The sequence below is a fragment of the Vibrio sp. MOR3 genome (genome assembly GCF_001557775.1).
In the GTDB taxonomy this organism is placed as follows: Bacteria; Pseudomonadota; Gammaproteobacteria; order Enterobacterales; family Vibrionaceae; genus Vibrio; species Vibrio jasicida.
This window is the reverse complement of the sequence record NZ_LNRD01000006.1, coordinates 230,686-281,553: the sequence shown is the minus strand read 5'-3', so window position 1 is coordinate 281,553 and position 50,868 is coordinate 230,686. Positions and strand designations below refer to the sequence as shown.

44 protein-coding genes (1 of these 44 only partly in view) are annotated in these 50,868 nt (G+C 46.5%); 25 read left to right on the top strand and 19 right to left on the bottom strand.

All coding sequences use genetic code 11. From position 1 onward, the window contains the following. Positions 1–95: IS3 family transposase (locus ATB76_RS27290; protein ID WP_133146159.1), on the top strand; the 95-nt coding region annotated here is incomplete at its 5' end. 63 nt (positions 96–158) lie between these two features. Here the strand turns inward: ATB76_RS27290 and ATB76_RS14585 are convergent. The 3 genes from ATB76_RS14585 to ATB76_RS14575 all read right to left on the bottom strand — a co-directional run bounded on the left by ATB76_RS14585 (position 159) and on the right by ATB76_RS14575 (position 1,644). Continuing rightward, entirely contained in the window at positions 159–584 is a 426-nt protein-coding gene (locus tag ATB76_RS14585) for a universal stress protein (RefSeq protein ID WP_005439056.1), read from the bottom strand. 155 nt (positions 585–739) lie between these two features. Further along, the gene (locus tag ATB76_RS14580) at positions 740–991 is read right to left on the bottom strand and encodes a DUF6482 family protein (RefSeq protein ID WP_005452623.1); all 252 of its coding nucleotides are present in this window, start codon (positions 989–991) and stop codon (positions 740–742) included. Positions 992–1,050: 59 nt separating this feature from the next. Continuing rightward, positions 1,051–1,644, bottom strand: coding sequence for a TetR/AcrR family transcriptional regulator (locus tag ATB76_RS14575; RefSeq protein WP_061035571.1), 594 nt, complete (start codon positions 1,642–1,644; stop codon positions 1,051–1,053). Positions 1,645–1,758: 114 nt separating this feature from the next. On the opposite strand from ATB76_RS14575, the gene ATB76_RS14570 reads away from it, so the two are divergent. From ATB76_RS14570 to ATB76_RS14540, 7 genes are all read left to right on the top strand, one after another. Beyond that, entirely contained in the window at positions 1,759–2,649 is an 891-nt protein-coding gene (locus ATB76_RS14570) for a DMT family transporter (RefSeq protein ID WP_045424425.1), read from the top strand. A gap of 8 nt (positions 2,650–2,657) precedes the next feature. After that, a complete protein-coding gene (locus tag ATB76_RS14565; RefSeq protein WP_061035570.1) occupies positions 2,658–3,053 on the top strand; it encodes an SAM-dependent methyltransferase in 396 nt (131 codons plus the stop codon). A gap of 342 nt (positions 3,054–3,395) precedes the next feature. After that, positions 3,396–4,967, top strand: coding sequence for an ATP-binding cassette domain-containing protein (locus tag ATB76_RS14560; protein ID WP_061035569.1), 1,572 nt, complete (start codon positions 3,396–3,398; stop codon positions 4,965–4,967). A 176-nt stretch (positions 4,968–5,143) separates the two neighbouring features. Further along, entirely contained in the window at positions 5,144–7,300 is a 2,157-nt protein-coding gene (locus ATB76_RS14555; protein WP_061035568.1) for a prolyl oligopeptidase family serine peptidase, read from the top strand. A 631-nt stretch (positions 7,301–7,931) separates the two neighbouring features. After that, positions 7,932–8,723, top strand: a complete 792-nt coding sequence (locus ATB76_RS14550) for a hypothetical protein (RefSeq protein ID WP_061035567.1) — start codon at positions 7,932–7,934, stop codon at positions 8,721–8,723. Between the two features lie 286 nt (positions 8,724–9,009). Further along, positions 9,010–10,131 (top strand): outer membrane protein transport protein, encoded by a 1,122-nt coding sequence (locus ATB76_RS14545; RefSeq protein ID WP_061035566.1) that lies wholly within the window; start codon positions 9,010–9,012, stop codon positions 10,129–10,131. Positions 10,132–10,293: 162 nt separating this feature from the next. Beyond that, positions 10,294–11,091 carry a hypothetical protein gene (locus ATB76_RS14540; protein WP_061035565.1) on the top strand — a complete coding sequence of 266 codons (798 nt, stop codon included), beginning with the start codon at positions 10,294–10,296 and terminating at the stop codon, positions 11,089–11,091. Between the two features lie 82 nt (positions 11,092–11,173). Here the strand turns inward: ATB76_RS14540 and speG are convergent, their stop codons facing one another. Next, complete coding sequence (gene speG, locus ATB76_RS14535; protein ID WP_038876723.1) at positions 11,174–11,704, bottom strand: spermidine N1-acetyltransferase; 531 nt, start codon at positions 11,702–11,704, stop codon at positions 11,174–11,176. Positions 11,705–12,007: 303 nt separating this feature from the next. Between speG and ATB76_RS28195 the strand changes: the two genes are divergently transcribed. The 7 genes from ATB76_RS28195 to ATB76_RS14505 all read left to right on the top strand — a co-directional run bounded on the left by ATB76_RS28195 (position 12,008) and on the right by ATB76_RS14505 (position 17,360). Beyond that, positions 12,008–12,160, top strand: coding sequence for a hypothetical protein (locus ATB76_RS28195; RefSeq protein ID WP_095760490.1), 153 nt, complete (start codon positions 12,008–12,010; stop codon positions 12,158–12,160). 367 nt (positions 12,161–12,527) lie between these two features. Continuing rightward, on the top strand, positions 12,528–13,934 hold the full coding sequence (locus tag ATB76_RS14530) for a cytochrome c peroxidase (protein ID WP_038876721.1): 1,407 nt from the start codon (positions 12,528–12,530) through the stop codon (positions 13,932–13,934). Between the two features lie 115 nt (positions 13,935–14,049). Further along, on the top strand, positions 14,050–14,412 hold the full coding sequence (locus ATB76_RS14525; protein WP_061035564.1) for a VOC family protein: 363 nt from the start codon (positions 14,050–14,052) through the stop codon (positions 14,410–14,412). 127 nt (positions 14,413–14,539) lie between these two features. Next, positions 14,540–15,055 (top strand): GNAT family N-acetyltransferase, encoded by a 516-nt coding sequence (locus ATB76_RS14520; protein WP_061035563.1) that lies wholly within the window; start codon positions 14,540–14,542, stop codon positions 15,053–15,055. Between the two features lie 19 nt (positions 15,056–15,074). Beyond that, a complete protein-coding gene (locus ATB76_RS14515) occupies positions 15,075–15,473 on the top strand; it encodes an NUDIX domain-containing protein (protein WP_061035562.1) in 399 nt (132 codons plus the stop codon). 143 nt (positions 15,474–15,616) lie between these two features. Continuing rightward, entirely contained in the window at positions 15,617–16,780 is a 1,164-nt protein-coding gene (locus ATB76_RS14510) for a MerR family transcriptional regulator (protein ID WP_061035561.1), read from the top strand. Between the two features lie 7 nt (positions 16,781–16,787). Continuing rightward, entirely contained in the window at positions 16,788–17,360 is a 573-nt protein-coding gene (locus ATB76_RS14505) for an N-acetyltransferase (protein WP_081094917.1), read from the top strand. 120 nt (positions 17,361–17,480) lie between these two features. Here the strand turns inward: ATB76_RS14505 and ATB76_RS14500 are convergent, their stop codons facing one another. The 3 genes from ATB76_RS14500 to blaCARB form a co-directional block, all read right to left on the bottom strand. Next, the gene (locus ATB76_RS14500) at positions 17,481–18,533 is read right to left on the bottom strand and encodes an alcohol dehydrogenase family protein (protein ID WP_179946837.1); all 1,053 of its coding nucleotides are present in this window, start codon (positions 18,531–18,533) and stop codon (positions 17,481–17,483) included. After that, entirely contained in the window at positions 18,533–19,048 is a 516-nt protein-coding gene (locus tag ATB76_RS14495) for a TetR/AcrR family transcriptional regulator (protein WP_005435424.1), read from the bottom strand. Before ATB76_RS14495 ends, ATB76_RS14500 begins: the two co-directional genes overlap by 1 nt. Positions 19,049–19,176: 128 nt before the next feature. Then, the gene (gene blaCARB, locus ATB76_RS14490; RefSeq protein WP_038865209.1) at positions 19,177–20,028 is read right to left on the bottom strand and encodes a CARB/PSE/RTG family carbenicillin-hydrolyzing class A beta-lactamase; all 852 of its coding nucleotides are present in this window, start codon (positions 20,026–20,028) and stop codon (positions 19,177–19,179) included. Positions 20,029–20,240: 212 nt separating this feature from the next. Between blaCARB and ATB76_RS14485 the strand changes: the two genes are divergently transcribed. Both ATB76_RS14485 and ATB76_RS14480 read left to right on the top strand, forming a co-directional pair. Next, on the top strand, positions 20,241–21,572 hold the full coding sequence (locus ATB76_RS14485) for a ferric reductase-like transmembrane domain-containing protein (RefSeq protein WP_061035559.1): 1,332 nt from the start codon (positions 20,241–20,243) through the stop codon (positions 21,570–21,572). A gap of 110 nt (positions 21,573–21,682) precedes the next feature. Beyond that, a complete protein-coding gene (locus ATB76_RS14480; RefSeq protein WP_041056864.1) occupies positions 21,683–22,213 on the top strand; it encodes a hypothetical protein in 531 nt (176 codons plus the stop codon). Between the two features lie 118 nt (positions 22,214–22,331). On the opposite strand, the gene ATB76_RS14475 is transcribed toward ATB76_RS14480, so the two are convergent. Further along, positions 22,332–23,240 (bottom strand): LysR substrate-binding domain-containing protein, encoded by a 909-nt coding sequence (locus tag ATB76_RS14475; protein WP_061035558.1) that lies wholly within the window; start codon positions 23,238–23,240, stop codon positions 22,332–22,334. A 152-nt stretch (positions 23,241–23,392) separates the two neighbouring features. Here ATB76_RS14475 and ATB76_RS14470 point away from each other — a divergent pair, with 152 nt between their 5' ends. Further along, positions 23,393–23,920 carry an autotransporter domain-containing protein gene (locus tag ATB76_RS14470; protein ID WP_045407875.1) on the top strand — a complete coding sequence of 176 codons (528 nt, stop codon included), beginning with the start codon at positions 23,393–23,395 and terminating at the stop codon, positions 23,918–23,920. Positions 23,921–24,000: 80 nt separating this feature from the next. Here ATB76_RS14470 and ATB76_RS14465 read toward each other — a convergent pair whose 3' ends face one another. The 5 genes from ATB76_RS14465 to ATB76_RS14445 all read right to left on the bottom strand — a co-directional run bounded on the left by ATB76_RS14465 (position 24,001) and on the right by ATB76_RS14445 (position 31,688). Then, the gene (locus tag ATB76_RS14465; RefSeq protein WP_061035557.1) at positions 24,001–24,567 is read right to left on the bottom strand and encodes a hypothetical protein; all 567 of its coding nucleotides are present in this window, start codon (positions 24,565–24,567) and stop codon (positions 24,001–24,003) included. A 76-nt stretch (positions 24,568–24,643) separates the two neighbouring features. Beyond that, positions 24,644–27,853 (bottom strand): efflux RND transporter permease subunit, encoded by a 3,210-nt coding sequence (locus ATB76_RS14460; protein ID WP_061035556.1) that lies wholly within the window; start codon positions 27,851–27,853, stop codon positions 24,644–24,646. A 2-nt stretch (positions 27,854–27,855) separates the two neighbouring features. Further along, the gene (locus ATB76_RS14455; RefSeq protein WP_061035555.1) at positions 27,856–29,574 is read right to left on the bottom strand and encodes an efflux RND transporter periplasmic adaptor subunit; all 1,719 of its coding nucleotides are present in this window, start codon (positions 29,572–29,574) and stop codon (positions 27,856–27,858) included. A 164-nt stretch (positions 29,575–29,738) separates the two neighbouring features. Beyond that, on the bottom strand, positions 29,739–31,130 hold the full coding sequence (locus ATB76_RS14450) for a TolC family protein (protein WP_061035554.1): 1,392 nt from the start codon (positions 31,128–31,130) through the stop codon (positions 29,739–29,741). Between the two features lie 135 nt (positions 31,131–31,265). Further along, positions 31,266–31,688, bottom strand: a complete 423-nt coding sequence (locus tag ATB76_RS14445) for a hypothetical protein (RefSeq protein ID WP_061035553.1) — start codon at positions 31,686–31,688, stop codon at positions 31,266–31,268. A gap of 315 nt (positions 31,689–32,003) precedes the next feature. Here ATB76_RS14445 and fdhF point away from each other — a divergent pair, with 315 nt between their 5' ends. The 4 genes from fdhF (at position 32,004) to ATB76_RS14425 (ending at position 39,805) form a co-directional block, all read left to right on the top strand. Then, entirely contained in the window at positions 32,004–36,242 is a 4,239-nt protein-coding gene (gene fdhF, locus ATB76_RS14440) for a formate dehydrogenase subunit alpha (protein ID WP_061035552.1), read from the top strand. A gap of 93 nt (positions 36,243–36,335) precedes the next feature. Further along, the gene (locus ATB76_RS14435; RefSeq protein ID WP_061035551.1) at positions 36,336–37,271 is read left to right on the top strand and encodes an endonuclease/exonuclease/phosphatase family protein; all 936 of its coding nucleotides are present in this window, start codon (positions 36,336–36,338) and stop codon (positions 37,269–37,271) included. Between the two features lie 147 nt (positions 37,272–37,418). Next, complete coding sequence (locus ATB76_RS14430) at positions 37,419–39,233, top strand: amidohydrolase (protein ID WP_061035550.1); 1,815 nt, start codon at positions 37,419–37,421, stop codon at positions 39,231–39,233. Between the two features lie 200 nt (positions 39,234–39,433). Then, on the top strand, positions 39,434–39,805 hold the full coding sequence (locus tag ATB76_RS14425) for a hypothetical protein (RefSeq protein WP_171374330.1): 372 nt from the start codon (positions 39,434–39,436) through the stop codon (positions 39,803–39,805). Positions 39,806–39,873: 68 nt separating this feature from the next. Here ATB76_RS14425 and ATB76_RS14420 read toward each other — a convergent pair whose 3' ends face one another. The 6 genes from ATB76_RS14420 to ATB76_RS14395 all read right to left on the bottom strand — a co-directional run bounded on the left by ATB76_RS14420 (position 39,874) and on the right by ATB76_RS14395 (position 47,494). After that, positions 39,874–40,971 carry an ABC transporter permease gene (locus ATB76_RS14420; RefSeq protein WP_038882101.1) on the bottom strand — a complete coding sequence of 366 codons (1,098 nt, stop codon included), beginning with the start codon at positions 40,969–40,971 and terminating at the stop codon, positions 39,874–39,876. Further along, a complete protein-coding gene (locus ATB76_RS14415; RefSeq protein WP_061035549.1) occupies positions 40,971–41,897 on the bottom strand; it encodes an ABC transporter ATP-binding protein in 927 nt (308 codons plus the stop codon). Before ATB76_RS14415 ends, ATB76_RS14420 begins: the two co-directional genes overlap by 1 nt. Positions 41,898–41,901: 4 nt before the next feature. After that, on the bottom strand, positions 41,902–42,849 hold the full coding sequence (locus ATB76_RS14410) for an HlyD family efflux transporter periplasmic adaptor subunit (protein ID WP_061035576.1): 948 nt from the start codon (positions 42,847–42,849) through the stop codon (positions 41,902–41,904). Between the two features lie 368 nt (positions 42,850–43,217). Then, positions 43,218–44,849 (bottom strand): methyl-accepting chemotaxis protein, encoded by a 1,632-nt coding sequence (locus tag ATB76_RS14405; protein WP_061035548.1) that lies wholly within the window; start codon positions 44,847–44,849, stop codon positions 43,218–43,220. Between the two features lie 420 nt (positions 44,850–45,269). Continuing rightward, complete coding sequence (locus tag ATB76_RS14400) at positions 45,270–46,133, bottom strand: MurR/RpiR family transcriptional regulator (protein WP_005425077.1); 864 nt, start codon at positions 46,131–46,133, stop codon at positions 45,270–45,272. A gap of 89 nt (positions 46,134–46,222) precedes the next feature. Further along, the gene (locus ATB76_RS14395; protein ID WP_061035547.1) at positions 46,223–47,494 is read right to left on the bottom strand and encodes an amino acid deaminase; all 1,272 of its coding nucleotides are present in this window, start codon (positions 47,492–47,494) and stop codon (positions 46,223–46,225) included. A 179-nt stretch (positions 47,495–47,673) separates the two neighbouring features. Between ATB76_RS14395 and ATB76_RS14390 the strand changes: the two genes are divergently transcribed. The 3 genes from ATB76_RS14390 to ATB76_RS14380 form a co-directional block, all read left to right on the top strand. Beyond that, entirely contained in the window at positions 47,674–49,119 is a 1,446-nt protein-coding gene (locus tag ATB76_RS14390; RefSeq protein WP_005425135.1) for a D-aminoacylase, read from the top strand. 51 nt (positions 49,120–49,170) lie between these two features. Continuing rightward, on the top strand, positions 49,171–49,563 hold the full coding sequence (locus tag ATB76_RS14385) for a RidA family protein (protein ID WP_045486620.1): 393 nt from the start codon (positions 49,171–49,173) through the stop codon (positions 49,561–49,563). Positions 49,564–49,797: 234 nt separating this feature from the next. Further along, a protein-coding gene (locus tag ATB76_RS14380; protein ID WP_061035546.1) for a sodium:solute symporter family protein crosses the window boundary here: on the top strand, positions 49,798–50,868 show its 5' portion. Its footprint extends 450 nt past the window's final position; only the first 1,071 of its 1,521 coding nucleotides appear in the window; the start codon lies at positions 49,798–49,800; its stop codon lies beyond the right edge, outside the window.

Below are 50,868 nucleotides of genomic sequence, written 5' to 3'. Positions count from 1 at the left end.
AATACATCGAGTACTACAATACCAAACGTATAAAGGTGAAGCTAAAAGGCCTGACTCCGATAGAGTATCGAACTCAGGCCTTGAAAGCCGCTTAACAGAAATGTCCAACTTTACGGGGTCACTTCATCGTTGGCGGCTTTTTCGTTCGTTCATTCAATCTATTCGTGAATCGGCACAACCAGAATATCTACCGGCGACTTGTTGATCAGATGTCTTGAGTAAGAAATGATCTTGCTCCAGAAGTCTTGATGGTGGCCACAAATAAGCAGATCAACCTCTTGTTCTTTGATGGTTACTTCCAGTTTGTCCGCCAAGTCACCCGTGCCAACGAAGAAGTGCTTCAATGGCTGCTCCATGTAATCGCTAAAGGACTTCAAGCACTCCATTGAATGTTCATTCAACGGTCTTTGGTCTGGGTTTGCTTTAATATCGACAAGCTCACGATAAATTTCGCCATGAGTACCATCGATATGAATAAAAGAAATCTCGGCACCGAGATAACTCGCCATAGATACCGCTCGGTCAATCAACACAGTACTCTCATCAGACAGTTCCAGTGCGACTAGGATATGTTTGTATTTCATAACCACGCCCTCTTGTGGAATACACTACCAATAGCATAGTACGCCTTTAATAAAAAATGTGTTGATAAGATCCCGAAATCGCTCAAAGTTTTGGCAAATTATCACCAGCCTAAGAGCGAGAGGATATTGAGGGGAGGGCGAAAAAAGAGCCGATACTAATACCAGCTCAATTCAATCTCTAGTGGCATGTCACAGCGTATTCTCTCTCCACACATTTCATCGGATGCGTTGAGGTGAACCAGTTTTGCAGAGGAGTATCCTTCTCCTCGAAAGTGGTCTCTTGCCTCACAGAGGCTGGCGAATGTGAGTGGGCTTTTGTGCTCGTTCAAGATCAAAGATCTTGTTTGGTTTTCTACGTTATAAGCGAGGTAGATACCACCCTCGACCGATTCAATCAAAAGATTCATAGCCGTTTCCCATTGGTGTTTTCACTCTTTGGCTATTACGGCGAGCGATGGATTTTAGTTCACTTCTGATGCTCGATTGCTGCCAACAAAAACTCAGTCACTTCTTGCACGTGCTCCTTTATTTCGGCTTGCGTTGGCTTTTCCATTCCCATTAGAACGCCAGAGCGAATCGACAGCAGCATGCCTGTCCAAAGGCGAATCTGTGTTTCCGGTTCCTTGATATCGAAACGATCTTGGAAGAACTGAGTGAGCTTGGCATCGGTATCGTCCGGACCGACTTCGCGGAAGATCGTCGTGATCTCAGGCGCTTTGGCACTTTCTGCAATTAACAAGCGGAAGGTTGCCAAGTGTTCATCAGAAAGATGGAAAGAAACAAAGTGTTCACCAAATGAGTTCAACGCATCTCGCAGATCGTCCTTTTGTAGGTGAGTAATGAAACCACCATCCATGTTTTCACCTATCTGGCGTAATGTTGCTTCAAATAGCGCTGCTTTAGATGGGAAGTAGCGATACACGGTTTGCTTTGTCATGCCTGCTTGGGCGGAAATTTTATCCATGTTCGCTAACACATACCCCTCGGACAAAAAGTTCTCTTTCGCGGCTTCCAAAATAGCTCGGCGTTTCTTCTCTCGGTTTTGCTCGATCTTGCTCATGCTCAGATTCTCTTGATTTGTTAATCATACTATACGGTATGATTTTTGTTGACACAACTCCGAAATTATAAAATCATACTTAAGAGTATGATTTATTTTTTGAGGAGAAAGACGATGACGACGGCATTAATGAATAACCTAAACGCCAAAGGCGCTCGCTTTGCCGGGGTGATGATCACCTTGGTTGGTGCACTGCTGATGAGCCTCGACCCAATTTTTATTCGCTTTTCGGGCGTGAGTGGTGTGGATACCGCATTTCTATTTGGCTTGTTTACCGCCATTTCGATGCCAATATTTATCCAGCTTCGCGATGAGCGCGGTCTGGTTCGAGCGGTGAAAGAGAGCGGCTGGCATGTCTTGTTGTCCGGCTTATTGATGCTCGGCAGTGCCGCTGGTTTGGTGATGAGCATTAAGCTCACTACGGTTGCGAATACCTTTGTAATTCTAAGTGCAGCACCGGCTTTGGCTGCATTGTTTAGCTGGTGGTTTTTGGGTGAAGTGACCCAGCGTTCGACGTGGATTGCGATTGTTGCTGTGATGGTGGGTATTGCGATTGTGGTCTCTGGTTCTTTTAAATCGGGTAACTGGATTGGCGATGGCTTAGCAGTGTTTGCCGTGGTGTGTTTGTCTCTCAACCAGGTGCAACTGCGTAAGCATCAGCACGTAAGCCGCATGGCAAGTGTTGGTTTTGGTGGACTGTTTTTAGCGATGGCAATGCTGTTTTGGGCAACGCCTTCAACTTACAGCGCGAACACTTGGCTGATTATGGGCTTGATGGGGCTATTTACTGCGCCGTTTGGGCGTGTGCTTTCACAAGTTGCGACTCGTTACATCACGGCACCTGAAGTTGGCATGATTCTGATGATTGAAACCGTGCTAGCACCACTTTGGGCATTACTCTTCTTTGATGAAATCCCTGCAATGGCAAGCATTCTTGGTGGCTCAATCATCTTGGTCACCATTTCCATTTACGCTTTTTCAGCGATGAAGTCAGAACAAAAATAGAGGTTGATATGAACACAATTCAAACCCCACAACTTGAGTTTATTGGGCAAATTCGCACGCCATATACTGATGTTTCTCAGTGCCCAAATAACATTCAGCCACAAAATGGACCTGTGTGTGAAATTCAACTTAAATCTCGGTATTACCAAGGGCTCGTAGGGCTTGAAGTCGGGCAGAAAATACTGGTTCTGTATTGGCTTGCTGGTGCGAACCGCCAACCTGAAATGCTGCAAGGGAAGAAGGGCACATTTGCGTTACGTTCTCCGCACAGACCAAACCCTATTGGCGCGGCGGTAATACCGATTGAGTCTATCGACGAGGGAGTAATTAAAGTGCGTGGGTTGGACTGCTTAGATGGCACGCCTTTGGTTGATATCAAACCTGCAATTTACTTTGAAGCATAGTCCTAGGTTTGTGCCCTTGTAAGCTAGGGCACCCAAACGAGCTCTCGGTCTGAAAGCGGCTTGTGACAGAAGTCGCTTGCTTTTTATACAACAAAACCTTTAGACTTTGCTCATCACTTCTCTAGGAGATTACGCCAACATGAACAACTAAACCTGTCATCCAACTCTCATTTTATTTTTTGGATTTACAGGGTTAGTAGGCGTAGCTCACTTTCCGATATTTCTTTGCAATTACCATTTTTCTGTTTGAAGCGCTTCTATGGGCGCGTGTATTTGCATCGATCTCATCTCTAGATTTATCTCAAGCTACGGCTGTTGTCCCTGTCATACAGGAGGCAAATTATGCCAGTCTTACAGGCTTACAATATCAGTTATCAATTTGGTAATGGCGAAACGCTGTTTCAGCAAATCTCATGTTCTATGACCAAACGTCGTGTTGGGTTAGTCGGACGCAACGGTGTCGGAAAATCGGTGTTTGCATCGATACTCAGCGGTGAGCAAACCTCAACCAGCGGTACAGTAACCTTACCAAGGTCCTTTGCGGTGTATCGCCAGCAACCATCTCACTTGTTGGGGGGAGAGCTGTCGATTGCCCAGTTTTTAGCAAAGGACAACGTGTTAAGCGCGCTCAAACAGATCGAGATGGGCGATTGCTCGGAGTATCTGTTTGAGGTGGTGGGTGAACAATGGGATTTGCCGTTCCAACTTGCCAAGCAGTTAGAAACCATGGGTTTGCCGCCACAGCCAGACTTTCCTTGTTCACAATTGAGTGGCGGGCAGTTAGCGCGTTTGCAACTGTGGCAATTGTTCAAAAGCGAAGTTGAATTACTGATCCTTGATGAGCCGTCGAACCATCTTGATAGACATGCCAAGCAGTGGTTGATTCATTCGATGCGCAATTTCTCAGGAGCGATTTTGCTCATCAGTCATGACAGAGAGTTACTGCGCGAAATGGAGGAAATCTGGGAGCTATCCGGTTTAGGCTTGCAAGTGTTTGGCGGTAATTACGATGTGTATGCCGAGCAAAAGCGCACCGAACTGCAAGCGGTGGAACGGCAGTTAGCTGCTGTCGATAAACAAAAAAAACAATTGGAAGAGCAAGCTCAGCGCAATCGGGAGAAAGCAGAACAACGAGCGGCTCAAGGTAACAAGCTGAGAAAGGATGGCAGTCAGCCGAAAATCTTACTGGATGGTATGAAAGACAAAGCCACAGCCCGAGCCGCCAGCCGTAATAAAAACGAGCAACTTCGCCAAGCGCACTTGCAAGAGAAAGAGCAAAGTTTGCGAGTGCGTAAAGAACAAATCAAAGGGCAAAAACTGTATTTGGCAGCCAGTCAAAGTCGCTCACGAAAAGTCGTGTCGCTTTTAGAAGGCGTGTTGCCATTTGGTTCGGCTCAACCCATCACTGCGCAAGTTCATGCGGATGATAAATTGCATTTGTTGGGCAAAAACGGATGCGGTAAATCGACTTTACTGAAAACACTCTTGGGGGAGTTCTCATTGCAAAGTGGTGAGCTACAAATCAATACGCCACTTTATTATCTCGACCAGCACTTTGGTGCGATACAGTCTGAAATCTCCATGTTGGAAAACCTGATGCAACATTGTGAGGGGATGAAAGAGAGCGATGCCAGAACATTACTCGCAGGCATTGGCTTTCGACGAGACAGTGTCTTTCGTTTGGGCAGCGAATTGAGTGGCGGCGAGAAAATGAAGCTCGCTATGCTGATTGTCAGTCATCAACCAACTCAGCCTTTGTTACTCTTGGATGAACCGGATAATCACCTCGACTTGGATTCGAAAATCATGCTTGCTCAGGCATTAAGCGCGTATCAAGGCGGCTTTATTCTTATCAGTCACGACCAAGATTTTGCCGCGGAGTCGGGTGTGTCTCGAAGCATTGAACTGAGCTAACAAGCTCTTGTCTATAACTCCACATTGCGGGGGATCACCGAAGCCAAGCAGCTAGTTTGGCTTTGGTGACTTTAAAACCTTCACCAAGCAATTTTCTCAAAGCCATTAGAATCCTTACTTCGATATGGGTAAGATGCTTGATGCATTACACAAAACAAAAACAGAAAAGGAAGTCTATGAAAAAGAAAACGTTAGCACTGGTGACCGCGTTTGCGATGACGGGCATATTACCAGGAGCTTATGCCGAAGACTCAACGAAGGAATTGGTTGAACACGTACACAAAATGGCGGTGAAGTACCCAACGACAAAGAAAGTTGATGTGGTGGATGAGTATTTTGGTACCAAAGTTAGTGACCCATACCGCTGGTTAGAAGACGACCGCAGTAAAGAAACCGCAGATTGGGTGAAAGCGCAGAACCAAGTCACGTTCGATTACTTGGCGCAAATTCCTTATCGTCACCAGATTGAAGAACGCTTAACTCAGCTGATGGATTACGAGAAGTTAGGGCGTCCATTCAAAGAAGGTAAATACACCTATTTCTATAAGAACGACGGTTTACAAAACCAAGATGTGCTTTACCGCCAACTTGACGGTGGCAAGCCTGAAGTCTTCCTCGACCCAAATACCTTTAGCGAAGATGGCACGACCTCGTTGGCGAATGTTAGCTTCACCAAAGATGGTTCTTTAGTCGCTTACAGCATTTCAGAAGGCGGTAGCGACTGGCGCAAAGTGATTGTGCTTGATGTCGAAACCAAAAAGCCCGTAGGTGAGACGCTAGTGGATATTAAGTTCAGTAGCGTAAACTGGCTGGGGAACAAAGGTTTCTACTACTCAAGTTACAACAAGCCAGAAGGCAGCGAGCTTTCGGCAAAAACCGACCAACACAAGCTTTACTACCATGAGCTAGGCACTAAGCAGAGTGAAGATAAGCTTATCTTCGGCGGTACGGAGGCTGAGAAGCACCGATACGTTCGTGGTTACACTTCGGACGACCAACGTTACCTGTTTATCTCAGCAAGCACTTCAACGTCGGGCAACAAACTGTTCTTGAAAGATTTGACCAAGCCAGATAGTCCGCTGCAAACCATTTTGGATGACACCAATTCTGATACTTGGGTGATTGATAGCAAAGGCACCAAGCTGTATTTGGTCACCAACTTAGATGCACCAAACAAACGAGTGGTGACGGTGGATGTGAGCAACCCTGAGCCGAAGAATTGGAAAGATTTAATACCTGAAACTGACAACGTGCTTAGTCCATCAACCGCGGGCGGTTACCTGTTTTCCAGCTACATTGTTGACGCGCTTTCGATGGTCAAACAATACGATATGGACGGTAAGTTCATTCGTGAAATCAAGCTACCAGACATCGGCAGTGCTTACGGCTTTTGGGGTAAGAAAGAAGATGCTGAAGTCTACTACTCTTTCACCAACTACAAGACGCCAAGCACGACCTATCGCTTAGACATCAAAGACGGTGACAGCGAGGTTTACCACAAATCGAACGCACCATTCGACCCGGCACAATTTGAATCTCGTCAGGTGTTCTACAAATCGAAAGACGGCACCAAGATTCCTATGATCATTACCTACAAAAAAGGCACGCCGATGGACGGCAGTGCGCCAACGATCTTGTATGGTTATGGTGGTTTCAATATCAGCCTGACGCCTTACTTCAGCCCAAGCCGAGCGGCATGGTTGGAAATGGGCGGTATCTACGCTGTCGCGAACATTCGTGGTGGTGGCGAGTACGGTAAAGAGTGGCACAATGCCGGCACCAAATTAGAGAAGCAAAACTCGTTTGATGACTTTATTGCCGGAGCGGAGTTCCTTATCGATAAAGACTATACCTCGTCAGACAAGCTCGCGATTAACGGTGGCTCGAACGGCGGCTTGCTTGTTGGTGCAGTGATGACGCAGCGCCCAGAGCTGTTCAAAGTGGCACTGCCAGCAGTGGGTGTATTGGATATGCTTCGCTACCACACCTTCACGGCAGGGGCGGGCTGGGCTTATGACTACGGTACAGCAGAACAAAGTAAAGAGATGTTCAATTACCTCAAAGGTTACTCGCCAGTACACAACGTTAAAGCCGGCGTTAAGTACCCAGCAACTATGGTAACAACGGGTGACCACGATGACCGTGTGGTGCCAGCGCACTCGTACAAATTTGCGGCTGAACTGCAGTCGAAACAAGCGGGTACAAACCCAACTTTGATTCGAATCGAAACCAACGCAGGTCACGGTGCAGGCACACCGACCAGTAAGGTTATCGAGAAAACTGCCGATGTCTACAGCTTTACTTTGTTCAATATGGGCGTTGAAAAGCTGTAAGCGAGAGGGCGGATTAACCGAAGAGCTTAAGCTCACTCACATTGGAATTAAAACGCAGTCTTCGGGCTGCGTTTTTTTGTTTAAGGTAGAACAGAAAAATATGCGATGCCAACGTAGTTCACATAAATGATATTGAAGAATTACCAAGAAGTGGAAGTATCGAACGCCAAGGTGAAATAACATTTTATTAATGAAAATACTTTACAGTTGTAGAATATATGTTTAATCCAACATGACTTATTTATTGGTGAAATTGCTGTGAAAGTATATAGCTAAACGCCTAGGTTGTTTCATTTCCCAATTGGTCGTTTATTTTCTCTTTGATTTGATTTCACATGTTCAATCTATATTAACTAATTATTCATTGTTTGTTGTGATATCTACTATTTAGATAATTGTTAATCTAAATTTCATTTCAAATCTAAACCAAAATTTAGGTTATAACTCATATAACCATAGGTGATTGAACTTACCGTTATCCTCTATTTAATTTAAATGCAGCGTTAAACAACCTGTTATTTGTAAATTCGCGTTGGAAATCGAACTTTCCGAGGCTCGATTCAGTTCGTCCGCGATTTATGCAGGTTTGTTGACGCGTGCGTTTAATTGAATAAAAGATGGATAAAATCCTATGAATATCGTGAAACCGTCTGTTGTCGTGATGGCAGCAGCAATCCAGTTTGCGTCCCCCGTTTTTGCTGAGACAGATACAGATAAAGAACTACAAGATATGTCCGATCCTCTTGCGGTTTATACCCAAGCTGGCTTTGGCATTACGGACAAAGGGGCAAACATCAAGATAGGCCAAACTTATAAAGCGTCTCAACCGGGCACGATGGCGATGAACGTTATCGAAGTCAAAGGTATTGGTGGCGAACTGTTTGGCATTCGAGATGAAGATGACCCGTTGTACAGCAAATTGGATGACAGTATTGATTCCTTCCGCCTGCGTAATTTCCAAGTTGAAGTTGCGAAAGGATTGGGACGTCAGCTTGATGTGAACTACGACGTGGATGCTGACAAGTTGGATGCGTCGTACAGCTTCATCAAGGCCTTACCGAAGCTTGGTGTTGTCCAGCTATACCCATTAGCTGGTGCAGGTGTGACGATTGCCAATGACTTCAGTGGTGAAGACAACGGCTACGAGATTCCAGGTACATTTACTGTGGTTGGTATGTACTCGAAAATCGATATTACCGACAAAATTTGGATCAACTACAACCCGATGTATATGCACACCTTGTCGGGCTCAAGTGATTATAAAGACACGTATTATGCGGGTGAGGATAATATCTTAACGCATGAATTTGCGATTTCTTACCAAATAACACCGCGTTCAAATATTCGTTACTTCGCTAACTGGAATGAGCAAGTCGACTTTGGCGATGGTGACCACCGTATCGAATACAACTACCAATTCTAATACGACTCATAAGAGAAAAATAATTTACGCATTTTTGCTGTGTGATGTTTGGTCGCACATTAAGTGGAAATAACAAGGCGCATCAAATTTTAAGCGCGTTCGTCGTTGGTTTTATTTCAGGCGACAAGATGAAAACAAAAATAGAAGAAAGACTAATCGCTTAGTCGGTTTTATTTCTCATTAAATCCACAAATTGCCTGTGCTGTGTGTGATGGTCAGTCCTTTCTCTGATATACAACCAACGCCGCAGTACGGGTTTTCTCCTAACATACTTATAGGTTTTAGTATGAAAAATCTTACCAAAATCGTTGCTGTGGGGTCCCTCATCTCGTGTGCAGCAGCGCAAGCAGGAGGTCTATATTTGTATGAGACTTCCACCACAGACATTGGTTTAGCGTCTGCGGGTATGGCGGCAAGAGCGCAGGATGCCTCGGTCATGGCGGCGAACCCCGCAGGTCTGTCTAACGTGGCGGGTCAGTCATTTTCGGGCCATTTGATCAGCTTGTATGGCGACACAACACTGGACACATTTGGTGGCGGTGACGCAGGTAACATCATTGGTTACGTGCCACTTGGTTCTGCGTTTTATAGCCAACAAGTGAACGATAAGTGGACGCTTGGTATTGGTATGTACGGCAACTACGGCTTGGGTCTGGAATACGATAAGCTGTTCAGCCGTGTTGATATTCCTAATGCAATTACTCAGGCCGTGACGGTTCAACCTTCTGCTTCATACCGTATTAACGATCAATGGTCTGTAGGTGCTGCATTGGGCATCCATTACGGCATCTTAGATATGGATGTCAAAGTTGATGGTACGACTCTCGCTGGTGGCATTGAAGATACAGACACTCAAGTCAATGGCCGCGTTGGTGTGCTGTATGAGTTGAATTCAGGTACTCGCTTAGGTCTGTCTTACTCGAATGAAACTGAGTTCGAATTCGATGATAAAGACTTCTCGACCAGTGCCGTTGCGCCTCAGCAGTTGGTATTCAGTGCTTACAATGAGCTCAATGACAAACTGGCGGTGATGGGTAACTTGAACTGGCAAGATTGGAGTGCCTACCAAACACTGATGGATGTAGAAACACAAGACACCTACCAGATTGCTTTGGGTACACAGTACAAGGTTAATAGCAAAGTGATGTGGAATGCAGGTTTCGCATTTGACTCAAGCATGTACACAGACCAATCCAACGGTGATCTGACTATCCCAACTGGCAACGCTTACCGTCTAGGTACGGGCATTGATTACAAGATTGATGAAGCAAGCACGGTGTCAGTTGCTTTTGAAGCGACCTTGATTGAATCGTCAGAAGTGAAAGGTCGAGCGGGTAACACGATTGCAAGCTTTGATGACCCAGCGTTGTACTTCCTGAGCATCGGCTACAGCTGGAAAAATCAATAATCCGGCGTTAACGCAATCACTAGATTAGCGATACGACGAAAAGCAGCGGTAAGCACGTCCTAGGCTTACCGCCGTTTTTGTTTGTAACGGGGCCGCATCAATTCAACTGAATAAAAAGCACAAAGTAAAAAGACGATAGCGAATTCGTCGAGGAAATTTAAAATGAACAACACGTTTTGGCTGGCATGTGCAGCGTTAGTTTTAAGCTCGTCGGCTCTGGCTAGTGAACGCGTTCCCAAAGAGAACAAAAACAAATTAGCCGATGACCCTACTAAGGTTATCACTAAGTTTGGTGCATCTTATTCCAACAACTATGATTTTGATGACCAGAACATCTCATTTTCTGGCTCGCTGGCATTAGATGAAGCGCGTAAAATTAACGTTCGCTTCAATGATGATGCAAGTGAGTGGCGCGTGGGCGGCTCTTGGCTGTTTCCGGTGGGTATCGTGAACTTCAACTTTGGTAAGAATGAATACACCAACGGTGCCGATCAAACCAACTACAGCGTTGGAACCTTTGTACCTTTGAGCTATTTTGGCATCGAGCCAGCAGGCTTTCAGATCTTCCCTATGGCTGGCTACACCTATAACGATGGCGATGTGCCTGTTTGTGACGGTGCAGGGGAAAGTGCATGTTCGGATCCTGGTTTTACTGGCACACCTAGCCCCGAGAATGGGTTCAACATGATGAATTCTTCTGGTAGTAGCGGCTATTTAGGCGCATTTGCGTTAAAACCTTTGACAGAGCAATTAACCTTGATGGGGTTTGCTGGTGGATCTTACGGTTCGGAAAACAGTGAAGGGGATAATTACCAAGGCGTTTTTGGTGGAGTAGGCATGAGTTATCTGGTGCAGAAACGTCACTCCTTTAATGTGATGACGTTTGCCATGGACAACAACACTTATCTCGATGACCCTGACAAGCGTGTCATCTTCTCATACCAATATCAGTTTGAATAATCGAGCATGTGTCATACCACTCGCTACTTCACGAGTGGCATGTCCAATCTCGTTCACCCAACCGTGTGAAAGGGATTTTCGCTTATTGGTCAATTTCAAATTTTGTACGAAATTGATTTTGCAAAATGTACATACGTTTCACATCTCTATAGCTGCCATTAATGAAGAACTCTTGCACTAAATGACCTTCCTCAATAAAGCCACATTTCTCATAGAGATGAATCGCCTTTTCGTTGTCGAGCGCCACCAACAGATAAATTTTGTGCAAGTTTAAGATTGAAAACGAATAATCAAGTGCACGATTAATGACCTCTTCCGCGTAACCTCTACCTTGATGATCAGGGGCGATAATAATTTGGAACTCGGCGCTACGGTGAATATAGTTAATTTCAATTAGCTCTACTAGGCCAATAAGTACGCCTTGCTCATCCTCTACTACAAAGCGACGTTCTGCATCATCATGAATGTGCTTTCTGTACAATTCTTCTAATTCATCATGCGACTCATACGGTTCCTCAAACCAATACGTCATGATGTTGCGGTTATTGTTGAGATCGTGAATAAAACGCAAATCAGAACGTTCTAAAGCGCGAATTGTGAGTCCATTTTTCATTGTCTTTCTCCCAATAGGATTCGATATCCAAGTTGCCTCAAGAAACTAAGTTTTAGCGAGAATGACTTGGTTTGGTTAACCTCATCATAGCGTAATAGGGGGAAATCTCCCCTTTACTTATGCGAAGCTGAATGCGTAAAAGCGATCTCTATCAAACCTTCACAAAGCCTTGAAAAACAAGCCTTATAACAATAAGAAATGTTAATCATAACGACAAAAAACCTGATTAGGCTAAGGGGACGATTTCAGCTTAAATACCGCCAACGACTTAAGGTCATAATCTACATAAACAGGGTATTAAATATGTTTTCAATCGGTGACGTAGTAGTAGCTACTAAAGGTATCGATCTTGGTGAAATGGTTGTTACAGGTCTAAGCAGCGGCGGTTTTTACGTACGCGTTAAAGCTGGCGAAGCAACGCTAACTTACCCAGCTAAAGACGTTAAGAAAGCATAATTTAATTTGCTGACTTGCAAAAAAGGTAGCTTACGAGCTGCCTTTTTTTGTGCCCATATTATTTTCCTTTACCCCTTCCACCATTCTTACTTTATTTCGTTCTGAATTATTTTTAATCGAATTTAATATGTTTGGTTAATATATTGGAGCTCCCGTCATTTTTGACTCATATCAATAAAAGTTCTAGTTTTAAGTTGTTGTTTTTATGTTATATTTTTTACGTTCGTCGGCAAGTGTCTGTTTTAAAAACTATTAGATGTTAAATCCGCTTCTCATCTAAATATTCGATTAATATCTATTCCTTTTTCCCATTTTTAAAAATATCGGTATTTCAATAACTTTCGCCGCAACGGATTAGGGGAAAGTTATGAATAAAAAGAAAATTACGCTAGGGATCGTTGGAGCAGGCTTAGTGGCTTACTTAGGTACTGTCTACATGGTGAAGCAAGACGATCAAAAAGTGGCTCAACAACAGTTAGTGCAGTTCAGTTCTCTGGATAAATCGACGCTAGATTATCAAGCAATGAAGGTGCTCTCAGACAAAGGCTGTGGTTATTGTCATACGCCAAACAGCGAAATGCCTTTCTACTCAGAAATGCCAGTAGCAAAACAAATCATGGAAGCTGATGTGAAGGTGGCCATGCGTCACTTTGATATGACCAACCTGTTTGATGATGTCAAACAAGATGATTTGGTCTCTGAAGTCGCATTAGCTCGTTTAGAAAAGGTGCTGTACGACGATTCAATGCCGCCAGCGATTTACCTCACGATGCACTGGTCAGCGAGCATGTCCAAAGACGAAAAGCACACCTTGTTGAAGTGGATTCGTGAGAAGCGTGCAGAGCGTCATGCACAGTCTCCGGTATCGGAAGAACGTAAAACCAAAGTTCTACAACCAATTTACACCACGTTCGAAACCGATGCAGACAAGGCTGAACTGGGTAAGGTGCTTTATCACGACACGCGACTATCAGGAGACAATAGTGTCTCATGTGCGTCATGCCATAGCCTTGATACAGGCGGCGTGGACCGACTCGTAACATCTGTTGGTATTCATGGCCAGGTGGGTGGCATCAACGCTCCAACCGTGTTTAATGCTGTGTACAACAAACTGCAATTCTGGGATGGCCGTGCTGCGGATCTGCAAGACCAAGCGGGTGGTCCTCCGTTTAACCCTATTGAAATGGGTTCTGTGGATTGGGATGAAATCGTCGACAAGTTAAGCCAAGACCCAGAAATGGTTGCGATGTTCAAAAAGGTTTACTCAGGTGAGATTAATGGCAACAACATTACGGATGCGATTGCCGAATTTGAGAAAACCCTAACCACACCAAATAGCCGCTTCGACCAATACATGATGGGTGATACTCAAGCGCTGGACTCGCACGAGAAATACGGTTTAATGTTGTTCAAGAAGTACGATTGTCAAACCTGTCACGCAGGTGAAGCGATGGGTGGTGAAACGTTTGAAACCATGGGCATGAAAGCGGACTACTTTGCTGAGCGTGGTACTGATATGACGGACGCAGACCTTGGTCGTTACAACTTCACTGGCAACAAAGAAGACAAACACAAGTTTAAAGTGCCAACCTTGCGCAACATTGAACTGACACCACCATACTTCCACGATGGTCATGCTGATACGCTAGAAAAAGCCATCTACGACATGGGTAAATACCAAGTCGGAGTGGAAATGTCGGATGAAGAAGTAGATGCCATCAAAGCGTTCTTGAAAACACTGACGGGTGATTATGAAGGCCGTCCTTTAAGTTAAGCTGAGGCATTACCGACAAGTTTGTCACCGATAAAACGATAGACTTCGCAATCGAGACCACCTTTGATTAAGGTGGTCTTTTTTATGGAACAAATTCAATCAAGTAGGGATAGATATGATTGATCATTTTGAAATTAAGGTTGTGGATTTTGATGCCTGTGTCGCTTTTTATTCCAAGGTTCTTATCACTTTGGGCATAGAACTAAAATGGTCGGACGAGGCTGCGGCAGGCTTTGGATTAGTTGGTGAACCCAATACGCGCTTCCTGATAGAAAAGGGTGGCCAAAGTGCCCCTTGCCACATTGCGTTTAAAGCGAATGACAAGGCTTCCGTCGAGGCCTTTCATAAAGCGGGTATTGAGGCTGGGTTTACTTGTCATGGTGAGCCAGGTTTGCGTGAAAACTATGCGCCAAATTACTACGCAGCGTTTTTTTATGATCCCGATGGTAACAACATCGAAGCGGTGGTTTATTTATAGGGCGTTAGTTATGGGATGCTCCAATGGATATTTACTGATCGAACGAGCGCTAGGTCATTGGTTTTACGATCAAGATAGAAGATAATCGAGCTCCTATTTCATCCCTATAAAAAGAACGAAAAATACTATGAAAGTTGTCGTCACAAAGGCACAAAAACAGCACGCTCAAGGCATTACCGAAGTTCTCAATCCCATCATAGAAGAGGGCTTACACACAATCCTTGATACCACCTTCACCCCAGAAGAGGAAGAAGGCTTCATTGAAAGCTTTCCTGAAACGGGTGTGTTCAATGTGGCATTGAATGTAAAAGAAGGGGACGAGGAAGACAGTGCCGTGCTAGGTTTCCAAAACGTAGAGCCTTTCGCCAGTTATACCAAGGCATTCGCTCACGTTGGCATTATTGGTACGTTCGTCGATGCCAAATGTCGTCGACAAGGTGTCGCTTCAGCGTTGTTTACCGCTACTTTTGCCGATGCGAAGTCCAAAGGCTATGAAAAGTTGTTTGCTTATGTCCGAGAGGACAACCCTAACGCGCTCGCTACGTATCTAAAACATGGCTTTGAAGTGGTCGGCACCGCAAAGAAGCATGCCAAAATTAACGGCCAGTACATCAATGAAGTCATGATCGAGAAGTTTCTCTAACGCCTAGAAGGAAAGCAAGATGCAGAAGTCTGCAGGTATCATCATTCAAGACGGCGCGTTGTTAGTGCTGCGCTCAAAAGGCAAAGACACCTTCTATGCGCCGGGCGGAAAACTGGATAGTGGCGAAACGTCAGAGCAAGCGTTGTGCCGTGAACTGCAAGAAGAAGTAAGCATTGTCGTGGCGGAAGATGCCTTAACGCTGTTTGGTCGTTTTGAAGCGCCCGCACACGATAAAGATGGCATTATTTTGGTTATGGATGTGTTCTTCGTTAATGATTATTCGGGCGAGGTGGTTGCCAGTAACGAAATCGCAGAGTGCCAATGGGTAGATTCTTCAAACGTGGATGACATCGCGATAAGCACGATTTTCCGCAATGAGGTCTTCCCGCGCTTGGTTGAGCAAGGACGAGTAAAATAACGCTAAATCTCGGCCAGAATAAAAACGCCCACAATGCGAACGTATTGTGGGCGTTTTACTTCTTGAATCTTTTCTACAATTCATGTTGACCTGTCTATAACTCTACAGTTTAAGATGCTTTCATCAGCGCTGAGGAAAATTACATGTATCGGATATCGGAACTGGCTGAGATGCTGGGTTCGTCTCGCACCACATTGCTCTATTACGAGAAGATTGAGCTCATCAAAGGGCAACGGTTAAGCAACGGCTATCGCGCTTACAGCGATGCGGATCTACAACGCTTGCGTTTGATCCAGCAATTGCAGAGTGGCGGACTGACGCTCAAGGAATGTAAAGCCTGTTTGGAAGCCAAAGTAGATCGCCAGTTGATGTTGGAAAGACTCAAACAGCTCGATGAAGAGATTGAGCAAAAGCAGAAATCGCGACAGCTCTTGGCAGCGCTGCTTGGTGAAACTCCGTTAACCGATTGGCATGAATCGTTGGATGAAGTCGCGCCGGATGCGCACTTGAAATGGCTGATGACGCAAGGTTTTAGCGAGAAAGAAGCCCTTCACTTACGTTGGTTATCAAAAGATATGAATACTCACGACGACTACATGGCGGACTTCTTCCGCGTATTTGAAGCCTTGGAGTTTTGGGGGCCAGGTTCAGAGCAAGATACGTTGAAAGCATTGAGCCTATTACCAACTCAACCTGATGAAATATTGGAAATCGGGTGCGGGCAGGGCATTGCGACTCGTACTTTGGCAAAACATGCACACATCACTGCGGTCGATAACGAGGAGCCGTCTTTGCTACGCCTACAAGGCAAAGCTGAGGCTCTTGGCTTAAGTGACAATATCACCACGGTGTGTGCGAGCATGACAGAACTGCCATTTGCAGAAGGCTCGGCCGATGTCATTTGGGCGGAAGGCAGTGCTTACATCATGGGTGTGGCGAACGCATTCAAAGCATGGCACCCATTGCTTAAGGACGGCGGTATCTTAGTGGTGAGTGATTTGGTTTGGAACACGGATACACCAAGCGAAGATACGGTGGCGTTCTGGCAAAAAGAATATCCAGATGTGGGCAGTGTCGAGAAGCGTATTGCGCAGGCAAAAGCAGCAGGCTACCAAGTGTTAGAGACATTCCCAATTAGCCAACAGGCATGGGATAACTACTACGTTCCTTTAGGTGAGCGTGTGCAAAGTTTGAAAGCTGAGATGCCAGCGTCACAAGCATTAAAAGACATACAAGTTGAATTAGATATCGTTAAACGCCGTGGAAATGAAGTGGCGTATCAGATGTATATCTTACAAAAAGATTGATAGAAAAATGAACGAAACAACAAATCAAAATACTCAAAAATCTAACTACACACTTTCTCAATATGAGAGAGGCATGAGCAGCGAGATGATCGCTTTGTTTACTCAAACCTTTTCTGATTCTGAAGGCGAAGCAGAAGGCAAAACCATTGGCGCATTAGTCGGCGATTTGTTAACTACAACGTCAGAGCAAGAATTGAAAGGCTTTGTTGCGAAACAAGGTGAACGCTTGATCGCAGGCGTGTTGTTTACACCGCTACGCTTTGAGAATGGTGAAGTGGGTTACTTATTGTCGCCAATGGCAACACTAACAGAGTGCCAAGGCAAAGGCGTAGGACAAGCCCTTATCAACTTTGGCCTTGAACACTTGAAACAGCAAGGTATCGAGTTGGTGTTTACCTACGGCGATCCTAACTTCTATTCGCGCGTTGGTTTCCAACAAGTGACGGAAGCGCAATTCAAAGCGCCTCATACTTTGAGCTTTCCGCATGGTTGGTTGGCACAATCACTTGTAAGTGAATTGACGCCAATCCAAGGCACATCCTCTTGCGTGCAAGGTTTGGATAGTCCTGCTTACTGGTAACCCATTAAGCTAAGGCAATTGTTTATCTAACCTGAACGAAAAGCCCCTCTGCGATGAACTTGCAGAGGGGCTTTTAATACGTTCTATAAAGGTCAACAGACCTTAATGTAGAGATAGGTATTACTTCACGGTAAGAACCATCTTGCCTACGTGTCCCTTCTCTTGGAATGCCGCTTGCGCTTGGTTGATGTCTTCCAGTGGGAATGTCTGTGCGACTAATGGTTTGATATTGCCTTGTTCAATATGATGAACCAAGTTTCCAAACACTTCAGGCTCAAGGACGGTACAACCAAAGAAGCTGAGATCTTTGAGATACAGAGTGCGAACGTCTAGCTCAACCATCGCACCGCCAATGGCACCTGATACCGCGTAACGACCTTTCGGGCGCAAGACTTCAAGAAACTGTGGCCACTGGTCGCCAGCAACCAAATCAATCACCACATCGACGCTGTTATTGCCAAGCGCTTCAACAAGATTTGCATTACGTGGCACGACTTCACCTGCGCCCAGTTCCAGCACTTGTTCATTTTTGCTTGGGCTTGTGATGGCAATAACAGTAGCACCGCGCGCTTTGGCGAGTTGAATCGCTGCAGAGCCCACACCGCCGGAAGCACCAGAAATCAGGACTCGATCTCCTTTGGCAACACGAGAGCGAGTGAGCATGTTTTCTGCCGTTGAATACGAACATGGGAAAGACGCAAGTTCAACGTCAGTCAAATCCGTCTTTAGCTGGTAGGCGTGCTTAGCTGAGATCACGGTGTATTCTGCAAAACCACCATCGCATTCTGAGCCAAAGTACCAAGGTGGATTAATGGTTTCGCCATTTACATCGCTTAAGCAAGGCTCAATCAGAACGCGTTCACCGATGCGACGTTCATCTACCATACCGCCAACGGCAACAATCTCGCCACAGACGTCAGCGCCTTGAATGCGTGGGAGAACCAATGCATTGCCGCTCCAACTTGCATCCTCGCTATCGCTGTCGCCTTTTGAATACCAGCCGATACGCGTATTGATATCGGTATTGTTCACGCCTGCAGCGGATACACGAATCAGCACTTCATTCTCTTTTGGTGTTGGGACAGGAATATCTTGGCGGTATTCCAACATTTCTGGTCCGCCGTGACCGGTCAATAGAACACCTTTCATTGTGGTTGGTAGCGTTGTCATGATTAATCTTCCTTTAGCAATCTTAAAACAGCTTGTTGCGCAGAGTTCAGAGCCTCGTTACCCAGTACTGGCCAAGCGCTGGACACGCCTTCGTGCAATAAGAACAGCTGCGTGGCGAGGTCTTGGCGAAGGCTCTGTTTACCCAAAAATTGTCGAACGTCTTCTTTGTGCGCTTTCACGGTTTGGTTGATGATGTCGTGCTCGGGAAATGCCGCAATCGCGTTCATCGACATGCAACCATGCGGTGCGTAGTCTTCCATCCATTGCTTGAGCTTGTTGAATACGTGTTGAGTCGCTTCTAGCCCGGCTTGTGGCGAGTTATCCAGCAGGAAGTTTAAGTAGCGCTGGTGGCGGTGTTCTAACGCGGCCACGATCATGTCTTCCTTAGATGGGTAATGCTTGTACAAGGTGCGTAGGCTAACGCCACAGGCAGTCTTGAGCTGTGCCACACTAGGCTCGGCAAATCCAAGCTCGCTAAAAGCTTGCTCTAAACTGGCAGCGATCTGTTCTTTCAACATAGCGTCTTCTCATGAGTAGAATGATTGTTCTACTTTTAGGGTAGAGCGATCGTTCTACTTGTGTCAATGTAAATCGAGAAATAAAAAAACGGAGCGCAAAGGCTCCGTTTAAAATCATTGAGTTAGATCTAATAAGTTTGGTATTGGTCGACAATCAATTGACTGATCTGAGCAATCACTTGGTTTCTTGCTTGCAATGACAAGTCTGTCTCTGTGATATAGATGCTGACATAAATCGGCTTATGATTCTCTTTCCAAATCATCGCTGTCACGCCCCTAGAGCCAAAACCGCCAGCGCCAGAGCGGTCGGCAATCGACCAACCTTTCGGTAGGACTGAACGAATAAGTGGATCCGAAACCTTATTATCCTGCATCCAAATTTTAAGTTGGATGCGAGATTCGTAAGATAGCGCATCGCCTTCTAGCAGAGTGTGCAGAGTGTTTACCATGGCGTTAGGTGTTGTGGTGTCTTGCTTATCGCCTGGTTTGGCTTCATTCAGTCTTGGCTCAAAACGGTCCAACCTCGTCGCTTTGTCGCCAAGAGAGCGTAAAAAGAGCGTGACCCCTCGTGGACCACCAATGCTGCGTAATACGATATTTGCTGCGGTGTTGTCACTCATGAGCATCGCTGCTTCACACGCGTGTTCGATGCGGGTGGTTTGACCTGCCATACGATCCATGACAGGTGACCATACCACCATGTTACGTTCTTCGACTTTCGCAGTGGCGTTTTTATCTAGCTTTCCGGTGTCCATTTGATTCAGCATTGTGGCACAGGCAAGAGTTTTGAAGGTACTCATCATCGGGAAGCGTTCATCGCCTCGGTAATCCCAATGCTCGTTACTTTGTGTATCCCAAATCGCCACACCGATTCGACCCGCGATGTGTTGTTCGATGGCAGAGATGTCTTCGTTCAGTTTGGCGGCGTATGTTGCACTCGAACAGACTAACAATCCGAGTAGCAGAAATAGCTTTTTCATTATTGATTTTCTTAGTGTTATTTATTCCAGTTCGCATCTTGGCGAATTTAGCCGGAACTATAACGAGTGAATACTCTAATGACTGTTAGATTATTGTCTTTTTTCTGTAGGAATCCTTGCATATGTCGAGCTTTACCCGCTTTTACTCTTATTGACGTTGCTTTACATGTGAAGCGCTAAAGTAAAGTTGTCGATTAACCGAGTAACCAATCATGAAAACATTCCGCAATCTCATCTGGGCAATGATCGCCGCGATGTCCGTATTATGGTTTGCGATGGAACCGCAGCTTTTCTCTTCTACCAATGTCTTTGAATGGCGATCTGCCATGATCCAATATTCAGGCATTCTGTCTTTGATGCTGATGTCGATCACCATGGTGTTGGCAATGCGTCTTCCTGTGGTTGAAAACTGGCTGCACGGCATGGACAAAGCGTATCGAGTGCATAAATGGCTCGGCATTGGTGGCGTTGCATTAGGTCTTGCGCACTGGCTTTGGTATCAAGTGCCGAAATGGTTAGTCATGTCTGGTGTATTAGCAAGACCAGAGAAACACACAGGTACAGGGCCGGAGGGTAACCTCTCTGGAATCGAAGCTTGGGTTCATGGTCTGCGCGACCTTGCTCAAGGCATGGGTGAGTGGGGCTTTTACATGCTGTTGGTTTTGCTGGTGATTTCTCTATGGGGCGCAGTGAAATACAAACCCTTTAAACTATCGCACCGCTTTATGTCGGTGGCGTATCTACTGATTGCGATTCACTCCGTACTGCTGCTCAAACGCGCGTATTGGGGCGAGCCTATTTACTATCTTACTGTTGGTTTTGCAGTCGTCGGTTCGGTTGCCGCACTTTCCAGTTTGTTTGGCTTTGTTGGTCGCCGTAATAAACATTCTGCGGTTGTGGCGTCGACACGTTATTTCCCTCTAGCTGAAGTGATGGAATTGGTCGTGAAACCAAATGGGTCTTGGCAAGGGCACAAAGCGGGGCAATTTGCTTACTTACGTTTTGGTGATGAAGATGCGCATCCGTTCACCATCGTCTCTAGCAGTGAAAGTGATGAATTACGTTTCCTAATCAAAGAGCTAGGCGATTTTACTACCGGCTTGTATGAGCGCGTAAAAGCGGATGATGCTGTAATGGTAGAAGGGCCCTACGGACGTTTGGAATTTGATTTAGAGAAACCTCAAATCTGGATTGCTGGTGGGGTAGGGATTGCTTCTTTCTTTGCTGCTTTGGAAGCATTGAAAGTGCAAGCGCAAACTAGCGACGTTCATTTGTTTTACTGCAGTCGCGGTATCGACGGTCAGTTGGTCGATGAACTGTGGCACTTAGCGCACCAAGCAAGCGTCAAACTGCATGTGATAGATACCATGAAATCGCCACGTTTGAATGCTGAGCGTATTGCGGCTCAGTGTGGTGATTTGAACCAGTATGAAATGTACTTCTGTGGACCAGAAGCGTTCTCAAAAACACTGAAAAAAGAGCTGGATGCGCATCAATTTAATATTGAGCAGAGTTATCACGAAGAGCTATTTATTATGCGCTGAGTGTCAAGATTGTTAGTCATGAGTTAGCTCAGCGGTGAGCTTTTTAAGCCTCAATTTCGAAATTCAGAAATGGGTAGGGTAATAAGCAAATCCAAACCGAGAGAGTAAAGATGACTATCACATCAAAACGCATTCTAGCGCTAACAACATTGGCAACAGTGACCGCTTCTGGCCACGCATTGGCAGAAGGACGTAATAATTCGATTGAAGCGGGTGCGACCTTCGTTGGCGACCACGAAATGTACACCTTGGGTTACAGCCGCGATGTGGGCAACAACATTGTCACCGGCGGTGGTATTTTTGTTGGTTCTGACGCAATTGATATGCCAGTAAAGAACGATCAAGACGCTTGGGGCATGTACGCGAACATTGGCTACCGCTTTGAAATTGCTGAGTTCGATATCATTCCTAAGCTTGGTATCAACTACTTTAATGCGGACGTTGATATCAATAGCGGCACCCACTCAGGCCAGAGCATGAACATTGATAGCGTGTACGCTTCTGTTGGCGGTACGGTTAACTGGCGCATGGTTGGTCTAACAGTTGATTACGGTAAGATCAACGACTCAGCGGTTAACCCGATCAATGGTAAAGAATTTGAAGAAGATGTGGTTCGCGCTACGTTGAGCTTCAACTTCTAACGTTTTTCATCGACCTTTATATTTTTGTCGTTTTATTTTTACTGCACACACTGCTTGTTTGCCGCCTGTACCGGGCGGCTTTTTTGTATGTCCAGTATGCCAGTAATGACCATTGAAGTTACAAATCGTTGAGAATATCGGATAGGTGCTTTTCTAATTTCACTATCGTTGGGTGTTGATAATAGCCACGGTGAAATTGCAAACCAATATCGAAATACATCTGTTGATTGTTTTGAATCAACGGAATCTTTTTGATGTTTTGTGGTAACACTGAGTCAGGCAAAGTAAAGCAAATCATCACGTAATCGGTTTTAGTTAGCCAGTCCAACGCTGCATGAACAGAGGGGACGGTGAGGCGTTTGGTTAGCGCGAAACCCAACTGACGTTTCACTCTCTCATAGTAAATTGCATCATCGAGCGCGCCCATGGATACTCGTACTAACTTTTCACTTTGTAAGCGCAGAATATCAACTTGTTCTGCTTGCCAGAGTGGATTGCTCTTTGAGGTATAGAGATACAGGCCAAGTTCGCCAATTTTTCTTTCTACCACACGCTCATTCATCACCGAAGGGTAACCTGAAATCCCAACTGCAAGTGACCCTGCTTTGGGAAACTCAATACCGTCTAAATTCCAGTCAACCATAGAAAAATCGTCAACATTTTCATGTTGCTCAAGCAACTCTAGTAAAGGAGTGGTTAGAAGAGCACTAAGAGGATTAGGGACGAAGAAACGAAATTGCGTTGGTTGAGAGGCGGCTTCAAGTACATTGATTTGAGTCTGTGCTGACTCTAGCTGTTCAAGCGGTTCTTCAATAAGACTCATAAGTTGGCTGCAAAACAACGTAGGTTGGTAAAGCCCCTTATTGGCGATAAACAACTCATTTCCAAACAACACTCGGCAATCGGCTAATTGGCGATTAAATGTTGCTCGACTGATATCGAGTGTATGACACACTTTCGGCATCGATTTTTGTTCAAAGATCAAATGCAAAAAGCGGTATAGATTGAGGTCGATAGAGTGTTTCACAAGAGCCCTTTAAATAAAAAAAACACATCGATTAATACGACATTGTGTGTTGATTTAAGGTTCAAATTTGAGTCTCTTAACCGTCAAAAATGCGCACGTAATCGACGTATTCTGAGAGTGGTAAATCGACGTATTCATTGCTCGGAGGTGTCATGCTTAAAGATCTGGTTGGCTTATTCATTTTGGTGCTTTTGCTTAGCGCTCCAGTGCTTGCAGAAGAGAGAGAACCCTTTATCGCCGGTGGCGTGACGTTTTTGGATAAGCATGAGGTCTTAAGTGTAGAGATGGGTGCAGAAGTGTTACCCAATATCAATTGGTCACTCGGCTTCAATGCACCGATAGACAGCGGTGAACAAGAGCACTTTGGTACGCATTGGGCAGAGAAGCAAGTTTGGGGATTACATACTGCGTTGGGCTACGAAATTCGCGTAAACGATGTGTTGGCGATAACGCCGCGTATCGGGTTGAATTACAACAATGTCGAGATCGAGTATTTTGAAGAAGAGACGGGTGAGTATGTCGACACAGACAGCCAAAACAACGTTGAACCAACCTTAGGTGTCAAAGTCGATATTGCCAGTGTTGGACTTATTGTTGAAGGCTACAAAATTGACGAGGACATCAGCTTATCGGAGGAAGATGAGATGGCGGTTCGAGTTATGGCAGCCTATAACTTCTGAGCTGACGCCACTGCGTAAGCATGGATTCAGAGAAAAAAAGGAGCTGAAATATCAGCTCCTTTTTGGTGTGCAAGTACGATTTACAGCGTAATGTTCTTCGTCATGCCTGCTTCTGCATGGCCCGGAATGTTGCACGCGAACTCAACGTTGTGGTCACCGTGGAAATGCCACAACAACTGCTTCGCTTTACCCGGTTCTACCGTCACAGAGTTGCCCGAGTCGTGCATATGATCACCGCTCATTGTCTTCATCATTTCGCGATGTTCTAGCTGCTCTTTAGCCGAACCGATTGTGAACTCGTGGTTGATCTTACCGGTGTTCATCACAACAAATTGCACCACATCGTTTGGCTCAATTTTAACGTCTTTCTTGAACTTGATGGTCATGTCATCACCCAAGATAACGTGTACCACCTTGTCTGGCTTAGCCCCTTTTGCTGGCATACCAACGGCTGACATACCCGGCATGTCCATCATGTTTGAATGGTCCATTTTACTGTGGTCCATCTTCATGCTGCTGTGGTCCATATTTTCATGCTTCATGTTGCTATGATCCATGTTCGCGTGGTCCATGTTTGAATGATCCATTTGGGCAAACGCAGTCGTTGTTGTTAGGGCTAGAGCAAGAGTAATTAGTGTCTTTTTCATTTTTATATCCTTGTTTTAATTCATTAATAACTTGGTTGCTTCCCCTCAAACGTATTGATTGAGGGGAAGGTATGGATTAAGCCTTGTTGCCAGTGCGATCTGTGCTGTCGGCGTTTTCGATTTGGTTGCCAGTTTGCATGCTTGCTTGACTCGGAGTTGAGTTACTTGAGCGCAACTCACGTTGTTTCCACAGCTTGAAGATGGCTGGAAGCACTAACAGCGTCAGTAGTAGTGCCGATGCCATACCACCAATCATTGGTGCGGCGATACGTTGCATTACTTCTGATCCTGTCCCTTCGCCGTACATGATCGGAATAAGGCCAATAATTACTGTCAGTACCGTCATCATTACTGGGCGAACACGCAGGCCTGCACCTTCACGAATGGCATCAGTTAGGTCTTTCGCTTCAAGCTTCTGTTGGCTCTCTTCCGCATCGAGTTTTTTGTAGTGCCATGCTTGGTTTAGGTAGACGAGCATGATGACCCCAATTTCAACCGCGACGCCTGCGAGGGCAATAAAGCCGACCCCAACAGCAATCGAGAAGTTGTAGTTGAGGATATGCATGAGCCACAAACCACCAACCATAGCGAGTGGTAGAGTAAGCATGATGATCATCACTTCGCCAACGCGACGGAAGCTGAAGTAAAGCAGCAACATAATGATGGCGATGGTGATTGGTACCACGACACTCAAGCGGTCTTTTGCACGCTCCATGTATTCGTATTGACCAGACCAAGCCAGCGAGTAACCCGCAGGAAGTTCCAATTGATCAGCAACAACCTGTTGCGCTTCTACGACGTAAGAGCCAAGGTCACGACCATCGATGTCGACAAATACCCAGCCGTTTGGACGCGCGTTTTCTGTCTTGATCATCGGAGGGCCGTCTTCGTAACGAATGTCCGCTACGTCAGCCAGCGCAATACGAGCGCCATTTGGTGTCACCAATGGTAGGTTTTGCAGTTTAACCACGGAGTCACGGTAGTCTTGTGGGTAACGAACGTTGATTGGGTAACGCTCCAAGCCTTCAATGGTTTCACCCACATTCATACCGCCCACCGCAGTAGAGATCACCTGCTGAACGTCTTTTATGCTCAAGCCATAACGTGCTGCGGCACGACGTTTAATGTCGATCGTGACATAACGACCACCTGCTACACGCTCTGCATAAACCGATGCGGTGCCCTGTACGCCATTAAGAATTGGCTCTAACTGAGAACCGATCTTCTCAATCACTTTCAGGTCAGGGCCCGCGATCTTAATGCCGATAGGGGTTTTGATGCCCGTTGCCAGCATGTCGATACGCGTTTTGATAGGCATTACCCAAGCGTTCGTAAGACCAGGGAACTGAACCAGCTTGTCGAACTCTTTGCGTAGTGACTCGGTTGTTACCCCTTCACGCCATTGAACGCGTGGCTTCAACTGAATCACGGTTTCAATCATGGTGAGTGGCGCAGGATCGGTTGCAGTTTCAGCTCGGCCAATCTTGCCCCATACGGTTTTCACTTCTGGAACGGTTTTGATCAGCTTGTTGGTTTGTTGTAGAAGCTCACGCGCCTTACCAATCGAGATACCCGGATAGGTCGTTGGCATGTACATCAAGTCGCCCTCATCCAGCGGCGGGATGAACTCGCTACCCAGTTTACTGGTAGGGTAGTAAGCCGAAGCCATCAGACCTAATGCGATAACAATCATGGTCTTAGGGTATTTTAAGCTGGTGTTCAACAGCGGACGGTACAATGCGACCAAGCCACGGTTAACCGGGTTTTTGTGCTCCGGTAACACCTTACCGCGAATGAAGTAGCCCATAAGAACAGGGACGAGTGTGATTGCCAAACCTGCTGCCGCTGCCATGGCGTAAGTCTTAGTGAACGCAAGCGGCGAGAACATCTTGCCTTCTTGGCCTTCTAAGGCGAACACCGGTACGAAGCTAAGAGTAATGATAAGCAACGAGAAGAACAGCGGTGCGCCAACCTCTTCTGCGGCTTTGCCAATTACTTGCCAGCGGTTCTTGTCGGTTAGTGGCGTTCGTTCAATGTGCTTGTGAACGTTTTCAATCATTACGATTGCACCATCCACCATAGCACCGATGGCAATCGCAATACCACCCAAGGACATGATGTTGGCGTTGATGCCTTGCCAATGCATTACGATAAACGCAGTGAGAATGCCAACCGGTAGACTCAGAGCGATAACCAATGAAGAACGAATGTGGAACAAGAACAGCGCACACACAATCGCAACGACGATGAACTCTTCTGCAAGCTTCTTCCATAGGTTTTCTACCGCTGAATCGATAAGGGTAGAGCGGTCGTAGGTTGCCACAATTTCCACGCCTTCTGGCAGGCTGCGTTGTAGGTCTGCTAGCTTGTTTTTGACTTTCGCAATCACTTCACTGGCGTTTTCACCAAAGCGCATCACGATAACGCCACCGACCGCTTCACCCTCGCCATTCAGCTCTGAGATACCACGGCGCATTTGTGGACCAAGGTTAATGTCTGCGATGTCTCCTAATAGCAACGGCGTGCCTTTCTCAGTGACTTTGAGAGGCAGTGATTTGATGTCTTCAATGCTGGTTAGGTAACCCGTGGTACGAACCATGTGCTCGGCTTCGGCCACTTCGATAACGGACGCGCCGGTTTCTTGGTTACCGTTTTGGATTGCCATGTTCACTTGTTGCAGAGTGAGGTTGTAAGCACGAAGCTTGGCAGGGTCAATCTGCACTTGATACTGCTTCACCATACCGCCCACGGTCGCAACTTCAGAAACGCCATCAACGGTTTGCAATTCGTACTTCAAGAACCAGTCTTGCAGGCTGCGAAGATCGGCCAAATCATGCTTGCCGGTTTTGTCTTGTAATACGTAGCTGTAAACCCAGCCCACACCCGTTGCATCAGGACCTAGCGTTGGTTTTGCGTTCGGTGGCAGCTTTGGTGCTACTTGGCTTAAGTACTCCAACACGCGTGAACGTGCCCAGTACATGTCGGTATCATCGTTGAAAATGATATAAACGTAAGAGTCACCAAAGAAGGAGTAGCCACGAACTGTCTCAGCACCCGGCACGGCAAGCATGGCGGTGGTGAGTGGGTAAGTAACTTGATCCTCGACGACTTGAGGAGCCTGACCCGGATAGCTTGTCTTGATGATCACTTGCACATCAGAAAGATCCGGAATCGCATCAACAGGCGTATTCTTTACACTGTAAAGTCCGCCTAATACAAGGGCTAAGGTCGCGACCAACACTAGGAATCGGTTGCTCAGTGACCAACGAATAATAGCATTGATCATAATTAACCCTCGACGGCTGTTGTTGCAGGAACTAGCTGTTTAAGAACGTAGTCAGATCCTTGTTTTTCAACTAGAAACCGAACTTTCTGTCCTTCTTCAAAACCCGATAGATCAACGTCTTCACCCACAGAGAAGTTCATCTCGCCCGCATCCCAGTTCCATTCTGCAACCGGTAGGTGGTTTAAGGTGATCATGCCAAAATCAGCCATCAGCATCGTGATGTCACCAGTTAGCCAAACTTCTGCTGCAATGACGCTGTTGTCTGCCCTATAGTCAACGATTTGGTACTGACCGGACTCCGTCTTTTGCATTTCAAATTCGATAGCCTGACCTTTTTTCAAGTCACCCATCTCAACGCCATCTGCGAAAGTGAAGTTCATTACCATGCCCGGCCAATCCCATTCTGGTACAGGCTGGTGGTCGATGGTCAGCATGCGGTGATCTTTCATTACGTCTGTGATCTCACCTTTGGCCCATGCTGTTTCCGCCGCTGCTTCTACACCATTGATGCGAGACAGATCCGCCGACTGGCTTGATTCAGAGTCGAGCATGAAGTGAGATGAAGTAACGATCTTATCGCCTTGTTTAAGTCCTTGTAATACTTCGATTTGTTCGCCAGCTTCACGGCCAACTTCAATTCGAGCAGAACGGTATTTGCCATCACCTTCCGCCAGAACAACGCGAGTCATACCGCCAGAGCGGATAACAGATGATTTAGGAATCGTTAATACTGCGTCGTCAGTGACAGGCTGCAGGGCAATATTGGCGAACATGTTTGGCTTCAATGCGCCATCTGGGTTAGGGAATTTAAGACGCACGCGCAACGTACGTGTTTTCGGATCTAGGATTGGGTACACGTAATCTACGACACCTTGCCATTCATTGCCCGGAATCGCGTCAAGGGTCATCGTGGCTTGAGAACCGGCTTTCATCCAGTGTGCTTGACGCTCAAATACTTCCGCATCAACCCAAACATTGTCCAAAGGACCCGCACTGATAACCGCTTGAGCAGGGGACAAATAGCCACCTTCACGCACGTTTAAGCTCGCGATAACGCCATCAGCAGGCGCTTTGATTTCAATGGTTTGCGATGCTTTACCACTACGAGTAATGGATTTGATTTGAGCACGGTCAACACCAAGCGTTACCAAGCGTTCGGTCGCGCCTTTTACAAGACCTTTGCGGCCAGTGCGGTACGCATTCAGCAATTCTTCTTGTGCTTTAACCAGTTCTGGAGAGTAGAGCGTGAAAAGCACATCGCCTTTCTTCACTTTCTCACCCACGGCATTGATGTAGAGTTTTTCTACCCAACCTGCCACACGAACGTTGGTTTGCCATAACAGACTTTCATCAAAGGCAATATAACCAACTGTTTCGATGCGTGGTGACAACTGTTGCAGTGTCGCGTTTGCAGTTTTAACCCCGAGGTTATTTTCTACTGAAGGGTCAATAGTCACTGTACCCGGTGCATCTTGTTCACCGGATAGGTCTTCTGCGTAAACCGGAATCAAATCCATGCCCATTGGGGACTTACCCGGCTTGTCGCGTTTGTAATTCGGATCCATTGGGGCAACCCAGTAAAGTGGATCATTGGAGCTTGCAGCAGATTTGCCACCCATCGCACTCATGTCGTGAGCCGAGCCCGTAAGAAAATGATTAGCACCAAACCCCAAAGCACCACCAACAATCAGCGCGATGGTTGCAATCTTAAATGTTTTCATTGTTTTACCTTATTTTCCCCTTCACATTTGACGCTACAGCGTTGTTGCCTGCTCTCGTTCACCCAAATCACATAGAGGCTCCCTTAGTTTGTTAGGGAAAGTGCTCATGGGATTCTCTCGTTTGCCGCCTAGCTGTAGCCCCAACTGTCTTGGGGAATCACAAATTAATATGTCGAAATAGAGCGAGCTTCCGGTGAAGCCACTTGGTAGTCGAAACCACCGAGTAGGGTGGCTAAATTGCTGTTTGCGATGTTGAGATCGGTCAGCAGACGTTGTTGCTCCAATTGCAGAGCCAACTCGTCTGTGGTGGCAGAAATTACATCGTTAAACTGCGCTGTGTTGTTTTGATAACCCCGCTCAACGGCTTGAATGCGCGCTTTCGCTTGAGGCAATAAGGTGGATTGATAACGTTCTAAGCGTTGGGTTAAGTTGCCGCGATCAACCAGCAAAGTGTTCACCTTGGCATTCATCTGCGTTAGTAAGGTGTCTTTTTGCGATTGTGCCGCGCCAACTTGGTATTGAGCGGCAGCAAGATTGCGATCTTGGCGGTCACCAGTGAACAGTGGAATGTCCATGGTGAGGTAAGCGCTAACCAAATCAGAGGCGGGCTCACCCATCATGTTGTCGGCTTGGCGGTAGGCGTACATTACTTCGACGCCAAATTGCGGGTTGTAGGCTTGCTCAGCAATTTCCACCTGAGTTTTATTGGCAGAGATGCTGACGTCGGCCATCTTAACCATCGGGTGTTGGCTGAGTTGCTGATAATGCTTGGTGGACCCCTGACTGGCAGCAAGTTTGCTGTTCAGTGTGTCCCAGTTCAATTGATTGCTCGCGTGCAGAGCCTGTTCGTTTGCCAACCAGTCTGATCCCAACCATTCGGAGAGTTGAGAGATAAGACGACGTTGCATTTGTGCATTGGCTTGCAGTTTCTCATCCAACTTGCTGACTTGAAGTTGGGCGTTGAGCAGATCTTGCGCTTCACTCTTACCAATCGAATAGTTGGTTTGAATAAAGCTTTCCATCTCCTTCATCAACTTGCGGTTCTCAAGCATGATTTGCTCCGCGCGTTGCTGGTAACCAAGCTCTAACCAAAGTTGGGTCATGCTGTTGGCCACCTCAAGCTCACGAGCATGAACTTGAAGCCCAAGGCCGTCAGCTTGTTGATTGGCTTTCTTCTGCTGTAAATCAAGCGTAGAACCACGCTCAAACTGTTGCATTAAACCAACGGAGATGTTGGTCATTGGGTCTTCATCGAATTTGAAGCTGTCGACAGGCAAGCCACCAAAACCCACTTTCAGTTTTGGGTCCATCAAGGTCGCACTCGCGACGCCCGTTTCACGCATGGCAGCAGATTGCGCTGAGTATTGCTTACGATTGCCATCGTTACTCAAAGCGACGTTGATCAGTTGGGCAAGCTTGGTCGTTGAAGCTCGCTCACTTGATGCGGAACTTTGCGCTGTGTGCGTCTCTTTACCTGCGGCGTTAACCAAGGTTGGTGCAGCGACCAGAGCCACCATAAAAATAGGTGCAGCTAAGCGGTATGGTTTGATATCCATAATCTAAATCCAGTGTTCGCCGGATCGATGGAGGTGCGGATTTTATTGCGGGAACAGTAAAGCCTTGTTACCTCATCGTTCAGGCGCATTAAAACAACCTGCGATACACGTGCAGGGTCGAATGCTAGGACGGATTTAGGCTATAGGAGGTCGGTACAGGTCGCGGCTGACGTGTACGACTGGGGAAGCAACTTCAGGAGTAATGGTTGCGCGATAGACGACGGGCATTGGGCTATTGTTAGAATTCGGTAGGGGGACGAAAACTATCGTACACGCGGCAGTACAACAGGTATGAACCATGCCGGAGCCTCCACCACAGTTCATGCTGCTTTCTCTTGCATCGCCATCTTCGGACATAGAAGCGTCAGTCATGGAGACGTCCATCATGCCAGGCATACCGCAGTGTTCGCTGTCACTCATCATAGAAGGATGGTGAGCCATGCCAGTAGACATCATTTGAATATTCATCAACGGCTCACTGTTCGCCACACTAGATACCAATAGCACTAGCGTCGTGAAGAGAGTTAACCAGATTGTATGCAGCGATTTTAAGTGCATACCCTTTCCCATGTGTTTGATGAAAATGATGAAAACCCTTCGATTCTAAAGGTTAACCTAAGGGTAAGGTCAATCATTTATTACTCTTATTATCAAAATAGTCCAACCCTTCAGTTTTCGCACTTTCGAGGGAGTAAAACGTTTGTTAAACACCGAGTGTTGAAAGTTAGCGAAAGAAGCCCTCGCTTTTTATGACACGTGAAAAATGTGGTTTATAAGTTTTACATCACACTAACTTGTCTTACAAATGATTATCCTTATAGAATGCATGGTTTTACTTGTGCAGATTTGGATTTGCTTTGCTGCGGGGGTTGCATGATAGAAATTGTCATCGATGGAAAATATAGAATTGTAGAAGAGGGTCTAACCCTTTTAGAAGCAGCAAAAGTGTGTGGGGTCGAGATTCCATCGCTGTGCGGAATGAACAAAAGTAATGAAAAAGTACCCTGTGACTTGTGTGTGGTTGAAGTCGAAAGCGGCGGTACTAAGCGTGCGTGTGAACTCGAAGTTTACCGCGGCCTTAATGTGGTCACGCAATCAGAACAATTAAGCGAGCACCGCAGAAAAGCACTTAACCGCATCATGACGGACCATTACGCCGATTGTGAAGCGCCATGTAAAACCGCGTGTCCTGCGGGCGTGGATATCCAATCGTACCTTTATCACATCGCACAGAACGATCATCAAAAAGCGATTGAAGTGATTAAGCGTACGCTTCCTATGCCACTATCGATTGGTCGTGTGTGCCCTGCATTCTGTGAGAGCGAATGTCGCCGCTCGTTAGTCGATGAGCCTATTGCAATTCGTCAGCTAAAACGTCATGCCGCGGATGCGGATTTGTCTGCGCATGAAGCCTACGTACCAGAAAAGAAACCAAGCAAAGGTTTGAACATTGCCGTCGTCGGCAGTGGCCCTGGTGGTCTAACGGCTGGCTACTACTTATCGAACGAAGGCTACGACGTTACGGTCTTTGAATCCATGCCAAAAGCGGGCGGTTGGTTGCGTTATGGCATCCCAGAATACCGTTTGCCAAAAGACATTCTAGATAAAGAAATCGAACTGATGTGCCGCAATGGCATGCAAGTTCACACCAATCAAAAGCTGGGTGTGGATTTCACGCTTTCTCAATTGAGCGAAGAATACGACGCAGTGTGTTTGGCTGTCGGCGCGTCTCAAGCGGTCGAAATGCATTACACAGGCAGTGACCTTGAAGGTTGCTACTTAGGCGTTGATTACCTAAAAGATTACGTTACCGAGCAAAACTATGTAACGGGTCAGAAAGTCGCGGTGATCGGTGGTGGTAACACGGCAATTGACTGTGCTCGTACTGCGCGTCGTGCTGGTGCAGACACCACGTTGATTTATCGTCGTACTCGTGACGAAATGCCGGCAGAAGACTACGAGATTGTCGAAGCGGAACATGAAGGGGTGAAATTCCACTTCTTGACCAACCCAGCAGAAAACCTTGCCGATGAAACCGGACGCGTGAATGCGATTCGTCTAGAGCGCATGGCGTTGGGTGAGCCGGATGCATCTGGTCGTCGAAGCCCTAAACCAACTGGCGAGTTCTTTACCGAAGAATTCGACACCGTGATTGCGGCAGTATCGCAAAAGCCAGATCTGAGCTTCCTCGAAGGCGAAGATTTGTCGATTCCACTTACGCGCTGGAACACCTCTGATGCAGATGAAAAGACCATGCACACAGGCACGGGTAACATCTTCAGTATTGGTGATTTCCGCCGTGGTCCAGCAACGGCAGTTGAAGCCGTGGGTGATGGTCGCGTTGCGGCAAAAGCCATTGATCTGTTTTTGAATGGCGATATGGCGGATATGCCAAAGGCGGCGTTCAACTCACGAAAAGAGAAGAAACTCTCTCAAGTCGATCCGCTTCACTTCGAGAACATCCAAAAAGTCGCTCGTTCTATCATGCCTGAACTGACTCCAGCACAACGCGAGCAAAGCTTCGCTGAAGTGGAGTTGGGCTTTGATAACGAAGAAGCAATGAAGGAAGCTGCGCGCTGTCTAGAATGTGGTTGTCAGGCAAATACCGATTGTGCGCTGCGTGATTACTCCACCGAATATGAAGCTGAGCAAAGCTTTGACTTCTCTTTGCAGATCAAATCGCATCAAGATTGGTTAGATCTTCGTGCGAAAGACTTGCGTCATAAGTACGAAGTTGATCGCAGTTCTGAGTTTATTGAGTTTGATGCCAACCGCTGTATTAGCTGTGGTCAGTGTATCCAAGCGTGTCGCGACAAAGCCGTGCACGGTGTACTGAACTTTGTGTGCGACAAACAAGGTCGTCCGGCATTACGTCCTGACGATCGTCCACACTTTGGAAGTAATAAGAATGGCTTAACCCTAATGGGCGATTCGAACTGCGTGCAATGTGGCGCGTGTGTTCAAGTGTGTCCAACAGGTGCGATGGTCGATAGTCGTGACCGTTCGCAAGGTCGTACTGAAGATCTGAAAGCGGTCGACACCATTTGTACATACTGTGGTGTGGGTTGTAAGTTGACTATGTTCGTGGACGAAGCAACCAATACGATTCGTTACGTTAAAGGCGGTGACTCGCCGGTTAACCAAGGCATGCTGTGTGTGAAAGGGCGCTTTGGTTTTGATTTCATTGGCAGTGAAGAGCGTCTTACCACGCCATTGATTCGTAAAGACGGTTGGTTGCAGCCTGCAAGTTGGGAAGAGGCGATTCAACTGATTGCGAGCAAGTTCTCTGGCATCAAGCAAGATTTTGGCAGCAACGCATTGGCGGGTTTCTCTTCAGCGAAAACCACCAACGAAGACAACTATGCGTTCCAAAAATTTGTCCGTCGTGAACTAGGCACTAACAACGTCGACCACTGTGCGCGCTTGTGTCACGCATCGAGTGTAACCGGTCTTGAGGCGTCACTGGGTAGTGGTGCAATGACCAATGACATTCCAAGCATTAAGCACTCGGATGTGATCTTTATTATCGGTTCGGATACTACATCGGCACACCCGATCATCGCTTCACACATCAAACAAGCAATTCGTCACCACGGCGCTCGCTTGATTGTGGCTGATCCGAAACGTGTCGATATGGCAGAGCATGCTGAGTTGTACATGGCGCACCGTCCGGGTACGGATGTGATGCTCCTAAATGGTGTCATGCAGCAGATCATTAAGAACGGTTGGTACGATCAAGAGTACATCGAAGATCGTGTCGACGGCTTTGATACCTTACTGCAAGAAGTGATGTCGCCAGCTTACAACCTCGATAAAGTGGAGTTGGTTACGGGCGTTAAAGCTGAAGACATTCAAGCAATGGCGCGCATGATCGGTACAGCAGATCGTACGGCTGTGTACTACTCGATGGGGATTACTCAGCACACGACAGGTCATGACAACGTGCGTTCTATCGCCAACCTGCAATTGCTGTGTGGCAACATCGGTATTGAAGGTGGTGGTATCAACCCGCTGCGTGGTCAATCAAACGTGCAAGGCGCGTGTGATATGGGCGCTTTGCCAAACAGCTTCCCAGGCTACCAAAAGGTATACAACCCAATTGTGCGTCAGAAGTTTGCGATTGAATGGAACGCGCCAAATCTGCCTTCTGAGCAAGGTCTAACCTTGACAGAAATCATTGATGCGGCTTGCCATCGTGACGTTCGTGGTATGTACATCATGGGTGAGAACCCAGTGTTGAGTGACCCGAACCAAGCGCATGTGATTGAAGGTTTAGAAGCACTCGATTTCTTGGTGGTTCAAGACATCTTCCTAACGGAGACTGCACAATACGCGGATGTGGTTCTGCCTTCTTGCTCGTTTGCAGAGAAAGCGGGTCACTTCACCAATACGGAGCGTCGTGTACAGCGCGTGAATCCGGTTGTCACGGCGCCGGGTGAAGCGAAAGAAGATTGGTGGATTATTCAAGAAATCGCCAATGCCATGGGCAGTGATTGGGACTACCACTGCGTGTCTGATATCACTAATGAAATCGCACGCGTGACACCTCAATACGCGGGTCTTCGTTGGGATGCAATTACGCCAAACGGTGTGCAATGGCCGAGCAATAAGAACAACCCTGCGGGTACTCGCATCATGCACCAAACCCAGTTTACTCGTGGTAAAGGGCAAATGGTGGGCGTACCGTTCCGTTATGCGGCTGAGCTGCCAGATGAAGAGTATCCACTGGTGCTTACTACAGGTCGTGTACTTGAGCAGTTCCATACCGGTACTATGACGCGCAAAACCAAAGGGTTGGATAACCTTGCTGGCCCTCGCGCAATGGTGAGTGTGGAAGACGCAGAAGCGCTTGGCATCAGTAATGGTCAGCGTTTGACGGTGTCGACACGTCGCGGCAGCATTGAGATTGATGCCTTTGTGACTAAGCGGATTCAAAAAGGTGTGGTGTTCATTCCTTTCCACTTTGTTGAGTCGCCGGTTAACCGTTTAACGACAACGGCGACTGATCCGCATGCGAAGATCCCTGAGTTCAAGGTCGCTGCGGTTAAAGTGGAAGTGAGCGAAAAAGTTCTGCTCACAGAGCCTGCAACGGAAGCGGTTCATTCCATTTAAGCCAATCTGTTTAGATACAGGTCAGCAGCGCACTGGCGAGTTGGGCGATTACATATAAGCTTATGATATGTAATCGCTAAATGAGCCGTGCGTGTGCTGAGAGTCATTCAATGGATTGTATTGTTTCTACCCGCTTCAATTTGGCTGGTGACAAGGCAATATAATGATATTTGGTGGGCGGAGAATCTAACCTCGATTCCCGCTCTTCTTTTATTCGTCTATCTAGGTTTTACTCTGGTACTTTTGGTTTGTCGTCACTGGGCGAAAGCCATTTTCTCTACTTTAATCGGCTTCGCTTCTATTGCGTATCTCTTACCCACTCAAATCACAAACAACCAAACCTGCGAAAATCCGCTGACGATAGTCCAATTCAACCTGTTCTACGAAAATCCGGACATCAATCAGTTCATCAATTACTTGCTTAAACACCCTGCGGATTTGGTGGTGATGCAAGAGCTCTCGCCTCAAGTGGGGGAGAAACTTCATCTTCTCGACGATATTTATCCTTTCTATTATGGCGGCCAGCGCGGCGTTGGTTACCCTTCAAATCAGATGATTTTGAGCCGTTATCCTTTGGAGCCAGTTTCGATTTATCACACCCCAGATGGTCAAGAGGTGATTCGAGCTACATGGCAAGTGGACAACCCTATTACCCTGATGACGGCGCATCCTCCTTCGCCAAGAACTGAGCCGTTATGGCAACGCCGCAATGCACTGATTCGAACCATAGAAACTCTTACTGATTTGTACCCAACACCAGAAATGATCGTGATAGGGGATTTCAATCTTTCTGCTGCAAGCCCTAGGTTTAATGAGCTGTTTTCTCGTTTCCAAACTCAACCTGTTGCCAGTTGGCCAACATCAGTGAAAGGCTTGCCGGTTCCTGCTTTCGCCATGATAGGGATTGATCACCTCTGGCTTAAATCGGAAAGCGTAGAGAGGACCATTTGTTCTCGCAAGTCGGCAAGCCATCCAAATGGTTCTGATCATCGCTTGGTAACGACGGTGATAGGTAACGTTCTGAATTAATTCCTGTTTCATTCTCAAGATTGTGACCTAAATCCGTTCACCCCTGACAAAAGCGGTCTTTACTTTATACACCATGCTCCTCTTTCTTATTTGGAACGGGATTCCATAACTAAAGCAGTAAATAAACTGGTGATATAAGGGTTAGAAATGAAACCATTGAAACGAACGTTAGTGGCAGGTGTCATCCTAGGGTTAATTGGTACCGTGGCAGGATGCAGCCCAGCAGAAGAAGCGAAACAACCACAACAAGAGCCAAAACCTGAGGTTCAGGCAGAAGAGCAAGCTCAAGCAACTGCGCCTGTGGAAAGCGGTGAAACGATCTATCTGGCTGAAACCATCATCACAATGGATGAAGACCAACCTCGTGTAGAGGCAGTTGTAGCGGACGATGACGGCAAGATTGTCTTTGTTGGACAAGAAGCGCAGGCGCTGAAGCAGTTCCCAAATGCGGATAAAGTCGACTTAGAGGACAAGGTGATCATGCCTGGCTTTATTGAGCAGCACCTTCATCCGTTCCTTGGTGCACTTACGCTGAGCATGCCGGTCATTGCTCCTGAAGAGTGGCAGTTACCAAGCCGTACTTGGCCAGCGGTGAATGGACATGAAGAGTATCTGGCCGCGCTGACTGCCGTTGAAAAAGAGATGAAGGCTCCAAATGAAGTATTGTGGACGTGGGGCTACAACAACTTCTTCCATGGTGAATTGACGCGTGCTGATCTTGATAAGATCTCGAAAACACGTCCAATCGGTGTATGGCATCGTTCGGCACATGAGTTCTACGTCAACTCTGCCTTTATTGAAAAGTTTGGTCTTAACCAAACAGATATTGATAAGCAAGGTAAAGAGGTAGCAGCTCAGTCAGACCTGGAAAATGGGCATTTCTGGGAAGGTGGTGCACTGATTTACTTGTTACCGCGTATCTACAAAGACCTTGGTAGTGAAGCAAGATTCCGTGCCGGACTAGAGCAAATGGTAGAAATGCTGCACGAGAAAGGGGTAACAGCTTACAACGAACCTGGCGCGTTCATACCAGAGGATATGGTGGGTCTGTATAAAGAGATCTTGGGGGCTGATGAAACGCCAATGTACTCCTTCTTTACACCAGAGAGTAAGTCACCGTACTTCTTGAAGGGCAAAGAGGGTGTGGTTCAAGCGGTTGAAGAAATCACCAAAACCTTCCCTGATGAAGGCAAAGTTCGCTTCTTTAAAAACCAAGTTAAGCTACTGTTCGATGGCGCGATCATCTCTCAGTTAATGATGATGAAAGACGGTTATCTGGATGGCCACCATGGCGAGTGGATTCAAAGTCCTCAAGAAGTTGAAGACATCACCAAGCTGTTCTGGGAGAAGGATTACCAAATACTCGTTCATGTAAACGGTGATGAAGGCGTTGAAAAGCTGATTGAAATTTTGAAACGTCGTCAAGCTGAATACCCACGTGATAACCACCGTTTTACGATTGTTCATTTTGCCAATTCGACCGACGAGCAAGTCAAGGAACTGAAAGAACTCGGAGCTATCATCAGTGTGAATCCATATTACGTCACTGGCTTTGGTGACCGTTTTGGTGAAGTCGGTTTAGGTGAAGAGCGTGCTCATGCCATGGTGCGTCTGGCGACCATAGAGAAAGAGCAGATCCCAGTCTCATTGCATTCAGATATGCCAATGGCTCCGGCTGATCCTCTATTACTTGCTTGGAGCGCCGCTACCCGTCAAACCAACAATGGCAATGTATTACGCAAAGACTTGGCCCTATCTCGTGAAGCCGCATTAAAAGGCATCACTATAGAAGCCGCGTACTCTTGGGGAATGGAAGACACCCTCGGCAGTATCGAGGTAGGTAAGGTTGCCAACTTTACGGTACTCGAAGAGGACCCTTATAAAATCGACATCAACAAGCTAAAAGACGTACCAATTTATGCCACTGTCTTTGAGAACAAGCTATTCCCTATTGATAAGTAAAAGTAACTTTTAGCACTAAAGAGCTGCAAGGTGTCTAGTTATTTAGAATTAGGTTAAATCAGGCGACGGCTTGTCATGGAATTGACCGACTCTGACCGTCGCCTGTTATTTGGGTGAATTCTTTAACCTAAACTTCATCCGCTTCCTATACTGAAATTATAGAGAAAAGCAGAAATTCATAACGATAAGAGGCAACTTGCATGACAAGAACTACCTCAGCAGTGTTAATTATTATTTTGATGAGCGCCTATTTTGCCTATAACCGTTTCTACGTTTATCCGCAAAAGCTGGAAACACAGGCGGAATCAATGCTGATCCAAATGGCCAATCGAGAAGAATGGCTTGATGTTCCACAGATGATGGAACGTGTCGATGCGCACAAAGCACACTTAGAGCTGGATGCCGACATCACTTCAACCAGTGGCAAGCGTGCTTATGGTGAAGGCTATATTACTTACAGTGACCGCAGTAGGAACGTATGCAAACAAGTGGTTTTTAATTTTAAAATCAACTCGTTGAGAAACTACATTATCTCCGATTTGCACGATTGTTCACTCGGTGAGTATTATTGATGCTCTACTCGCTTTGATCAATAACGTCTCCGAATATGGAGGCGTTATTGTTTCTTGTATCACAAGTGTTAATCGAGAGATTTCTTAAAGCGCAATGAGGCGATGACCAATCCGACGACAGTAAAGCCCAGTAGCCAAACCGTATCTCGCCATAGCTCCATTAAATCTGCACCACGCAACACCACACCACGAATAATGCGCATAAAGTGAGTCGCTGGGAGCGCTTCGGATATCCATTGTGCAGCAACGGGCATCCCCTCATAGGGGAACATAAATCCGGACAGAAGAATCGATGGCAAAAGAATAAACACCGTCATCTGCATGGCCTGAAGCTGTGTCGTCGCAATGGTGGATATCACCAAACCTAAAGTTAAACTCGCGGCGATAAACAACAGCGTGCCAAACAGTATCTGACTAATGGCGCCGTTTATCGGCACACCAAATATCCAGTGCCCCAAGCCTAAAATGATAAACACCTGTATCAGACCAACAAAGATGTAGGGAATGATCTTCGCCACCATGAGCTCGATGGAGTGGATTGGCGTAGTAATCAGTAACTCTAAATTGCCACGTTCCCGTTCTCGAACAATGGCTGCACTGGTGAACAAGATCATCGTCATGGTCAGAATTACGCCCAATAAACCAGGGACAATGTTTACCGCCGAGCGTCGACTCGGATTGTAATACAGCGCAACTTCAAAGGTTTTGGTTGGGGCAGGGCGTATCTCAAAATCAAAATCCGTTAACGGCATGGTTTGTAGTGAGAGAATCGCTGAGCTGATCATGGTGTCTGAACCATCTACAATCCACTGGCCAAGCTCTCGACCTTGCACCATACGTTGGGTTAAGTCGCTAGGTAGAATTAAAGCCGCTCGTACCAAGCCGTCTTGAATGGCTTGCTCGGCTTCTGATGCGGTAGCGAAGGTTTCGACCACATCGACCACTTGCGTGACTTTGACGGACTCGGTAATCACGCGTCCGGCAGTACTGCCACTTTGATCGACGACGCCAACGGGAATGTTGCGAATATCGGTATTAATGGCAAAGCCGAACAGCAGAAGCTGAATCAGGGGGATCATTACGACCATGCCAAAGGTGATTCGGTCACGTGAAAGCTGACGGATCTCTTTGATCATCACCGCTTTCATACGGGCAATAGATTTCATCATTGGCGACCTTCTCCCGTAACACTGACAAACACATCTTCCAAGCTCGGGCGAGCAATGTTCATCTCGCAGCCCTCAAGCTCAGGAAAGGTTTGAGTTAACCATTCGATCGGTTGTTCGATGTGCTGGTGGATCAAAATGCGTAAGCGAATGCCGAGCTGTGCGGCTGAGCGTACCTCTTCGCGCTGAATGACTTTCTCTTTTAGCTCGCGTAAATTATCCGCTTTGACTTCGACGATGTTAACGCCCATTTGCGCCATGAGTTCTTCTGGCTCACCATCGGCGCGGATTTCGCCTGATTCCATAATCGCTAGACGATGGCAGCGCTCTGCTTCATCCATGTAATGCGTAGTGACCAAAATCGTCGTGCCTTGGTCAGAGAGATCAAACAATTGCTCCCAGAAATCGCGTCGGTTCTCTGGGTCAACCGCAGATGTGGGTTCATCGAGAAACAATAGTTCTGGTTTGTGCATGGTGGCTGCGGCGAGAGACAAGCGTTGTTTCTGGCCGCCACTCATTCCGCCGACGCGCTGTTTACGCAACTGGTCGAGACCGTAGGTGGCTAGTTGTTCTTCGATGCGAACTTTTAGGGCCTTGGTTTCCATACCAAAGATTTGTCCAATAAACTCAAGATTCTCTTGAACCGTCAGGTCATCATAGAGGGAGAACTTTTGCGTCATGTAGCCAATCTTGAGGCGCAGAAGCTCAGATTGTTTTGGGATCTCTAGCCCGAGTACATCGACATTGCCCTCACTTGGGCTAAGCAAGCCAGTCAACACTCTAATGGTTGTCGATTTACCGCAGCCGTTGGGGCCAAGAAAACCATAAATACTGCCTTTGGGCACATTAAGCGTGATGTTGTTGATGGCGGTGAAGTCACCAAACTTTTTCACCACATTTTCAGCTTGAATCGCGTATTCGGTCATTGGCTTACTCCACCAAATCCACTTGCGCAGGTATGCCTGAAGGCAAGGATTGTGCTGAGTCTTGAAGGTCGACTTCTGCTAGGTACATCAAACGTGAACGTTCTTCCTCGGTAAGCGCAAAATAAGGTGTGAATGAAGGCTCAGTTGCAACCCAACGAACGGTGCCGCTATATGGTTGCTCAACGCCATCTATATGCACGTTAACCGTTTTACCCGGAACAAAGTCGACTCGATAGTTAGCAGGAACATAAACGCGAGCGTATGGGACGCGGCTAGCTTGTATTACAGCAACAACACCATTCACAGGAACGCGTTCGCCAAGGTTAAACGGTAGGTTATCTAACAAGCCATCTCGCGTGGCGGTGATGGTGAGTTCTGCCAGTTTTTGTTCTTGCAGTGCCACATCGGCTTTTGCTGCCATGAGTGCGGCTTTCGCTTGTTCAATATCTTCAGGGCGAGAGCCAGCGGTCAGTTTGCTGAACTCTTCTTGTGAGGAGTCTAGCTCCGCACGAGCAGAATCTCTGGCTGCTAAAGCGGTGTCTTTTTCTGATTGGCTGATGAGTTTCTTACGAACTAACTCTGCTTTACGTTGGTAGTTCTTTTGCGCTTCAACCAATTGAGCTTCCGCTCTGGCAACGCGTGCTTGCGCTGCGGCAATGTCTTCTGGTCGCTCACCATTGGTCAATTTCAAAAGATAAGCGTCAGTCTTGGCTTGTTCGGCTACGGCGTGAGCTAAAACGGCTTCTTGGTTCTTTGTATCGAGCTGAACCAGCACTTCTCCTTCGGTGACTTGGCTGCCTTCCTTGATGGGTAGGGCACGAATTATCTCGCTAGAGGTTGCAGTAAAAGTTACACGGTCACGTTCTAGTGTGCCAAGGGCTTGTTGTCCGTCATCTTTGGAACAAGCAGTTAAAAGAGTCAGGGCTAGGGTGCCAAGAATGATTCGCTTCATCATGCGACGCTTCCTCTAAGAAGGTGAGCTCGAACTCGTATCAAGCTATAGAAGAGTGTGGGACTGCATTCAGTGTAACGTGAGTCAGTTTTGTCCGGCTAGGAAGTTAATTCCTTCAATATTCATCAATTGATTAATTATTGAAACTGGCCTCACCTTTGAATGCGTCTCTAAGAATATTCTCATTCAAATATAGTGGGTTACCGTGATGTTGGTGGGATTAGGAAAGATAAATTGAAGAATCGAGACAAGGATCAGGTTTACTGTGCACACGTAAAGAAGCGGCGAGATAAAGCAAAGCCCGATGGTTGAGCATCGGGCTTTACAGAGCGCGCTAGGACAAAGTTAACGCAACCTTTAATGGCTGTTTAAGCCGTTTTAAACTGACTGACGATTTCTTGTAGACCAACCGCCAGTTCACTTAAGTCTCGGCACGCTATCGCGGTTTGACGAGAGCCTGTTGCGACTTCGCTAGAGAACTGGTTGATGTGTTCGACATTGCGGTGCAGCTCTTCAGTCACGGAGCTTTGCTCACTGCAGGCACTTGCGATTTGGATACTCTTCTCAGCAATGTTGTCAGCGCTTTGTTCGATGTGACCAATCGTCGTGCCCGCTCGCTGAGCCTGCTCAACACACACTTGAATTAAATCGCTGCTGTTGTTTGTTGCCGATACGGCGGTTTTCGAGCAGTTCTGAAGCTTACTGATGATGGCAATGATCTCTTCTGTCGATGCTTGTGTGCGACTCGCTAGCGTACGAACTTCATCAGCGACAACTGCAAATCCGCGGCCTTGTTCACCCGCACGGGCTGCCTCAATTGCGGCATTGAGAGCAAGTAGGTTAGTTTGCTCTGCGATGTCTTGAATCACGTCAACCACCACGCTGATGTTCGATGCGTCTTGCTCTAGCTCGCTTACCATGGTGCCAACAGATTGAATCGCGACCGAGGCTTCGTTGATCTGTTCAATACACTCTTGAACCACTTCTAAGCCTTCTTTGGCTTCTTGAGAGGCGCTGTTTGCAGTTTCTGAAGCGGCTTCCGTGTTGCTTGCTACATCATGCACCGTTGCTTGCATTTCGTTCATGGCAGTCGCAATCAGGTTAAGTTGTTGCTGTTGCTCATCCATGCCTGAAGAGGTTTGTTCTGAAATGGCGCTTACTTCCTCGGTAGCGGTGCTCACCTGAGCGGTAGTAGAAGAGATGTTGTCGATCAGACTCAGTAGTTTGGCTTGCATATCTTCACAGGCGTCTGCCAATAAACCGAGCTCGTCGTTACCAATTTTATTGCGCGGAAGTTTGTAGGTAAGGTCGCCGGAAGCAATCTTAGAAGCCATTTCAACCACGTATTGCAGTGGAGAGCAGATTTGTTTTGTGAGGAATAGGCCGAGTACAAAGCTCAATGCCAATAAAGCAACAATCGCGATAATGCTATAAGTGATGGCGTCTGCTACCACATCGTGAGTGCTGTTGATGTCTTCTTTGATGAAGGTTTGGTTTAACTCAACCAGATCTTTAATCGAGTTAGAAAGTGCTTGGAACGTTGAAAAACCATCCAGCAGCATGGCGTTGGCTTCGTCAATACGTTTCGTGGTTAATAGCTCTGAATATTTGTCGTTGAAGCTACGGTATTTTGACCATGCATTCGATACTTCATTATAAGCATCACGGTCGCGCTGATCCCAAAGTGATTTACCGTATTGTTCAATATAGTTGTCGATTTTATTTTCTGATTCATCCAAACCTTTAAGCCAAGTGTTAAATTCAGCATGGTTTACATTAGTCAACAAAGAGAATTCGTCTTTTCTTAAGGTGCCAATTTCGATTTCAATATTTTTTACCAATAAAATACTTGGCACTGTAGTGTCAGAAAATTCTGTCATCTTGCTATCAATAAGTTTTATTTGAGAGGTAAAGAAGAAAGATAACGCAATGACGGCAGCGGAGATAACAAGTATCAACGCACTGATTTTACTTTTAATACTCAGGTTAGAAAGTTTCATAGACTCACTGCAAATTGGGGGCTTGAAAGGCTCGGAGTCTATTCCTGAGATTTGAAATTTAGTGTGATGAAAGTCTCAAATAGTTTTATCGGAAACGAAAATAAAATGGAAACTTAATGTTCATATTTCGTTTGAAAATAAGTTAATAGTTAATCAATATTGATGGGGAAAATAATTAATTAACTTATAAATTATTTCGAGTACGAATTGGTATTAATCTTGATAACCTTACATTCAATCAGAATTTTCTTATTGATGAATTTCGTTATTTATGTGTTAGCAATTTTTTCCTAAATATTAAAACAAGACATCGTACCGAATTGAAGTGTTATCTCGGTAAAATAAAAGCCCGATGCTGAACATCGGGCTTCATTGTTTGAGTTTTATGAGCGAGTTTTTAGTTATCTAGACTACGTTGGCTTAGTCACCAAGAGGCTGTCTTTCCAAACCGCCACGATAAGAGTCGAGGGCAACTTTGAGTCGGCGAAGTTTATCGCGCGAGCGTCGCTTATGATTAACGGCTAATGCCATCGAAAGTACATCAACCAAAGCCAACATTGCGTAGCGAGAAGCGGATGGCTTGTAGATGAAGTCCGTCTCTTGGTGCTCAATAGGCAGAACCAAATCGGCTTGCTCAGTCAAAGGTGTGTCTTTCGGAGTAATCACAATAACTTTCACGCCGTACTGCTTGGCTAATTGCGCGGTTTCTATGATGGCAGGGGTATAGCCAGTGGCTGAGATCATCACCAACACATCGTTCGCGTCTGCAGTCGCCGCAATCATGCGCGATAACAAGCCATCGTTGTACGCCACAACAGGGTAGCCCAGACGGAATAAACGATGCTGCATCTCCTGTGCTGCAATAGTTGAGCCGCCACCCATACCAATACAGATCACTTGTCTTGCGTTGTGCAACCAGTTCACAGCAGTGTCGATATCTTCTTCAACAATCAAACTGCGGTTTACATCAAGGGATTGCTTGATCGACTCATAAATACCTTGGTAGCCACTTTGATCAGGCGGTTCAAGGATGAATCGTTGTCCAACCGTTAAGGTTTGTGCCAGTTTGATCTTCATATCACGTACGTTTTTGCAGCCAACAGCTTTAGCAAAACGGGTGATGGTGGCTTCACTCACTTCTGCGCTTTCTGCCAGTTCAGTAATGCTGGCGTTGGCGGCAGTTTGAATGTCGTCCATGATCAACTTCGCGACCTTCTTTTCGGCATCGCGCAGCGCACTGAAACGTTCAGTGATTTGAGAGATAATATCGACTTCTAAACTCAAGCTGTGTTCCTATCTATTGCATGGAGACGATTGTGCCGCCTCCACTGGTTTGGCATGAAGTATAACGAAAAGCCTCACTAAGCTCATCATCAGAAACGGGTTTTCACCCAATGAGTGACTTGATACTCATCATCACAAACCGCCACGGCACGCCACTTATCAAACGTTAAACATGGATGAGAGGTTGAGAAGGCAATCATATCACCCACTTGAAGGTCGCTGTTTGCGTCTACTTCGATGAACGCATGCTGATCCATCACCGCGGTCGTTACCGCACTTTCAATAGAGATTGATTCACCATCGCGGTATGCGCGCTCGGGGATTGGTAATCCGGCATCAAACGCCACGTCACGTTTACCAAAGCCGGCAACTAACTTGGTTGGTTCAGGGCGAGAAATGATATAAGCCCAAAGCTCTAGTGCCGATTCCAAGTCACCACCTAAATCACACGCTGCACCTTGGTTATTTTCAGCGCGCTGCATGACTTTGTTTTGTGCGTCTAGGTAAATGCCTGTGTCATGAATCGCGTAGCAACCTGGGCGAATGACGGCATCAAAATCCTCTAGGTTGGCAAAGCATTCAGAAACCACGTCATACCAAGCAGAGCCTGCGCCTGTGACCAGAGGCTTGGACTCAATCAACTTGTCGTTTTGTAGTTGGGCTGCGATTTCTAATGTGGTGTTGAGGAAGTCACGGATGTCCTGCTCAGCATTGTCACCATGAATGACACCTTCGTAAACCTCGATACCTTTTAGCGTGAGGTGAGGTTGCTGGTGGATGAATGTGGCGAGCTCAACCACATCTTGTTGGTTTCGGCATCCACAGCGACCGCCTTCGACACCAAACTCAATCAGTACATTAAGCGGCAATTGATGTTCAGCGAAGGCACGTTCAAGCGCTTTGACGTTTCGGCTTGAATCTACACAGCAATAGAAGTTGATTCCATGGGTTTCAATCAAGTTGGCAATGATGGTCATGTTCGCGCGCCCGACTAGTTGGTTCGCCATGATGATGTTTTTCGCTCCGCCTAGCGCCGCAATCTCTGCCTGAGCCGGCGTTGCGACGGTAATGCCCCAAGCGCCGTTTTCTAATTGCTGCTGGAAGAAAGCGGGAGTCATGGTGGTTTTACCGTGCGGTGACAGTTTCACTTTGTGCTGATTGGCAAAACGCTGCATCCAATCGAGGTTGTTCTTCAATGAAGAAGATTTGATCACCGCTGCAGGCAGGGTGATCTCTTCATGGATCAAACTGTGTAACCCATCGGAATTGCACGCAACAGGTTGAGCCTTTTCTCCGTAACCTGGCGTGGTAACACACTCATTATGATAGTTTTTATCACACTTTTGGCGATTGTCTTTCATGGCGCACCTACTTCTAACATGGTCTAAGTGATTGATATTAAGTGTTTGTTGCTAACTACCATAAATAATATGTTAGAAAGTATCAAACAAATCTGAGTTTTTTGTGTGTTTCTTCACTGTTTAAATTTCAAGAATTATTAAGATGGAATCATGTTAACGACGGACGAAGAGAGTGAAGTATGTTGTTCGATACCATTATCAAAAGCGTAGAGGTATTTGACGGTACGGGTGCAGCACCATTCATTGCTGATGTTGCGATTCGTCAAGATCGTATTGAGCAAGTAGGGCAGCTAGACGAGCTTTCTGCAAAGAAGGTTATCAACGGTCAGGGTCTTGCGTTGGCTCCGGGATTTATTGATGTGCACACGCACGATGACACCAATGTGATTCGTTACCCTGACTGCTTGCCAAAAATCAGCCAAGGCGTGACGACGGTAATCGTAGGTAATTGCGGAATTAGCGCGAGCCCTGCGGTACTGAGTGATACTCCACCGGACCCAATGAACCTATTGGGCAAGCAGGAAGATTTCAAATACCCAACTTTTGCGGAGTATGCGAAGGCGGTGCAAGCGGCGAACCCTGCGGTCAACGTCGCTGCGTTGGTCGGTCACACAACTTTACGTAACAACGTGATGGACGACTTACTGCGCACGGCTACCGATGAAGAAATCGAGCAAATGCGCCAAACACTGGCACAAGCGATGGAAGAGGGCGCATTGGGTTTGAGCTCGGGTCTTGCTTATGCGAGTGCCAAGCAAGCGAACGCGGATGAAGTCATGCGCCTAGCGGAAATTCTTGGCCATCACGGTGGTATCTACACCACACACATGCGTACCGAGTTTGAAGAAATCATCAGCGCAATGGAAGAAGCCTTTGAAACTGGGCAGTACGCCAAAGTGCCAGTGGTGATTTCTCATCTGAAATGCGCAGGTGCAGGCAACTGGGGACGCACCGTAGAAGTGCTGGATTTGATGGACAAGGTTTCTGAGCATCAAGACGTGTCTTGCGATTGCTACCCATATTCTGCCAGTTCTTCAACGCTGGATTTAAAACAGGTGACGGATGAAATCGACATCTTCATCACTTGGTCTGAAAGCAAACCCGAACACGCTGGCAAGATGCTGAAAGACATTGCTGACGAGATGCAACTGCCTCTTATGGAAGCAGCAAAAGCGTTGCAACCTGCGGGCGCGGTTTATCACTGCATGGATGAAAACGACGTCAAACGTGTCCTTAAGTATAAGTTGACCATGGTGGGCTCGGATGGATTACCAAATGACCCGCATCCACATCCACGTTTGTGGGGCACATTCCCGAAAGTCTTGGGGCATTACTGCCGTGAAGAACAGCTTTTCCCATTGGCAGAAGCGATTCACAAGATGACGGGGATGTCGGCAACACGCTACCAATTGAAAGATCGTGGGGAAATAAAAACAGGCGCTTACGCAGACTTGGTTTTATTTAACCCAAATACAATTAAAGATACTGCAACGTTCGAAAATCCAATTTCCGTCGCGCAAGGTATTGAATCTGTATTTGTAAATGGCGAACTATCTTATTTAAAAGATAAAGTCACCGAAAATAGAAATGGCGTATTTATTTATAGAAATAATACCCATCAATAACTTATTAAATAAATTAATTTTATAGATTAAGCATTATCACTGGAGAATATTATGTCAATTAAACGTTATGGTGTAGAAGGCGGCGTAGGTACTGGCGGTCAACATTTACCATTTGCACGTGCAACAGAAGCGGGCGGCTTCTTATACGTCTCGGGTCAAACACCAATGACTGACGGCGAAGTGGTAGAAGGCGGTATCATTGACCAGTCTCGCCTAGCGATTCAAAACTGTGTCGATATCATGGAAGAAGCTGGCTACACGCTTGCTGACGTGGTACACGTAAAAGTGGTACTAACGGATTCTCGTTACTTCCAATCGTTCAATAAAGTGTTCAGAGAGTTCTTTGGCGATCACCCACCTGCACGTATTTGCATGGTGTGTGATCTGGTGGTGGACGTGAAAGTCGAAGTCGATGTGACTTGCTACCGCGAAGATCGCCGATAGAAATCACACTTTACCTAATTAAATAAAATAGAGTGCCGGAAATAATTACTTTCCTGTTATTATCTTTTTGGCACTCTCACTCCCTACATAAATATAATTTCATAAAGCAGTAGTGCCTAATATATTTAGCAAAAGCTATAAAAATAAAATTAGATAATTTCTAGAATAAAATCTAATACTTGCTGCTGGAATTATATCAATCTGAAAGATGGATTTTGATATGAGAGGTGTTCAATGAACAGTACACTTTTTCTTACCGGCTTCGGTGCGTATGTCTTATTTTTAATTTGGTTGGGATGGTTTGTCTCTCGCAACCAAAAATCAGGTGAAGACTTTCTACTCGGTGGTCGAGGCTTACCTCTGTTCCTCGTATTAGGTACCACGGTAGCAACCATGGTTGGCACGGGCTCTAGTATGGGCGCGGTGGGCTTTGGTTACTCAAACGGTTGGGCTGGTGCGCTTTATGGCATTGGCGGCGCAATTGGTATCTTGTTATTGGCACTGTGGTTTGCGCCAGTCCGTAAACTCAACTTTATGACCATGAGTGAAGAGCTCGCATACTACGTAGGTGCAAACCGCATCGTGAAGAACGTGGTTGGTCTGCTTATCTTTATCGCTTCTATCGGCTGGTTGGGCGCACACATCCTTGGTGGTGGTATGTACCTAGCGTGGATTGCCGATATTGAGCTGAGCACTGCGAAGATGATCATCGCAGCAGCGTTTACCATTTACGTGGTTATTGGCGGCTACACTGCGGTGGTTTGGACGGACACCATTCAAGCTATCATCTTGTTTGTTGGCTTCATCCTAATGGCGGTACTGTCAGTGCAGCACATTGGCGGCTTGGATAACCTGTACTCTGCCATGGACCCAGAAGCGGTGAGTTTCCTTGCGATTGATAAGCTTGGTTTAATCCCAGCGGTTTCTCTTGCTGTTGTGATTGGTGTGGGTGTACTTGCAACGCCTTCATTCCGCCAACGTATCTATTCAGGCAAGGATGTATCAACCATCCGCCGTTCATTCGTAGCGTCTGGTGTGTTGTACTTGTTCTTCTCCATCATCCCTGCAGTCATTGGTATGGCGGCGCATGCGATTGACCCTGAACTGAACAACGCAAACTTTGCTTTCCCATACATCGCGGCAACGGTATTGCCAGTAGGCGTTGGTCTTATCGTTCTTATTGCAGGTCTATCTGCAACCATGTCGAGTGCGAGTTCGGATGCGATTGCGGGCGTGTCTATCTTACTGCGTGATGTGTACGTTATGTTCACCGGTCGCGTGCCAAACAAAGAATCCATGTTGAAT

Bases quoted from the DNA above. Each gene is read 5' to 3' on its own strand.
- ATB76_RS14585 (WP_005439056.1), bottom strand. From the start codon at position 584: ATGAAATACAAACATATCCTAGTCGCACTGGAACTGTCTGATGAGAGT.
- ATB76_RS14580 (WP_005452623.1), bottom strand. From the start codon at position 991: ATGAATCTTTTGATTGAATCGGTCGAGGGTGGTATCTACCTCGCTTAT.
- ATB76_RS14575 (WP_061035571.1), bottom strand. From the start codon at position 1,644: ATGAGCAAGATCGAGCAAAACCGAGAGAAGAAACGCCGAGCTATTTTG.
- ATB76_RS14570 (WP_045424425.1), top strand. From the start codon at position 1,759: ATGACGACGGCATTAATGAATAACCTAAACGCCAAAGGCGCTCGCTTT.
- ATB76_RS14565 (WP_061035570.1), top strand. From the start codon at position 2,658: ATGAACACAATTCAAACCCCACAACTTGAGTTTATTGGGCAAATTCGC.
- ATB76_RS14560 (WP_061035569.1), top strand. From the start codon at position 3,396: ATGCCAGTCTTACAGGCTTACAATATCAGTTATCAATTTGGTAATGGC.
- ATB76_RS14555 (WP_061035568.1), top strand. From the start codon at position 5,144: ATGAAAAAGAAAACGTTAGCACTGGTGACCGCGTTTGCGATGACGGGC.
- ATB76_RS14550 (WP_061035567.1), top strand. From the start codon at position 7,932: ATGAATATCGTGAAACCGTCTGTTGTCGTGATGGCAGCAGCAATCCAG.
- ATB76_RS14545 (WP_061035566.1), top strand. From the start codon at position 9,010: ATGAAAAATCTTACCAAAATCGTTGCTGTGGGGTCCCTCATCTCGTGT.
- ATB76_RS14540 (WP_061035565.1), top strand. From the start codon at position 10,294: ATGAACAACACGTTTTGGCTGGCATGTGCAGCGTTAGTTTTAAGCTCG.
- speG (WP_038876723.1), bottom strand. From the start codon at position 11,704: ATGAAAAATGGACTCACAATTCGCGCTTTAGAACGTTCTGATTTGCGT.
- ATB76_RS28195 (WP_095760490.1), top strand. From the start codon at position 12,008: ATGTTTTCAATCGGTGACGTAGTAGTAGCTACTAAAGGTATCGATCTT.
- ATB76_RS14530 (WP_038876721.1), top strand. From the start codon at position 12,528: ATGAATAAAAAGAAAATTACGCTAGGGATCGTTGGAGCAGGCTTAGTG.
- ATB76_RS14525 (WP_061035564.1), top strand. From the start codon at position 14,050: ATGATTGATCATTTTGAAATTAAGGTTGTGGATTTTGATGCCTGTGTC.
- ATB76_RS14520 (WP_061035563.1), top strand. From the start codon at position 14,540: ATGAAAGTTGTCGTCACAAAGGCACAAAAACAGCACGCTCAAGGCATT.
- ATB76_RS14515 (WP_061035562.1), top strand. From the start codon at position 15,075: ATGCAGAAGTCTGCAGGTATCATCATTCAAGACGGCGCGTTGTTAGTG.
- ATB76_RS14510 (WP_061035561.1), top strand. From the start codon at position 15,617: ATGTATCGGATATCGGAACTGGCTGAGATGCTGGGTTCGTCTCGCACC.
- ATB76_RS14505 (WP_081094917.1), top strand. From the start codon at position 16,788: ATGAACGAAACAACAAATCAAAATACTCAAAAATCTAACTACACACTT.
- ATB76_RS14495 (WP_005435424.1), bottom strand. From the start codon at position 19,048: ATGTTGAAAGAACAGATCGCTGCCAGTTTAGAGCAAGCTTTTAGCGAG.
- blaCARB (WP_038865209.1), bottom strand. From the start codon at position 20,028: ATGAAAAAGCTATTTCTGCTACTCGGATTGTTAGTCTGTTCGAGTGCA.
- ATB76_RS14485 (WP_061035559.1), top strand. From the start codon at position 20,241: ATGAAAACATTCCGCAATCTCATCTGGGCAATGATCGCCGCGATGTCC.
- ATB76_RS14480 (WP_041056864.1), top strand. From the start codon at position 21,683: ATGACTATCACATCAAAACGCATTCTAGCGCTAACAACATTGGCAACA.
- ATB76_RS14470 (WP_045407875.1), top strand. From the start codon at position 23,393: ATGCTTAAAGATCTGGTTGGCTTATTCATTTTGGTGCTTTTGCTTAGC.
- ATB76_RS14465 (WP_061035557.1), bottom strand. From the start codon at position 24,567: ATGAAAAAGACACTAATTACTCTTGCTCTAGCCCTAACAACAACGACT.
- ATB76_RS14460 (WP_061035556.1), bottom strand. From the start codon at position 27,853: ATGATCAATGCTATTATTCGTTGGTCACTGAGCAACCGATTCCTAGTG.
- ATB76_RS14455 (WP_061035555.1), bottom strand. From the start codon at position 29,574: ATGAAAACATTTAAGATTGCAACCATCGCGCTGATTGTTGGTGGTGCT.
- ATB76_RS14450 (WP_061035554.1), bottom strand. From the start codon at position 31,130: ATGGATATCAAACCATACCGCTTAGCTGCACCTATTTTTATGGTGGCT.
- ATB76_RS14445 (WP_061035553.1), bottom strand. From the start codon at position 31,688: ATGCACTTAAAATCGCTGCATACAATCTGGTTAACTCTCTTCACGACG.
- fdhF (WP_061035552.1), top strand. From the start codon at position 32,004: ATGATAGAAATTGTCATCGATGGAAAATATAGAATTGTAGAAGAGGGT.
- ATB76_RS14430 (WP_061035550.1), top strand. From the start codon at position 37,419: ATGAAACCATTGAAACGAACGTTAGTGGCAGGTGTCATCCTAGGGTTA.
- ATB76_RS14425 (WP_171374330.1), top strand. From the start codon at position 39,434: ATGACAAGAACTACCTCAGCAGTGTTAATTATTATTTTGATGAGCGCC.
- ATB76_RS14420 (WP_038882101.1), bottom strand. From the start codon at position 40,971: ATGAAATCTATTGCCCGTATGAAAGCGGTGATGATCAAAGAGATCCGT.
- ATB76_RS14415 (WP_061035549.1), bottom strand. From the start codon at position 41,897: ATGACCGAATACGCGATTCAAGCTGAAAATGTGGTGAAAAAGTTTGGT.
- ATB76_RS14410 (WP_061035576.1), bottom strand. From the start codon at position 42,849: ATGAAGCGAATCATTCTTGGCACCCTAGCCCTGACTCTTTTAACTGCT.
- ATB76_RS14405 (WP_061035548.1), bottom strand. From the start codon at position 44,849: ATGAAACTTTCTAACCTGAGTATTAAAAGTAAAATCAGTGCGTTGATA.
- ATB76_RS14395 (WP_061035547.1), bottom strand. From the start codon at position 47,494: ATGAAAGACAATCGCCAAAAGTGTGATAAAAACTATCATAATGAGTGT.
- ATB76_RS14390 (WP_005425135.1), top strand. From the start codon at position 47,674: ATGTTGTTCGATACCATTATCAAAAGCGTAGAGGTATTTGACGGTACG.
- ATB76_RS14385 (WP_045486620.1), top strand. From the start codon at position 49,171: ATGTCAATTAAACGTTATGGTGTAGAAGGCGGCGTAGGTACTGGCGGT.